The sequence below is a fragment of the Salinimicrobium sediminis genome (assembly GCF_900215295.1).
In the GTDB taxonomy this organism is placed as follows: Bacteria; Bacteroidota; Bacteroidia; order Flavobacteriales; family Flavobacteriaceae; genus Salinimicrobium; species Salinimicrobium sediminis.
The window spans coordinates 1-57,671 of the sequence record NZ_OCMF01000003.1 but is presented as its reverse complement, the minus strand read 5'-3'; the positions used below and the strand labels follow the sequence as shown (position 1 = coordinate 57,671).

Annotated in this window: 43 protein-coding genes and 2 tRNA genes (1 of these 45 running past the window's edge); 19 read left to right on the top strand and 26 right to left on the bottom strand. The window is 42.0% G+C overall.

All coding sequences use genetic code 11. The features are described from left to right. The 3 genes in view from CRO16_RS11280 to CRO16_RS11270 are tightly spaced (at most 20 nt apart) and all read left to right on the top strand, a layout consistent with a single transcriptional unit that may run on beyond the window. On the top strand, positions 1 to 3,165 hold the 3' portion of the coding sequence (locus CRO16_RS11280; protein WP_097056510.1) for a gliding motility-associated C-terminal domain-containing protein. Its footprint begins 1,518 nt before the window's first position; 3,165 of the gene's 4,683 nt are visible here — the last part of the coding sequence; its start codon lies off the left edge, out of view; it ends in the stop codon at positions 3,163 to 3,165. Positions 3,166 to 3,185: 20 nt separating this feature from the next. Then, a complete protein-coding gene (locus tag CRO16_RS11275; protein ID WP_097056509.1) occupies positions 3,186 to 4,124 on the top strand; it encodes a PorP/SprF family type IX secretion system membrane protein in 939 nt (312 codons plus the stop codon). A 13-nt stretch (positions 4,125 to 4,137) separates the two neighbouring features. Then, on the top strand, positions 4,138 to 5,823 hold the full coding sequence (locus CRO16_RS11270) for an OmpA family protein (protein ID WP_097056508.1): 1,686 nt from the start codon (positions 4,138 to 4,140) through the stop codon (positions 5,821 to 5,823). An 82-nt stretch (positions 5,824 to 5,905) separates the two neighbouring features. Here CRO16_RS11270 and CRO16_RS11265 read toward each other — a convergent pair whose 3' ends face one another. The 3 genes from CRO16_RS11265 to CRO16_RS11255 are packed head-to-tail and all read right to left on the bottom strand — an operon-like array spanning position 5,906 to position 8,638. Next, positions 5,906 to 6,427, bottom strand: coding sequence for a DUF4136 domain-containing protein (locus tag CRO16_RS11265; RefSeq protein WP_097056507.1), 522 nt, complete (start codon positions 6,425 to 6,427; stop codon positions 5,906 to 5,908). Positions 6,428 to 6,487: 60 nt separating this feature from the next. Then, a complete protein-coding gene (gene obgE, locus CRO16_RS11260; RefSeq protein ID WP_097056506.1) occupies positions 6,488 to 7,495 on the bottom strand; it encodes a GTPase ObgE in 1,008 nt (335 codons plus the stop codon). A 33-nt stretch (positions 7,496 to 7,528) separates the two neighbouring features. Continuing rightward, positions 7,529 to 8,638, bottom strand: a complete 1,110-nt coding sequence (locus tag CRO16_RS11255; RefSeq protein ID WP_097056796.1) for an adenylate kinase — start codon at positions 8,636 to 8,638, stop codon at positions 7,529 to 7,531. A 129-nt stretch (positions 8,639 to 8,767) separates the two neighbouring features. Here CRO16_RS11255 and CRO16_RS11250 point away from each other — a divergent pair, with 129 nt between their 5' ends. The 5 genes from CRO16_RS11250 (at position 8,768) to CRO16_RS11230 (ending at position 13,624) form a co-directional block, all read left to right on the top strand. Next, positions 8,768 to 9,922, top strand: a complete 1,155-nt coding sequence (locus CRO16_RS11250; protein ID WP_097056505.1) for a 5-(carboxyamino)imidazole ribonucleotide synthase — start codon at positions 8,768 to 8,770, stop codon at positions 9,920 to 9,922. Between the two features lie 53 nt (positions 9,923 to 9,975). Further along, the gene (gene purE / locus CRO16_RS11245) at positions 9,976 to 10,461 is read left to right on the top strand and encodes a 5-(carboxyamino)imidazole ribonucleotide mutase (protein ID WP_097056504.1); all 486 of its coding nucleotides are present in this window, start codon (positions 9,976 to 9,978) and stop codon (positions 10,459 to 10,461) included. A gap of 203 nt (positions 10,462 to 10,664) precedes the next feature. Beyond that, a complete protein-coding gene (locus tag CRO16_RS11240; protein WP_097056503.1) occupies positions 10,665 to 12,698 on the top strand; it encodes a M3 family metallopeptidase in 2,034 nt (677 codons plus the stop codon). Positions 12,699 to 12,807: 109 nt separating this feature from the next. Continuing rightward, complete coding sequence (locus CRO16_RS11235) at positions 12,808 to 13,359, top strand: sigma-70 family RNA polymerase sigma factor (RefSeq protein ID WP_097056502.1); 552 nt, start codon at positions 12,808 to 12,810, stop codon at positions 13,357 to 13,359. A 1-nt stretch (position 13,360) separates the two neighbouring features. Continuing rightward, entirely contained in the window at positions 13,361 to 13,624 is a 264-nt protein-coding gene (locus CRO16_RS11230; RefSeq protein WP_097056501.1) for a hypothetical protein, read from the top strand. On the opposite strand, the gene CRO16_RS11225 is transcribed toward CRO16_RS11230, so the two are convergent. Then, on the bottom strand, positions 13,607 to 14,428 hold the full coding sequence (locus CRO16_RS11225) for a UbiA prenyltransferase family protein (protein WP_245859016.1): 822 nt from the start codon (positions 14,426 to 14,428) through the stop codon (positions 13,607 to 13,609). The genes CRO16_RS11230 and CRO16_RS11225 overlap by 18 nt on opposite strands. Positions 14,429 to 14,535: 107 nt before the next feature. On the opposite strand from CRO16_RS11225, the gene gcvP reads away from it, so the two are divergent. The 6 genes from gcvP (at position 14,536) to CRO16_RS11195 (ending at position 21,534) form a co-directional block, all read left to right on the top strand. Beyond that, positions 14,536 to 17,385, top strand: a complete 2,850-nt coding sequence (gene gcvP, locus CRO16_RS11220; RefSeq protein WP_097056500.1) for an aminomethyl-transferring glycine dehydrogenase — start codon at positions 14,536 to 14,538, stop codon at positions 17,383 to 17,385. Between the two features lie 226 nt (positions 17,386 to 17,611). Further along, positions 17,612 to 18,670, top strand: a complete 1,059-nt coding sequence (locus tag CRO16_RS11215) for a 3-oxoacyl-ACP synthase III family protein (protein WP_097056499.1) — start codon at positions 17,612 to 17,614, stop codon at positions 18,668 to 18,670. A gap of 2 nt (positions 18,671 to 18,672) precedes the next feature. Next, on the top strand, positions 18,673 to 19,194 hold the full coding sequence (locus CRO16_RS11210) for a methyltransferase (RefSeq protein ID WP_097056498.1): 522 nt from the start codon (positions 18,673 to 18,675) through the stop codon (positions 19,192 to 19,194). Positions 19,195 to 19,270: 76 nt separating this feature from the next. Further along, entirely contained in the window at positions 19,271 to 19,900 is a 630-nt protein-coding gene (locus CRO16_RS11205; RefSeq protein WP_097056497.1) for a MarC family protein, read from the top strand. 156 nt (positions 19,901 to 20,056) lie between these two features. Beyond that, positions 20,057 to 20,662, top strand: a complete 606-nt coding sequence (locus CRO16_RS11200) for a hypothetical protein (protein WP_143544523.1) — start codon at positions 20,057 to 20,059, stop codon at positions 20,660 to 20,662. Positions 20,663 to 20,685: 23 nt separating this feature from the next. Beyond that, complete coding sequence (locus CRO16_RS11195; protein ID WP_097056495.1) at positions 20,686 to 21,534, top strand: glycosyltransferase; 849 nt, start codon at positions 20,686 to 20,688, stop codon at positions 21,532 to 21,534. 1 nt (position 21,535) lies between these two features. Here the strand turns inward: CRO16_RS11195 and pafA are convergent, their stop codons facing one another. Further along, positions 21,536 to 23,200, bottom strand: a complete 1,665-nt coding sequence (gene pafA, locus CRO16_RS11190) for an alkaline phosphatase PafA (protein WP_097056494.1) — start codon at positions 23,198 to 23,200, stop codon at positions 21,536 to 21,538. Positions 23,201 to 23,312: 112 nt separating this feature from the next. Between pafA and CRO16_RS11185 the strand changes: the two genes are divergently transcribed. Then, positions 23,313 to 24,050, top strand: a complete 738-nt coding sequence (locus tag CRO16_RS11185) for an MlaE family ABC transporter permease (RefSeq protein ID WP_097056493.1) — start codon at positions 23,313 to 23,315, stop codon at positions 24,048 to 24,050. Continuing rightward, a complete protein-coding gene (locus CRO16_RS11180) occupies positions 24,050 to 24,814 on the top strand; it encodes an ABC transporter ATP-binding protein (protein ID WP_097056492.1) in 765 nt (254 codons plus the stop codon). Before CRO16_RS11185 ends, CRO16_RS11180 begins: the two co-directional genes overlap by 1 nt. A gap of 3 nt (positions 24,815 to 24,817) precedes the next feature. Here the strand turns inward: CRO16_RS11180 and CRO16_RS11175 are convergent, their stop codons facing one another. The 9 genes from CRO16_RS11175 to porV all read right to left on the bottom strand — a co-directional run bounded on the left by CRO16_RS11175 (position 24,818) and on the right by porV (position 34,211). Then, positions 24,818 to 26,242 (bottom strand): DUF389 domain-containing protein, encoded by a 1,425-nt coding sequence (locus CRO16_RS11175; protein ID WP_097056491.1) that lies wholly within the window; start codon positions 26,240 to 26,242, stop codon positions 24,818 to 24,820. Between the two features lie 3 nt (positions 26,243 to 26,245). Further along, on the bottom strand, positions 26,246 to 27,328 hold the full coding sequence (locus CRO16_RS11170; protein WP_097056490.1) for a mannose-1-phosphate guanylyltransferase: 1,083 nt from the start codon (positions 27,326 to 27,328) through the stop codon (positions 26,246 to 26,248). 1 nt (position 27,329) lies between these two features. Next, positions 27,330 to 27,935, bottom strand: coding sequence for a SprT-like domain-containing protein (locus CRO16_RS11165; protein WP_097056489.1), 606 nt, complete (start codon positions 27,933 to 27,935; stop codon positions 27,330 to 27,332). Between the two features lie 3 nt (positions 27,936 to 27,938). Further along, on the bottom strand, positions 27,939 to 28,619 hold the full coding sequence (locus CRO16_RS11160; protein WP_097056488.1) for an SDR family NAD(P)-dependent oxidoreductase: 681 nt from the start codon (positions 28,617 to 28,619) through the stop codon (positions 27,939 to 27,941). Then, positions 28,620 to 29,609: a M20/M25/M40 family metallo-hydrolase gene (locus CRO16_RS11155; RefSeq protein ID WP_097056487.1), complete on the bottom strand. Its 990-nt coding sequence runs from the start codon at positions 29,607 to 29,609 to the stop codon at positions 28,620 to 28,622. A gap of 62 nt (positions 29,610 to 29,671) precedes the next feature. After that, positions 29,672 to 31,348 carry a pyruvate dehydrogenase complex dihydrolipoamide acetyltransferase gene (locus tag CRO16_RS11150; protein WP_097056486.1) on the bottom strand — a complete coding sequence of 559 codons (1,677 nt, stop codon included), beginning with the start codon at positions 31,346 to 31,348 and terminating at the stop codon, positions 29,672 to 29,674. A gap of 5 nt (positions 31,349 to 31,353) precedes the next feature. Further along, a complete protein-coding gene (pdhA, locus tag CRO16_RS11145; protein ID WP_097056485.1) occupies positions 31,354 to 32,352 on the bottom strand; it encodes a pyruvate dehydrogenase (acetyl-transferring) E1 component subunit alpha in 999 nt (332 codons plus the stop codon). A gap of 108 nt (positions 32,353 to 32,460) precedes the next feature. After that, the gene (cdd, locus tag CRO16_RS11140; RefSeq protein ID WP_097056484.1) at positions 32,461 to 32,943 is read right to left on the bottom strand and encodes a cytidine deaminase; all 483 of its coding nucleotides are present in this window, start codon (positions 32,941 to 32,943) and stop codon (positions 32,461 to 32,463) included. 110 nt (positions 32,944 to 33,053) lie between these two features. Further along, positions 33,054 to 34,211 carry a type IX secretion system outer membrane channel protein PorV gene (porV, locus tag CRO16_RS11135; RefSeq protein ID WP_097056483.1) on the bottom strand — a complete coding sequence of 386 codons (1,158 nt, stop codon included), beginning with the start codon at positions 34,209 to 34,211 and terminating at the stop codon, positions 33,054 to 33,056. Positions 34,212 to 34,646: 435 nt separating this feature from the next. Here porV and gldJ point away from each other — a divergent pair, with 435 nt between their 5' ends. Beyond that, the gene (gene gldJ / locus CRO16_RS11130) at positions 34,647 to 36,308 is read left to right on the top strand and encodes a gliding motility lipoprotein GldJ (RefSeq protein WP_097056482.1); all 1,662 of its coding nucleotides are present in this window, start codon (positions 34,647 to 34,649) and stop codon (positions 36,306 to 36,308) included. 61 nt (positions 36,309 to 36,369) lie between these two features. Then, complete coding sequence (locus CRO16_RS11125) at positions 36,370 to 37,650, top strand: UDP-N-acetylmuramoyl-tripeptide--D-alanyl-D-alanine ligase (RefSeq protein WP_097056481.1); 1,281 nt, start codon at positions 36,370 to 36,372, stop codon at positions 37,648 to 37,650. 308 nt (positions 37,651 to 37,958) lie between these two features. Here the strand turns inward: CRO16_RS11125 and CRO16_RS11115 are convergent. From CRO16_RS11115 to CRO16_RS11075, 9 genes are all read right to left on the bottom strand, one after another. After that, positions 37,959 to 38,033, bottom strand: a tRNA-Val gene (locus tag CRO16_RS11115). Between the two features lie 49 nt (positions 38,034 to 38,082). Further along, a tRNA-Val gene (locus CRO16_RS11110) sits at positions 38,083 to 38,157 on the bottom strand. A gap of 106 nt (positions 38,158 to 38,263) precedes the next feature. Then, positions 38,264 to 39,481 (bottom strand): bifunctional folylpolyglutamate synthase/dihydrofolate synthase, encoded by a 1,218-nt coding sequence (locus CRO16_RS11105; protein ID WP_097056479.1) that lies wholly within the window; start codon positions 39,479 to 39,481, stop codon positions 38,264 to 38,266. Between the two features lie 4 nt (positions 39,482 to 39,485). Then, positions 39,486 to 40,268 (bottom strand): energy transducer TonB, encoded by a 783-nt coding sequence (locus CRO16_RS11100; RefSeq protein ID WP_394341408.1) that lies wholly within the window; start codon positions 40,266 to 40,268, stop codon positions 39,486 to 39,488. A 111-nt stretch (positions 40,269 to 40,379) separates the two neighbouring features. After that, positions 40,380 to 40,772: an ExbD/TolR family protein gene (locus CRO16_RS11095; RefSeq protein ID WP_097056477.1), complete on the bottom strand. Its 393-nt coding sequence runs from the start codon at positions 40,770 to 40,772 to the stop codon at positions 40,380 to 40,382. A gap of 1 nt (position 40,773) precedes the next feature. Further along, positions 40,774 to 41,475 (bottom strand): MotA/TolQ/ExbB proton channel family protein, encoded by a 702-nt coding sequence (locus CRO16_RS11090; RefSeq protein ID WP_097056476.1) that lies wholly within the window; start codon positions 41,473 to 41,475, stop codon positions 40,774 to 40,776. Positions 41,476 to 41,572: 97 nt separating this feature from the next. Continuing rightward, positions 41,573 to 42,946 carry a sodium:proton antiporter NhaD gene (gene nhaD / locus CRO16_RS11085; RefSeq protein ID WP_097056475.1) on the bottom strand — a complete coding sequence of 458 codons (1,374 nt, stop codon included), beginning with the start codon at positions 42,944 to 42,946 and terminating at the stop codon, positions 41,573 to 41,575. A gap of 10 nt (positions 42,947 to 42,956) precedes the next feature. Continuing rightward, entirely contained in the window at positions 42,957 to 44,183 is a 1,227-nt protein-coding gene (locus tag CRO16_RS11080; RefSeq protein ID WP_097056474.1) for a Glu/Leu/Phe/Val dehydrogenase dimerization domain-containing protein, read from the bottom strand. A 67-nt stretch (positions 44,184 to 44,250) separates the two neighbouring features. After that, positions 44,251 to 45,300, bottom strand: coding sequence for an anhydro-N-acetylmuramic acid kinase (locus CRO16_RS11075; RefSeq protein ID WP_097056473.1), 1,050 nt, complete (start codon positions 45,298 to 45,300; stop codon positions 44,251 to 44,253). Between the two features lie 89 nt (positions 45,301 to 45,389). Here CRO16_RS11075 and CRO16_RS11070 point away from each other — a divergent pair, with 89 nt between their 5' ends. Beyond that, complete coding sequence (locus CRO16_RS11070; RefSeq protein WP_097056472.1) at positions 45,390 to 46,532, top strand: acyl-CoA dehydrogenase; 1,143 nt, start codon at positions 45,390 to 45,392, stop codon at positions 46,530 to 46,532. A gap of 125 nt (positions 46,533 to 46,657) precedes the next feature. On the opposite strand, the gene CRO16_RS11065 is transcribed toward CRO16_RS11070, so the two are convergent. The 3 genes from CRO16_RS11065 to CRO16_RS11055 all read right to left on the bottom strand — a co-directional run bounded on the left by CRO16_RS11065 (position 46,658) and on the right by CRO16_RS11055 (position 56,616). Then, complete coding sequence (locus CRO16_RS11065; protein WP_097056471.1) at positions 46,658 to 49,765, bottom strand: T9SS type A sorting domain-containing protein; 3,108 nt, start codon at positions 49,763 to 49,765, stop codon at positions 46,658 to 46,660. A gap of 484 nt (positions 49,766 to 50,249) precedes the next feature. Next, positions 50,250 to 52,769, bottom strand: coding sequence for a T9SS type A sorting domain-containing protein (locus CRO16_RS11060; RefSeq protein WP_097056470.1), 2,520 nt, complete (start codon positions 52,767 to 52,769; stop codon positions 50,250 to 50,252). Between the two features lie 400 nt (positions 52,770 to 53,169). Beyond that, on the bottom strand, positions 53,170 to 56,616 hold the full coding sequence (locus CRO16_RS11055; protein ID WP_179670530.1) for a T9SS type A sorting domain-containing protein: 3,447 nt from the start codon (positions 56,614 to 56,616) through the stop codon (positions 53,170 to 53,172). Positions 56,617 to 57,671 lie beyond the last annotated feature (1,055 nt).

Genomic DNA, 57,671 nt, shown 5'->3' with positions numbered 1-57,671 from the left:
CCTGAAGGACAAATTAGAACCCAATTAGCCAATGGCGCCACTGAACTTTTTGTAGAAACAACCTACACGGTTGGAACTGGAATTTGTGAAGAATCAGCTGATATCACTATTACTGTTATCGAGGACGTAGATGCAGGAGAAGATGGAAGTGTTACTCTAAATAGAAACGATACCCCTGTAGACCTTTTTGACTATTTGGGAGGTAATCCAGATACAAACGGAACATGGAACACTGGTGACGGAACTTTTGATCCAGCTACTGATGCTGCCGGCACTTATACTTATACTGTCGGTTCAGGAGATTGTACTGATTCTGCTGATGTTGTTGTAACTGTTACAACAACCCCTCCTACAGATCCAACACCGGCTGAAGGATACGCAATTGTATGTCAGGGAGACGTAGATACTTTCTTCCCAAGCTATGATGAAATCAGGAAATTCTATCTAAGATTACTTCCTGCAGGTGTATCAACCAATGGTACATTTAATCCAACGCCAAGACAAATTTCTGAAATGTACCAGGCAGATGAAGATCGTCTGGGAGAATTTACTACTGTTTATACAGTTGGTGGTGAATCTTACGAACTTACAGTAAACATAGTTACTGAAGCCGAAGCAGGAGCGAACGCTACAGTGGAATTGACTACAAAAGATGAGCCCGTTAATCTATTCGATTACCTTGGAGCAGATGCTCTACCAGGAGGAACATGGAGTTCTGGAAACGGAACTTTTGACCCTGCTACAGATGAAGCAGGTACTTTCACTTACACAGTAGGATATGAAGGTTGTATGGACTCCGCAACAGTAACTGTAATTGTTAACGACCCTACCGATCCAACTGACCCAACTGACCCAACAACTCCAGGTTCTGGATACGCGATCGTATGCCAGGGAGATGTTGATACATTCTTTCCAAGTTTTGATGAAATCAGGAAATTTTATTTAGGTTTACTTCCAACAGGAGTAGCTACAAATGGTACCTTCAATCCTACCCCAAGACAAATTTCTGAAATGTATCAGGCAGATGAAGATCGTCTGGGAGAATTTACTACTGTTTATACAGTTGGTGGTGAATCTTACGACCTTACAGTAAACATAGTTACTGAAGCCGAAGCAGGAGCGAACGCTACAGTGGAATTGACTACAGAAGATGAGCCCGTTAATCTATTCGATTACCTTGGAGAAGATGCTCTACCAGGAGGAACATGGAGTTCTGGAAACGGAACTTTTGACCCTGCAACAGATGAAGCTGGTAGCTTTACTTACACCGTAGGATACGAAGGTTGTATGGATTCTGCAACAGTGACTGTTGTAGTTACCGATTCTGAATGTGAAGGAGTCGTTGATGCAGGTACAGATAATAGCGTTACCATCTGTGAGACTGAAGTCGATGCTGAAACTTTCTCTGATGTAGAGACTTTAACAAACTTCTATCTGGTACTTTTGGACCCAGGCGTACCAACAACAGGAACTTTCAATCCAACACCTGCGGAACTTTTGGCAATGTATGCAGATGATGAGGATGGATTAGGAGATTTCACTACCACCTACACCCTTACAGAAGGAGAATGTACAGCTTCTGTTGACTTAACAGTGACTATCATTCCGGTTGAAGAAGCTAATGCTGGAACTATTGAAGATTTCCAGGTTTGTACCAGCGAGACTGCACTTGATCTTTATACATATTTAGCTGATGATTCTTCGCAAGGAGGAAAATTCTTTGATGCTGATGGAAATGAAATTACCGATGGTGCTCTTGATATTTCAGCAGTAGGTGATTACACGATAACATATACCGTCAGTGAAGAGGACGCCGGAGCTTGTGTTACAGGAACTGATTCTACAGATTTTACTGTAACAGTTGCTGAAAACACTACCAATGCAGGAGCTGATAATGCTGTTACTCTTTGTAATTCTGAAGTAAGAACTTTAAGCAACACAGGAGTCCGTAACCTTTACCTTAACCTGTTGGAAGATGGTGTTGCTACCAACGGTACCTTTAATCCTACTATTCAACAATTAATTGACCAGTACAACTTCCAGAGCAACTTTGGAGACTTTACTACAATCTATACAATTGGAACAGGAAATTGTACTGACTCTGTTGAGTTGACTGTTACTGTTGTTGAAAACCTATTAGCAGGTGAAAACGCAACAGTCACTCTTACAGAAGAAGATAGTGAAGTTTTTGATCTATTTGATGAGTTAGGAGGAACACCTGATGAAGGTGGAACATGGACCGACGCAGAAGGAAACACTTTTGACGGATCCTTCGATCCTACCACAGATGAAGCCGGAGTATATACTTATACCGTTGTAAGTGATAATGGTTGTGAAGATTCCGCTACAGTAACTGTAGTGTTTGAAGACGATCAGAATCCTTGCGAAGAACTTCCTGCAGCCCCAACCGTAGCAGACTTTGATGGATGTGTGGTTAATGGAGATACCGTAGCCGATCTTGATATCACTGTAGAAGATGGAAACACTTTCGCGGTATACACAGATGCAGCTCTTGAAACTCCAGCAACTGAAACAGATCTTCTTGTAGAGGGTGAGTATTTTGTTACTCAAACTACTGCAGAAGGATGTGAATCACCTGCAGCGACCATCACTGTCACTTTGGATGATAACGATGCACCAACGCTTTCTATGAATGGTAATATCTTCTGTAAATCAGATAATGCTACCCTTGCAGATCTTGAAGAGTTTGTTTCTGCAAACGGAGATGTTACCTGGTATGCAACTGAAACCGGTGGTGAAGCTCTTACTACAGCTACTACTTTAGTAGACGGAGTTACTTACTATGCTACCTCAACAGGTGCAGATTCAGACTGTGAAAGTTCAGAAAGACTTTCTGTAACTATCACATTAGAAACCTGCGAAATTCCGGAAGCTTTCTCTCCAAACGGAGATGGGGTGAATGACACCTTCTTTGTGAATAATCTTTCCTCCAATTATCCAAACCACATGATGGAGATCTATAACAGATGGGGAGAGCCGGTTTACAACGGAAAAGCTGGAACTAAAAATGAAGGTTGGGATGGAACTTCTTCCGAAGGATCTTTTGGAAGCGGAGTTCTACCTGCAGGTGTCTATTTCTACATCCTGTACTACAACGACGGTCAAACAGCTCCTATTCAAGGTAGATTGTACTTAAGCAGATAATTTTGAAATATTCGAAACACATGAGAAATTCTTTTATAAAAATTTTTACAGTTGTTTGCATTGCCCTTTTTTCACTAAAGGGTAATGCACAACAAGATCCAATGTACACCCAGTACATGTACAACATGAGCGTGATCAACCCCGCTTATGCGATAGATGACCTTGGGATGCTCAACGTTGGAGGACTTTACAGAAACCAATGGGCCGGAATGGATGGTGCGCCTGAAACAGCTAATTTCTTTGCCCACACCGGGCTAAGCGAAAGGCTGGAAGCAGGCATCTCCATCGTTCACGATGAAATTGGTGACATCGTAAAGGAAAATAACCTTTACGCAGACGTAGCCTACGTCCTTCCGGTTTCTGAAACTTCAAAATTATCATTTGGGGTAAAGGCTGGGGTAACTTTCTTTGATGCAGATCTTTCCAGACTGAGAACTAATGATCCGGATGACGATGCAATGCAAAACATCAGTGAAGCCTTCCCAAATTTTGGTGTTGGAGCTTACTGGTTTGGAGATAAGTACTACGTTGGTTTATCTGCCCCAAACATCTTCACTTCAAAGCATCTTGAAAATGAAACAGGATTAGCTCGTTTAGGAGAAGAGAACATACATTATTTCCTTACAGGGGGATATGTATTTGACCTCAACCCAAACTTGAAATTAAAGCCCGCTTTTATGGCTCGTGCTGTAGAAGGAGCTCCTCTTTCTGTTGACATTACAGCAAACGTACTTCTTTACAACCGTTTTGAAGCCGGGGTAGCTTACCGTTTTGATGAAACAGTTAGTGGTCTGGTCAACTTCAGAGTGACTCCAGAGCTTAGAATAGGTTATGCCTATGACTACACTACAGGAAATCTTGGTGACTTCAACGACGGTACTCATGAGATCATGGTATTGTTTGACCTTGACCTGCTAGGCCTATCAAAAGGCTATAACGTATCCCCAAGATTCTTCTAAAAAACTGAGACACATGAAAAAACTTTATAGCACACTTTTGATTTTACTTGTTGGATTTGGTGCATTCGCACAAAATTCCCAGGTGAAAAAGGCAAATAAGCTCTACCTTCAAAGAGCTTATATGGAGGCTTCTGAACAGTACCGTTTGGTTTCCGATAAGAATCAGGAGGTTCTTGAAAAATTAGGCGACTCCTATTACTTTACCAACCGAATGAAGGAAGCTGAAGATACCTACAGCCGACTATTCGATCAGTTTGAGACCATTGATCCAATGTATAAATTCCGTTATTCTCACGCTTTGAGAGCCGTGGGTAAGAACGATAAGGCTGCTCAATACCTTGGGGAATACCTGGGAGAAGAAGTAAACTGGGAAGACTGGACCACTAAAATGGATACCGCAGTTTCTCACACTTACACCACAAACCAGGTAATGCAGAATGCTGCTTCTTCCGACTTCGGAATTACCTTCATGGGTGATAAAGTGGTTTTCGCTTCTACCAGAAACTCAGACAGACCTATCTACAGATGGAACAATAAGCCATATCTTGATCTTTATGAGGCTAATATTTCTGATGATGGAAAATTAACTGAAATCGAACTTTTCGGAAATGAGATCAATACCGATACTCATGAAAGCTCTGCTGCATTTTCTGATGACGGAAACGTAATGTACTTCGATCGTACCAACGAGAGAAGAGTGAAGACTGACTGGTCTGAAGTTCCTGTAGCTACAATCCGAATCTACCGTGCCGAAAAAGAGAATGGAGAGTGGACAAACATTGAAGAGCTTCCTTTTACCAGCGATCAGTATTCTACAGAACATCCTACTCTAAGCCAGGATGGGAAAACGCTTTATTTTGCGAGCGATATGCCCGGTTCATTAGGTTCCTTTGACATCTACAAAGTGGCTGTTAACGAAGATGGCACTTTTGGAGAGCCCGTAAATCTTGGACCTAATGTAAACACTGCTAACCGTGAGCAGTTCCCATACATTGCCAATGACGGAACTCTTTACTTTGCAACCGATGGTCGTATCGGCTTCGGAAATCTTGACATTTTCAAAGCTGAAGCTGAAGGTACTGGTTTCTCAGAAGCTCAAAACTTAGGTAACACGCTGAATTCTGAATTTGACGATTTCGCTTATGTGTTGAAAGAAGGAGAAGAAAAGGGATACCTTGCATCTAACCGAAGAGGATCTGACAATCTTTACGCTTTTAGTCGTGAAGAATACAAGAAGCCTGTACTTCCGAAGGAAGAAATGGAGATCAATCCTGAAACCGGAAGAAGACAGATCGCAGGTGTAGGTAATATCTACTTCGACTTTGACAAAGCTACCATTAAGCCTGAGTCTGAACCAACTCTTAACCGTGTGGTGGAGATCATGAAGAACTACCCAATGTTAAAGATCGAAATTGGATCTCACGCGGATGCTCGCGGAAGCGATAAGTATAACATGGATCTTTCTCAAAGACGTGCTGAGTCTACTCTTGAATACCTTGTGACAAATGGTATCAGCAGAGATAGATTGGTACCAAAAGGATATGGAGAAGAAGTTCCGTTGAACGATTGTACTCAACCTACAGGTTGTACAAACGAACAATATGCTAAGAACCGAAGAAGTGAATTCACAGAGATCACAGGAGATACAAAATATTTCCAGGATCAACCTGAAGCACAACAGCAGGAAGAAGAAAATTAGGCATCTAACTAACTAACCACAAAAAGGCCCTGAGAGATCAGGGCCTTTTTAATTTGACGAAGTTTAAAATTAGTTTACGGAATTACCTTTTTGGAGGGTAACCTTCTAAAGCTTTTTCTACTATAGCATCAAAGCGATTTTGTCGCTCTTCAGGAGAAGCATTAAAGTTAAACTTGCTATCCACGACCGCCTGCCATACCAGAGCGTCAGTTTCTACATCGATAAGATCAAATGTTAGTCTCAGGAAGGTCTGAGGTCCTCCTATAGGAATACCTCCGCTCACCCCTACTCCGACATTCCTGCCGGTTCCACCCACACCTACTCCCAGGCTGCTTCCGCTTTGCTCCTGGTATTCTTCTGTGTAAATATTGAGGTATAGATCAGTATTTTGGGAACTGTACAAATTTTTCTCCCTAAGCGCATTTTCGACACTGCTAAGGAGTCTTTTCTCATCTAATGGACTTAATCCGGTTCGAATCTCGGGATAAATAGCAACGGAAGAATATTCTGAAAAGTTGGCCTGCTGATCGTAGTCATAAACCACCTGAGTCCCGCCACAGGAGACTAAAAGGAAAAATAAACCTATAAAAAAATATGATTTCATAACAGTGTTTTCCTTAAAAATAAAGAAAACACTCCTGACAATTAAGAGATTAACAAGGAATTATACAGTCTCCTTGTTCAACATCTCCCAAAGTTTATCTTTTAATTCGGTAAGTCCCTGTTGTGCTACAGAAGAAATGAAAATATAAGGTGCACCCAAACTTCCGTCAAGTTCCTTTTTAATTTCTGCTTTTAATTCGCTGTCAAGCATGTCGCTTTTGGAGATTGCAATCAATCTGTCCTTGTCCAGCATTTCAGGATTGTAGCGGCGCAATTCATCCAGCAGGATCTCGTACTGCTTCTTGATATCTTTAGCATCTGCAGGGATCAAAAATAGCAGTGTTGAGTTTCTTTCAATATGCCTCAGGAACCGATGTCCTATTCCCTTTCCTTCTGCAGCGCCTTCAATAATTCCGGGAATATCGGCTACCACAAAGGTCTTAAAATCGCGATATTCAACAATTCCTAAGTTAGGTTTTAGAGTGGTGAATTCGTAATCGGCTATTTTAGGCTTGGCGGCAGTGATCACTGAAAGCAATGTAGATTTCCCGGCATTTGGAAACCCAACCAGGCCGACGTCGGCCAGGATCTTAAGCTCCAGAGTGACGTCATGCTCCTCGCCGGGAATTCCGGGTTGGGCATACCTTGGCGTTTGATTAGTGGATGACTTAAAATGCCAGTTACCTAATCCCCCTTTTCCACCTTCGGCAACAACGATTTCCTGTCCGTCTTCTGTAATTTCATGAAGTACTTCCTGGGTTTCAGTATCGCGAATAACAGTTCCTAATGGGACATCGATGATCTCATCCTGCCCGTCGGCCCCGGTACTTCGTTGTTTACTGCCATGTTCTCCATGGCCTGCTTTCACATGTCTTTTGAACTTAAGATGAAACAGTGTCCAAAGGTTTTTGTTCCCCCTCAAGATCACATGCCCTCCACGGCCACCATCTCCTCCATCTGGACCGCCTTTGGCTACATATTTCTCCCGGTGTAAATGGGCGGATCCTTTACCCCCGTTTCCGGATGAAACATGGATCTTAACATAATCAACAAAATTACCTTCAGTCATTCTTTCTTTCTTAACCCGGAATCCGGGATGGTGTTAGACCAGTTGGTCAATAACTTCTTTTAAACGGTTGGTGATCTCCTGTATGGTTCCTACTCCGTTTATTCCAAAATATTTATTTTCTTTCAGATAAAACTGCTTTAAGATAGCAGTTTCTTCGTAATAAACTTTAATGCGTTTGCGAATAACCAGTTCATTGGCATCATCGGGCCTTCCCGATGTCTTTCCGCGTTCAAGTAGACGCTGTACAAGGATCTCATCATCAACTTCCAAAGCAATCATCGCACTTACCTGGGTTCCTTCCTCGTTCAGGAATTCTTCCAGGGCTTCGGCCTGTGCCACAGTACGTGGAAATCCGTCGAAAATGAAACCATTGCCCTCACTTGCCTGTCTCACCTCAGCCTTCAGCATATCAATGGTAACTGTATCGGGTACCAACTGGCCTTTATCCATATAGGCTTTTGCCAATTTTCCCAGTTCAGTCTCGTTTTTGATATTGTACCTAAAGACATCTCCCGTGGAAATATGTTTTAGGTTATAATGATCTTTAAGAATGGTAGCCTGGGTTCCTTTGCCCGCTCCCGGAGGTCCAAACAGCACGAGGTTTGTCATTTTAGTATTTTTAAGTTTATAAACCTGGGTGAGATTTCTTCCCAGGCCGTTATAATCGAGTCCGTATCCAACTATAAAATCATTTGGGATCTCCAGACCTATATAATCTATATGAAGAGACTTATGATAGGCAGCAGGTTTATAAAAAAGAGTTGCAATTTTATAAGACTCCACTTCCTCCCTTTTAAGGATCTTATCTATACTTTCAATAGTATTCCCTGTATCTACAATATCTTCAATAATGATCACCTGCCTTCCCTTAAGAGATTCGGTAAGGCCCATTAAAGATTCCACTTTTCCGGTGGTACCGGTACCCTCATACGAGCTTAGCCGCACAAAATGCACTTCACAATCTCCTTTAAACTTTTTTATAAGTTCGGCTGCAAACAAAAAAGCGCCATTCAGGATCCCCAGGAATACCGGAGTTTCTCCTTCAAAATCGGCATTGATCTGCGCAGCCACCTTCTCGATGCCTGCATTGATCTCAGATTCAGAAATAAAAGGGGTAAATTTTAGATCGTGTAATTGTACCAAAACAAAATTATTTTTGGGAAGCAAAGATACATATTCCATTCAACTCATCATGTCAATGCCTGCGCATTTCTAATTGAATCTTGCGGCATTCTTGATTTTTAAAATTATTTTTGCTGAAACACCGCTTTAATGACGAATTTCTTTTCTTCAGATTTCACCCTCGGGATCCTTGGCGGCGGCCAGTTGGGCAAGATGCTGCTTTACGAAACGCGGAAATTTGATATACAAACTATTGTACTTGATCCAAGTGCAGAAGCTCCCTGCCGCATTGCCTGTAACGAATTCACACGGGGCGATCTCATGGACTATGATACAGTGCTTAACTTCGGAAGAAAGGCAGATGTAATAACCTTTGAGATTGAAGGGGTCAATGTTGACGCGCTTGAAAAACTGGAAGCTGAAGGCAAGAAAGTCTATCCATCCTCACAAACCCTGAAGAGGATCCAGGATAAAGGAGTGCAAAAGGATTTTTTCAGCAGCCACGAAATTCCGACAGCCGCATACAAAAAATGCCCTTCAAAAAAGGCATTTTTGGAAGGGCTTCAAAAAGGAGAAATTTCGCTGCCTTTGGTCTGGAAAAGTACCACAGGCGGGTACGACGGAAAAGGTGTTGCGATAATAAAAAATATGGATGCTGCAGAAGATCTTCCGGAAACTGAGTGTATTGCCGAAGACCTTATCCCATTCAAGAACGAACTGGCAGTGATCGTGGCACGAAATCCTTCAGGAGAAGTAAAAACTTATCCAGTTGTGGAAATGGAATTTCACCCTGAAGCCAATCAGGTGGAATATGTAATTTGTCCGGCGCGTATAGATGCTTCCGTAGCTGAAAAGGCTCGAAAAGTGGCCGAAAAAGTTTCCGAAGCATATCAACATGTGGGTCTACTTGCGGTAGAGATGTTTCAAACCGAAGAGGATGAGATCCTGGTGAATGAAGTAGCGCCAAGGCCACACAATAGCGGGCATTACAGCATAGAAGCCGCGTTTACCAACCAATTTGAACAACATTTAAGGGCGATCCTTGATCTTCCCCTTGGAGAAACAGAAAGCAAAGCCGGCGGCGTGATGGTAAATCTTGTTGGCGAAGAAGGCTATACCGGAAATGTCGTTTATGAGAACATTTCAGAGATCCTGAAACTAAAGGGCGTCACTCCCCACATCTACGGAAAGAAGATCACGCGGCCTTTCAGAAAAATGGGACATGTGACGATCGTAAATGCAGATCTTTCTGAAGCCAGGAAGATTGCTGAAGAAGTTAAAAAGACTATAAGAGTAATAAGTTAATAATATAACAGACCTTCAGGTTTTTAAAATCTGAGAGGTCTAAACTTTATAACATGAGCAAAATAGGGATCATCATGGGCAGCACCAGCGATTTGCCGGTAATGCAGGAAGCCATCGACATTTTAGCATCTTTTGGGATCGAGACCGAAGTAGATATAGTCTCTGCCCACCGTACCCCCGACAAACTTTTCGATTACGGAAAAAATGCTCATCATCGCGACATCAAAGTGATCATTGCCGGCGCCGGGGGCGCCGCGCACCTACCGGGAATGATCGCTTCCCTTTCTCCACTTCCGGTCATCGGAGTGCCGGTAAAATCGAGTAATTCCATTGACGGGTGGGATTCTGTACTATCGATTCTTCAAATGCCTGGCGGCGTACCCGTGGCCACTGTGGCGCTTAATGGTGCTAAAAATGCAGGAATTCTGGCAGCTCAGATCCTGGGTAGTGCAAATTCAGAAATTCTGGAAAAAATTGTAGCTTACAAGGAAAGCCTGAAACAGAAAGTACTGGAAGGCGCAAAGGAAATAAAAAAGTAAAGCCACGCTTTCACGTGGCTTTGAAGTAGCATTTGTTGTTTTAATAGTATTTATTAACCATTCTAAATATATTAATCAAAAACCTAAAGCTACTATCGTTAATATTTTTGATAAGGTGAAGTAAAGAATTTTTTTAGAAAAAAACCAATTTTTTCTAAAAATTTAGTTAAATGACTCTCTATTAAGGTAATATAAAATTGTTTATGATAAAAGGAAACCCGCTTTTGGAGCCGTTCGATACTGCTCCTTTCATGAAAATAAAAACAGAACATTACAAACCGGCAATAGAGGAGGCCATTGAGCTTGCAAGGAAAGATATAGCAGAGATCACCGCTTCTACTGAAGCCCCCAGTTTTAAAAACACCATTGAAAAACTGGATTTTGCAGGAGAAAAACTGGATCGCATCACCAGCATTTTCTTTAATATAAATTCAGCCGAAACCAATGATGAGATCCAGAAGCTGGCGCAGGAGATCTCTCCGGTGTTGACAGATTTTAAAAATGACGTCATCCAGGATCCTGTACTTTTCAAAAAAGTGAAAGCTGTTTATGAACAAAGGGATTCTCTGGACCTCAACGTGGAACAAAGTACGCTCCTTGACAAGAAGTACAAGATGTTTACCCGCAACGGGGCCAACCTTAACGCGGAACAAAAACAGCAGTTAAGGAAGCTCGATAAAGAACTTGCCGCTTTAAGTCTCAATTTTGGTGAGAATGTGCTCGCAGAGACCAACCGCTATGAACTGCATATCACCAAAGAGGAAGACCTCGAAGGATTGCCTAAAGGAGTGAGAACTGCGGCAAGAATGTTGGCAAAAGAAAAGAATAAAGAAGGCTGGATCTTCAACTTACATTACCCCAGTTTTATTCCTTTCATGAAGTATGCGAAGAATAGGGAATTGCGTAAAGAACTGGCAATAGCATTTGGGGCCAAAGGATTTCACGGGGATGAACTGGACAACCAGGAGAATGTCCTAAAAATTGTGAAACTCAGGCATCAAAAGGCCAATCTTTTAGGCTATCCGACATATGCTCATTTTACTCTTGAGGAGCGTATGGCCGAAACCCCCGAAAAAGTGAATTCTTTTATGGAGGAACTTCTGGAAAAAGCCAAACCTGCTGCTCAAAAGGAATTTTCGGAATTAGAAAATTTCGCCAGAGAGCTTGATGCGATCGGCCGACTCGAAAAATGGGATGCCGCATATTATTCAGAAAAACTGAAACAAAAACTTTTTGATCTTGATGACGAGAAGCTAAAACCTTATTTTGAGCTTAACAGGGTGATCAACGGCGTCTTCTTAGTTGCTGAAAAATTGTACGGTCTTAACTTTGAGCAGGTTTTTGATGTAGAGGTCTATCATCCTGAAGTCACTACTTATAAGGTCACAGACGAAGCCGGAAAAGAAATAGCCTTGTTTTATGCCGATTTTCATCCCCGGGAAGGAAAACGCGGCGGCGCATGGATGACCTCTTATAAATCTCAATACCGCCTAAACAACAAAGAAGAGCGACCACATATTTCCATTGTCTGCAATTTCACAAAACCCACAGAGGAGGAGCCTTCCCTCCTAACCTTCAATGAGGTGACGACACTTTTCCACGAATTTGGTCATGCCCTACATGGGATGCTGGCTAATACTACTTATCCGGGTACTTCGGGAACCAATGTGTACTGGGATTTTGTGGAACTGCCAAGCCAGGTATTGGAGAACTGGTGCTATGAAAAAGAAGCCTTAAAACTCTTCGCTAAACATTTTGAGACCGGGGAAATAATTCCGGAGGAATTGATACAAAAAATAAAGGATTCGGCTACTTTTCATGAAGGAATGGCAACACTAAGACAGCTTAGCTTCGGAATGCTTGACATGAGCTGGCACGGGCAGGATCCTTCTGGCATTACAGATGTAAAGGCGCATGAAGAAAAGGCCTTTGAACCCACACAATTATATCCCGAAGTTAAAGAGAATTGCATGAGTACCTCTTTCTCCCATATTTTCCAGGGAGGCTATGCTGCGGGCTATTATTCCTATAAATGGGCAGAAGTGCTGGATGCCGATGCTTTTGAATTCTTTACTGAAAATGGCATTTTTGACAGGAAAACTGCAGACAAATTCAGGGAGACGGTTCTTTCCAGGGGCGGCACAGAGCATCCATTGACCTTGTACAAACGCTTCAGGGGGAGAGAGGCTGCCCCGGAAGCCCTTTTACGACGGGCAGGATTGCTTCCGAAGAAATAATTCAGGGAAGGATCAGCTCTTTCCGCAGCAATAGAAAAAGGTTTAGTGAAACTTGAGAAAGTATTAACTAAATCTTTTCCTATTTTTGAGAGACTCCAACCATCCAAAAATGGAAGAAAACCAACTTGATCCGGAAAAATGGGTTGACCGGTATTCAGATTACCTGTTCAATTATACTATCGTGCGGGTAAATGACCGGGAGGTGGCGAATGATATTATTTCAGAAACCTTTTTGGCGGGTTTAAATTCCATGAAGAATTTTAAAGGGGAAGCTTCGGAAAGGACATGGTTGATCTCTATTCTTAAGCGAAAGATCATTGATCATTACCGCAAATCCAATTCAAATAAAGGTCAGGCCGAAGTGAAAATGAACTTTCCCGACAGCGATAATGAGGGAGACTGGCTGGAAGAGCGGGTTGCAGATCTTTCTGACATGACTGCCGAAGATCAAATGGAGAATCGGGAACTGGGTCTTGCCATTCTGGATTGCCTGGACCAGCTCAATGAAAAGCAGGCAAAGATCTTCAAAATGAAAACAATTGATGGTTTAGACACAGAAACCATTTGTAATGAATTCAATATTAGTCCGTCTAACCTTTGGGTGATCATTCATAGAGCCAGAACTTCTCTGGCCAAATGCCTGGAGAAAAACTGGTTTTAGTATGAAGGGAATAAGTATTATGAAACTTAGCTGCAGAGAGGCAGCCAGCGTTTGCAATAAAGCAGAATATAAAGAAGCAAACCTGCGGGAGAAGTTAAGACTTAAACTTCATCTCTTTTTTTGTAAGACCTGCAAAGACTATTACCAAAACAACCGGAAGCTAACGGGCCTGATTAAAAAGGCAGATATTAAACCATGTTCAGCCGAACAGAAAGAGATCTTTAAACAACACATGAAGAACGGAAATTCAAAAACTACTGAATAGCCACAACAATCCCAACCACATTATTGGAATACCTTCCACCCAAAAAGCAGCAAAATAGCGGCTTTGTCTTTCTTTAGAGGACCATACCAGCAATCCTGTTACCAAGCACATAATTATAATTGCCGATATTGAAGCGACAGTCGCAGTACTTTTCCACAATTCAAGACCAATTACCACCAGCAATAAGATTATTCCAAGGACCTTTGTTTTGGTTACTCCAATGCGTTGCGGCAAAGTCCCCAGTTGTTCCAGGTCATATTTTAGGTCTCTTATTTCAAAAGGCAGGATCCACACCAGCACCAGGAGAAACCGCTGCAGGAATTCCGGCAGAAGGGTGTCAAAAATGCTATTTTTGAAAGGTAATACCGGCAATACTACTGTGACTCCCGCCCATACAAAAGCAATGATAAAAATCTTGACTCCTGAGATGCTCCTAAGATTGCGGCGTTTGCTGAAAACAGGTAACGCATAAAGCAGGGTGAATAATCCGAAGAAAGCGCTCCACAAAAGCACCTGAATTTCCACCAGGAAAATTGAAATCAATAACCCAACCAGGCATAAAAGTGTAAAAACCTGAATAAATCTGAGTCTTTTGGTAAGGCTGCGGTGGTGCAAACCCGTAATGCCGGCGTACTTTACAAAGTTGTAACCGCAAATGCTTCCAAAAAGGATAAAAAACAAAAGGTTTTTTTCTAAGGGAATTTCAAAGTTTATCCAGGTGATAAGGACCAGGGAAACTACTGCTAAAGCCACATGTATGCTGCTGTTGATATAGAAATTAAATAGCTTTTTTGCAGCTCCCATTTTTTGTCTTAGACCCCTTAAAAACTTAACACATCTTGCCCTTTAAATTCATTAAAAAATAGGTTGATTTTCCGTATTTTCGCTCCTTCAAACACAACTTTTATTTAATGAATACTTATTCTTTTGCTAAACGACATATAGGCCCGCGTGAACACGATCTTCAGGACATGTTGAAGACAGTTGGAGCAGACTCTATAGATCAGTTAATTTACGAAACCCTTCCCGATGATATTCGCCTCAAAAAGGATCTTGAACTGGAACCTGCCATGAGTGAGTCTGAATATCTCGCACACAGCATTTCCCTTGCTGCCAAAAATAAAATTTTTAAATCTTACATAGGTCTCGGGTACCATCAATCTATCACTCCGGCGGTTATTCAGCGTAATATACTTGAAAATCCGGGATGGTATACTGCCTATACCCCATACCAGGCTGAAATTGCACAGGGAAGACTGGAGGCACTGCTGAATTTTCAAACAGTAGTTGCAGATCTTACCGGAATGGAACTGGCCAATGCATCTCTGCTGGACGAAAGTACGGCTGCTGCCGAGGCTATGTCTTTACTTTTTGAGGTAAGAGAGCGGGACCAGAAGAAAAATGAAGTAAATAAATTCTTCGTTTCTGAACTTGTGCTTCCGCAAACCATTGACGTTCTAAAAACCCGCGCCATTCCGCTGGGTATTGAACTTGTTATAGGAGATCATGAAGAATTTGATTTTTCAGCAGAATTCTTTGGAGCTTTTCTTCAGTATCCGGGAAGAATGGGCCATGTTTACGACTATTCAAAGTTTGTCGCTAAAGCAAAAGAAAACAATATTAAAACTGCTGTTGCAGCCGATATTTTAAGTCTTGTAAAATTACGCGCTCCGGGAGAATTTGGAGTGGATGTAGTTGTGGGTACTACTCAGCGTTTTGGTATTCCGTTAGGATACGGAGGACCACACGCCGCTTACTTTGCAACCAAAGAAGAATATAAAAGAAGTATTCCCGGAAGGATCATTGGGGTGACCAAAGATACCGACGGAAACTTTGCTTTGAGAATGGCGCTTCAAACCAGGGAGCAGCATATCAAAAGAGATAAAGCAACATCTAACATTTGTACCGCACAGGTACTCCTGGCAGTAATGGCCGGAATGTACGCTGTTTATCACGGTCCCCGCGGACTTAAGTTTATTGCAAACAGAGTGCACCGCACGGCAGTAACTGTTGCTGAAAATGTTGAAAAATTAGGTTTTTCTCAGCTAAACTCCTCTTTTTTCGATACGGTTCTTATTAAAGCTGATGCAGCTAAGATCAAAGAAGTCGCTGAAAAGAATGAGGTTAATTTCTATTATCCTGCTGAAGATGTCGTAGCCATTGCACTTAATGAAGCTACAAACATTGATGATGTAAATACTATTCTTGCCATCTTCGCTGAAGCTGCAGGAAAAGACAAGATCACAGTTTCTGAACTTTCAGAAAACAACCATATTCCTGCTTCTGTAGAGCGTAAAACCGAATTCCTGACCAACGCAGTTTTCAATTCGTATCATTCAGAAACAGAGTTGATGCGTTACATCAAAAAGCTGGAACGTAAGGATCTTTCCCTTACTCACTCCATGATCTCTCTGGGATCCTGTACCATGAAGCTTAATGCGGCAGCCGAGATGCTTCCTATCACTTATCCACAATGGGGAAATCTTCACCCTTTTGCTCCTATTGAGCAGGCAGAGGGTTATCAATTTGTGCTTAAGAAATTGGAACAACAGCTTAACGAGATCACAGGATTTGCAGGAACTTCGCTGCAACCTAATAGTGGAGCGCAGGGAGAATATGCAGGTTTAATGGTTATTCGTGCATATCATGAATCAAGAGGTGAGTCCCACCGGAATATTTGCCTTATCCCATCCTCTGCCCACGGGACCAATCCTGCATCGGCAGTTATGGCCGGGATGAAAGTGGTGGTAACAAAATCTACCGAATCTGGAAATATTGATGTCGATGACCTCAGAGAAAAAGCATTGAAGCACAAGGACAACCTTGCAGCTTTAATGGTGACCTACCCTTCTACCCATGGAGTTTTTGAATCAGCAATTATTGAGGTCATCAATACCATTCACGAAAACGGCGGTCAGGTTTACATGGACGGCGCAAACATGAATGCGCAGGTAGGTCTCACCAGCCCCGGTGCTATTGGTGCCGACGTATGTCACCTCAACCTGCACAAGACTTTTGCCATTCCACACGGTGGAGGTGGTCCGGGAGTAGGACCAATTTGTGTGGCAGAGCAGCTTGTACCATTTTTACCGGGCAACCCGGTGATCAAAACCGGAGGTGATAATGCAATTACTGCAATTTCGGCAGCTCCCTGGGGATCGGCTTTGGTTTGCCTTATTTCCTACGGATATATCAAAATGCTTGGAGCTGAAGGATTAAAAAAATCAACAGAATACGCGATCCTGAATGCCAATTACATTAAGGCCCGAATTGAAGAGCACTATAAGACCTTATACAGCGGAGAACGCGGAAGAGCAGCTCACGAAATGATCGTGGACTGTCGTCCTTTTAAAACTAAAGGAATAGAAGTAACAGATATTGCAAAAAGGCTGATCGATTATGGTTTCCACGCCCCTACGGTTTCATTCCCGGTTGCAGGAACACTTATGATTGAACCTACCGAAAGTGAAAGCAAAGCTGAATTAGACAGGTTCTGTGATGCTCTTATATCTATTAGAAAAGAGATCGATGAAGCCTCGGCAGACGAACCTAATAATGTATTGAAGAATTCCCCACATACCCTGGCCATGTTAACTGCCAATGAGTGGGATTTCCCATATTCCCGTGAAAAAGCAGCCTACCCACTTGATTACCTTTCAGAAAATAAATTCTGGCCGGCAATTAGAAGAGTAGATGAAGCCTTTGGAGACAGAAATCTTATTTGTACCTGTGCTCCAATAGAGGAATACATGGAAGACTAAAAAGAAAACCGGGAGCATTGCTTCCGGTTTTTTTCTTGAAACTTTCTTAGCCTTAACAGCTATTTAACAAATTAATAATATTTTGGTATGATTTTTTATCATATTTGATTTTATGGCTCCTCCTATTAAGGATGCCGCAAAAGTCGATTTTTAATGAAAAAAATATAGGAAAAGCGCAGAGACATTTATTACTTTTGAAAGATGTCAACCCTATAACTGACAGAGAATGAGCATAAAAATAACCGGGGTAGGAAGTTATATCCCAGGCAGAGTTGAAAAGAATTCAGATTTTCAAAAACATGAATTCCTTTATGAAGACGGTCGAAATTTTGATCAGTCCAATACTGTAATTATTGAGAAATTTAAAGCTATTACCGGTATTGCCGAGAGACGTTATGTTCATAATGAACTGACCAATTCAGATATCGCTTACCTGGCGGCCAATAATGCAATAGAAGATTCAGGAATTGATCCGGAAGAATTGGATTACATTATTGTTGCCCATAATTATGGTGACGTACTGCACAACGATATGCAGAGCGATACCGTCCCCAGCCTTGCAACCCGTGTTAAACACAAGCTCCGGATTAAAAATCCGCGTTGCGTAGCCTATGATATTCTATTCGGATGTCCGGGATGGGTTGAAGCCATGATACAGGCCAAAGCTTTCATCAAAGCAGGAATGGCTAAAAAATGCCTGGTTATTGGCTCTGAAACTCTTTCAAGGGTAATTGACAAACATGACCGTGACTCCATGATCTATTCAGATGGTGCCGGAGCTACCGTTGTGGAGGCCAGTGAGGAAGAAGGAGGAATTTTGGCTTACGAAAGTGCCACCTATGCTTTTGAGGAAGCTAATTACATTTTCTTTGGAAAATCCAACAACCGCGAATCGGCAGATTCGCGCCGTTATATCAAAATGCATGGCCGTAAGATCTATGAATTTGCTCTCAGCCACGTACCGGATGCTATGAAATCCTGCCTTGAAAAAAGTGGAAAAGGCATTGAAGATGTAAAAAAGATCCTTATCCACCAGGCCAATGAAAAAATGGATGAGGCAATAATAAAGCGATTTTATAAGCTGTTCAAGACAACTCCTCCCGAAGGCATTATGCCAATGACCATTGAGAAATTAGGGAATAGTTCTGTTGCCACAGTTCCGACCCTGCTCGACCTCATCCTGAAAGGCAAACTTGAAGGCCAGGAAGTAAACAAGGGTGATGTCATCCTTCTGGCCAGTGTAGGAGCGGGAATGAACATCAACTGCATCGTGTACCAGTTTTAGGAATGTACGAAAACAGCTTTCCCAATAAAAGATTTAAAGAAACCCTCCAGTTCTTAACCAAAGTTACACCTGCGCCGGCAGACATTCTCGATCTTGGAGTAAAGAATCCTTTTTCAGAAATCATGGAGAAACAGGGTTACAGGGTTACCAATACCCAAGGCGAGGACCTGGACCTGGACACTTCTGCGGTCCAAAATACTTCTGCAGAAATTGTAACTGCTTTCGAGATTTTTGAACATCTCCTGGCACCTTTTAATGTTTTAAGAGACATTAAAGCCAATAAACTTGTGGCAAGCGTGCCTTTAAGGCTTTGGTTTTCTCCTGCCTATCGCAGCAAGACAGATCCCTGGGACAGGCATTTCCATGAGTTTGAAGACTGGCAATTTGACTGGCTGCTGGAGAAGGCGGGTTGGGAAATAAAACAGCGACATAAATGGACGAATCCCGTGAATAAACCCGGCCTTAGACCATTATTAAGGAAATTTACTCCCCGTTATTATGCCGTTTATGCAGAAAAGAAATAGCTACGTTTTTTTAATAATACCATAATATTTTCCTAACCGTAAAAAATCAAAACCGGTTCATTTTTACAACAAAAAAATGGACCTGTTTATTTATGTTTTTGCCGCTCTTTTTTCAGTCATGAATCCCCTGGGAACTGTACCCGTCTTTGTTGGTCTCACTCAGAATGACTCCCCCCAGGAACGCGCTACCACCTCCATGCTGGCAGCCTTAAACGTCTTTATAATTCTTCTTATCTCTTTCTTCACCGGGAAATACATCCTGCAATTTTTTGGAATAAGTATTTATTCTCTCAAGATCGCGGGCGGACTTATAATTGTGACTTCCGGATTTGCTCTCCTCACCGGTTCCTTTACCAAACATAAAGGCATGGAGAAAAAAGGCGTTAAGGAGGACGTATTTCAAAAGGAATCAGTTTCACTAACCCCACTTGCCATTCCAATGTTGGCGGGACCCGGATCTATTTCAATGCTTATCGGGATGTTTGAGGAATATCAATTGGGATGGGACAGGACGCTCGCAGTTCTTGCCATTTTCGCAGTATGCCTATCCACTTACCTTATCTTACGCTGTGCGCATTATATTGCTAAAGCTCTTGGAGCCTCGGGTATAAATGCAGTCTCCAGGATTATTGGATTTATTGTCATTGCTATTGGAATTGAATATATCGCTTCCTCTGTCACCGCAGTACTCGGACTCTCCTTATAAGCTGAGAGACTAAAAGTCACCAGATTTTTTTTTGTAACAGATTTTTCGCTGGGCCGTTTTAATAATAAACGCAACCGCATGAACAATCTTTACAGAAATATTTCGCAATTCAGGAATATTCCGATTTTAAATTTGTTGCTAGTTAATCTCCGGTATATGATCGGTCTTGGGTTTCTTCCTTCGGGGATGATCAAAGTTCTTGATAAGCCATTTACCCGCGTTGAGAATGTGGGCGTCTTTTATGATTTTTTGGATGCTCTTTATACTACCGGCATTTACTATAACATGATTGGTTTAATGCAGGTAATTGCTGCTATTCTTCTCATTACCCAGCGATTTGCCACGCTCGGAAGTTTTTTATTTCTACCCATTATTTTTAACATTACTGTCCTTACCATCTCCACAATTGGCAGCCTTACCCCGTTGATAGCACTGCTCATGCTACTGGGAATAATATTTCTGCTGTTGTGGGATTACCAAAAATGGTTCAATATCTTCAACCCGGACAATGCCATTAAAAATCTTCCTTCCCATAATAGCTATCTTACCTACAATGCTGTTCAATTGTGGACTGGGGTAATTCTAATTTCACTTCCCTCCCTTCTTATTTTTGCAGGTTATTTAAAGACGGGAGTAGCTTCTGTAGGAATTATACTTATTGTTGGGAATCTTGCTTCAGAGAAAGTGCAGCCGGTCCTGCGACCTTTTTTCAGCAAATTATTAAGAGGCACTGCTACGGAAACACATACCCAAAAATTGTAATTTAGCTGAAAGTTTCTGAAGCATTGAAGATCTATATTGTTATTCCCGCTCATAACGAGGCTGATTATATTAGTCAAACCCTTACCTCTCTTGTCAACCAGACTCTGAAGCCGGAAAGACTAATTGTCGTCGATGATCAAAGTGAAGATGAAACAGCCGTGATTGTAGAAAAATTTGCAGCACAATATTCCTGGATCACTCTTATAAAAGCCACTTCTTCAGAAGCTCACCTCCCCGGGAGCAAAGTGATCAATGCTTTTCATAAAGGTTTAGAGGCCCTTGATGATAATTATGAAGTGATTTGCAAATTTGATGCAGATCTTATATTTCCCGATCATTACCTCGAAACCATTGTATCTCATTTTAATGCCGATCCTGAAGTCGGAATGTGTGGTGGTTTTTGCCATGTGCTTTCGGAAGAAAAGTGGATTCTTGAGAATCTAACCGATAAGGATCATATAAGGGGTGCCTTAAAAGCATACCGCAAAGCCTGTTTTAAAGACATTGGCGGACTTAAACCTTCTATGGGTTGGGATACGGTGGATGAGCTGCTGGCACAGTACCACGGATGGAAGATCAAAACCGACAGTTCTATAATGGTAAAACACCTGCGGCCTACGGGTGCAACCTATAACAAAGCCGCTAAACTGAAACAGGGGGAGGCATTTTACAAACTCCGCTATGGCTTGCCCATAACGCTTATCGCTGCGGCCAAGCTGGCTTCAAAAAAGAGAAAGCCGGAGTTCTTTATGGATTATTTAAAAGGATATTTCCAGGCGAAGCGTCAAAAAATGCCATTTTTGGTAGGTGAAAAAGAAGGAGCCTTCATAAGAAGGCTCCGATATAGAAAGATGTTATCTAAACTGTTCTAGGTTAATTCTCCAATACCATTTCTAATGGTCTTCCTGTAGAGCCGTTTGGGAAAGGAATTCCCAGTAAAGCTGATATTGTTGGGGCTATATCTACAATTTCAGTTCTTTCCATACTGCTTCCGGATTTTATTCCTCTTCCGTAGAAAATAAGCGGGGCGTGGGTATCATAATTCTGGCCGCTGCCATGTGTCGAACCCGTGCCGGAATAGGAGATCACCGATGGATTCAAAAGATAGGTGACATCCCCACTTCTTTTTTGATGAAAACCGTGATCGATCAAAGATGCCATCCCTTCATTAAAAGCTGTTCCTTCCAGCTGCTCCCTGGTATAAACCTGGTTGATCAAATCATATTGCAGCAGGTAGTGAGCAATTTCCCCCTGAAGTTCCTCCCTTAAAATGCCATTTTTGGCCACTGCATCATAGTTAAAGAAGATCTGTCCGTTGGAAATGTTCTCAATAAGATCTTCAGCTCCAAATTTTTCGGAAACAAAAGAATTCAATTCTTTTCTAAAATTAGAGGTTTCAAAATATCCCGAAGGAACTTTTAGGGACTCCAGATATGCGGGCACATGTACTCCTCCATGATCAGAAGTAAGGAAAAGCGTGTAATTTCCTGCTCCAATTTTGGCGTCCAGTTCCTTAAGTAATCTTGCCAGGTCCCTATCCAATCTCAAATAATTATCCTGGATCTCTTTGGAATTTACACCAAAGTTGTGACCAATATAATCGGGAGAAGAAAAACTGAGGGTAAGAAAATCGGTAAATTCATCCTGCCCCAACTGTTCACCATCAACTGCCGCAAGTGCAAAATCAAGAGTAAGGCTGTTTCCGTAAGGCGTAGATTTCAATATATCGTAGCCTCCGTTCTCCTTACTTAATTTTTTAAGGTCATAAGGAAATCCTGTGTCCTTCTTTCCGGAATAACCTCCTTCAAAATTATTGATATCCGTTCCGCTTTCAACATAAAAATTCACATCTTCAAGAGTAGTCCAGGGTTTCAGATATTTTTCTGCATGACCTTCGGCATTAAATTCTTTCACCCACTGCGGAAGGTCTTCCAGGTAAAAGGAGCTGCTTATCCAGACTCCCTCATTCTGTCCATGAAACCAATAGGCCGCATTTGCTGTATGACCCGCTGGAAGAACTGCACCGCGATCCTTAATTGCCACCCCAATGGTTTTACCACGTAATTGGGTATGTATCCTGTTTTCGTCGGCTACAGTGGTGGTAAGCAGGCGGTGGGGCGACATTTCCCCGGCATCATCCTTAGTGCCTATTGACTGTACCGAAGGATCGCCCACGCAATACACCATTTCATTCTGAAATTTATTGTACCAGTCATTCCCAATGATCCCGTGGGTTTGTGGCGCAGAACCGGTAAACACGGAAGCATGACCGGGACCGGTGTAGGTGGGGATGTAATTGAAATGATTATTGCGAAGATTAAAACCTTCAGAAACCAATTTTTTAAATCCATCATTTCCAAACCTGTTCCAGAAACGGGTGATATAGTCATAGCGCATTTGGTCTACAACAACGCCTACTACCAGCTTAGGTGTAGCCATAAGATCTTTTTCGGGATCAAATTTAGAAGGGGAATTTTCCTGTGCAGAGACAGAGGAGAGTACTAAACAAAAACTTATTACTTGAAAAAAATATTTCATTTCCTGATATTTTAAAATGCAAAAATACAAAGATAAGGGGGTTTAAAGATTAAGTTAAGCTTAAATACATTCGTACAAAAAATTAGTATTTTAGCCGCAACAAACCTTCAGAATGAAATACCTGCAGTCTATTGGAGAATATTTTTTAATGTTGAAAGGCATCTTCGGCCGAATGACTAAAAGGTCTGTTCTTAGTAATCTCATTTTCAAGGAAATTGATGAGTTGATCATCGGCTCCCTGGGGATCGTAGCTTTTCTGTCATTCTTCATTGGAGCAGTTGTAGCGCTGCAAACAGCTCTTAACCTCAATAACCCTCTTATCCCAAAAAGCCTTATCGCCTTTGCGGCAAGACAATCGATCATCCTGGAATTTTCCCCCACTTTTATTTCCATCATCATGGCGGGAAAAGTAGGATCTTTTATTACCTCCAGTATAGGGTCCATGAGGGTGACCGAACAAATAGATGCTCTTGAAGTTATGGGAATAAATTCCCTTAATTATCTTGTTTTTCCGAAAATCATCGCGATGCTCACCTATCCCTTTGTCATAGCGATTTCAATGTTCCTCGGGATTCTGGGAGCTTATACGGCTGCTGTAATGGGGGGCTTTGTAGCGCCAGACATATTTGTGCAGGGGTTGCAGGAAGATTTCGATGCTTATCATTTATTCTATGCTTTTTTCAAGACCTTCCTTTTTGCCATGATCCTTGCCACCATCCCGTCTTACCATGGATATTATATGAAAGGTGGATCTCTTGAAGTTGGAAAAGCAAGTACCACCTCTTTCGTGTGGACCAGTGTAGTGATCATCATTACAAACTATATTGTAACCCAGTTATTACTAAGCTAATGATCGAAGTTAAAGGATTACATAAAAGTTTTGGAGAGGAGCACATCCTCAAGGGGATCGACTTCGTATTTGATACAGGAAAAACCAACCTTGTGATCGGACAATCCGGTTCGGGAAAGAGTGTGCTCATGAAATGTATGCTTGGGCTTTTCACTCCGGAAAAAGGTACCATTGAATATGACGGCAAAGCTTATTCTACTTTTACAGATGAACAAAAAAGAGAACTGAGGCAGGAAATAGGTATGCTGTTTCAGGGTGGCGCACTGTTCGATTCCATGACTGTGGAAGAGAATGTGATGTTCCCTCTTAGAATGTTCACTAAAAAGCGGAAGCGGGAACTAAAAGAAAGAGTTGATGAGGTTCTGGAAAGAGTTAATCTGAATGACTCCGGAAAAAAATATCCGGCAGAAATTTCCGGGGGAATGCAAAAAAGGGTGGCTATTGCCCGGGCAATCGTGAACCGGCCGAAATACTTATTTTGTGATGAGCCGAATTCAGGATTGGACCCTCATACCGCAACGGTAATTGACAATCTTATCCATGAACTCACTGTGGAATATGATATTACCACAGTGGTGATCACGCACGATATGAACTCTCTACTGGAAATTGGTGAAAAAATTGCCTTTTTAAAGGATGGGGTATTGGCCTGGACAGGAGATAAAAGCCAGATCTTTAAAACTGACGACCAGACAGTGACAGATTTTGTTTATTCCTCGGACCTATTTAAGAAAGTCAAAGAAGCCCAGAGACAGGGATTATAATAATTAATTTACTGAATTTACTCTCAGCGTATCCAACGCCAGCCTTACCTGAAGCCATTGCGCCAGTTTTTTCATTTCGGCATTCCGGGTATTTCTGCTCAGGTTTGAATTCCAACGCACATTGAAAGTGGGAATGGTATCGATCTTCGAGAAGTTGGTTACAAGATTATTGGCGTAGCTCATCTCCTCAATGTTTGAATAATTGATCTTTGCCTCCTTACTAATGGTAGCAAAGGGAATTCCGGAGCTTCGGTACTTTACCAGCTCCTCCTCCAATAACCTTATACGTGCATCCTTATCTTCGACAACCTGTTGATTACGGACGTAAAGGTCTTCCAGGATTCCGGCTCTCACCTGGGTAGATAATTCTGCAGCCATTTCAGAACTCTGGTCAGAACCCTGATGGATTTTCAACACTACATTCTTTAGTTCGGTCTTTTCCTTAAGTTGTTCCCTCCACTCTGCTATCTGATCCTGTGGCACCGGTCTTCCAATCAAATAAATATCCAACACCCTTGTCTTATAATCCTGACTGTATTTTACAACTTCAGCCCCCGGGTAATTGATCTCTTCCAGGACAAACTCGGCTGACTTACTTAAAAAAACCTGCTCTCTTAAAAGCTGAACAAAAAGCACAATGCTCGGGATCATTACAAGTAAGGCAATTAAAGATGCAAGCCTGGCGGTATTTTTACGGCGTTTACTGTTAGCATATTTGACTAAAGGAAAACGCAGCAGCTTGGCAACAACAAAAGTAGATAAGGCTATATAAACCGAATTAATTGAGAATAGGTAAAAGGCACCTCCTGCATATTGCCAGTTTTTTGTTGCAAGTCCATAACCCACCGTACATAAGGGAGGCATAAGGGCAGTGGCAATTGCAACTCCCATGATCACACTTGCGATCGCTCCTTTTTTGGTCTTTGCAATGATCAATGCTGTACCTCCAAAAATGGCAATAAGCACATCGAGAAGAGTAGGAAAGGTACGGGCAACCAACTCGGGTGTTTCCTGTTTAATAGGAGAAATGGTAAAATAAAGAAAAGCGGTCAACACACTCAGAACGATCATTACCCCCAGGTTTACAAGGGATTTCCTGAGGGTATCGATATCATTAATGGCAACAGAGAATCCCACTCCAACAATGGGCCCCATTAGAGGAGAGATAAGCATGGCACCAATTACTACCGCCGGGCTGCTTACATTAAGCCCGATAGAAGCCACAAAAATAGAAAACACCAGGACCCACGCATTATGACCCTTAAAGGAAATATCCCGCTTAACGGTCTCCATTGTCGTTTCCCTGTCTGTGTCATCATGAATATCCAGTAACTCCCGCAGGAACTCCTTAATATCTTCAAGAATGGATTTACCTGTCGCTGCAGAGCCATTTTTCAATACGCTACTTTCTCCTGAATTCTTTTCCATTCGCTATCCCAGATTGTGCCCAAATTTTTTCTGCACTTTTTCTCTTATAGATTTTATCTCCTGCTCCTTTTCTTTAGGAACAATAAGCAAAATGTCATTTTCGTCGACTATTATATAATCCTTGAGATCCTCGATGACCATAAGCTTATTTTTGTCTGAAGTTATAATGTTACGGGTAGAATTTTCGGCATGTAATCTCACATTGAGCACCACATTCTCCTGTTCATCCTTAAGACTTTCATTATATAAGGAACCCCAGGTGCCGAGATCATTCCAGTCGAAACTCGCCGGAATGACAAAAACAGTTCCCTTCTCCTTTTCAAGGATTCCATAGTCTATCGAGATATCTTCGGCTGCAGGATAATTATCTTTTACGAACTTTTTTTCTTCGGAAGTATTCAAAACCGCTTCTTCCTTAGAAAAAAGCTGAAACATTTCTGTAAGGTTTGTCTTAAACGATCTGATAATATAATCGACATTCCACACAAAGATCCCGGCATTCCAAAGGTAATTTCCACTATTCAAAAATTCCCTGGCTACGGCGTAAGTTGGTTTTTCGGTAAAAGTTTCCACCGGTTTCACAGGTAAGGATTCCGAAGGATCGTATTTTATATACCCGTATCCTGTATTTGGAAAGGTGGGCTTGATACCAAGAGTGATGATCTTATCTTCTCCTCTTGCCGCATCAAAGGCTGCAGCAATATCTCTGGAAAAAGCTTTCTCATCTTCTATCCAGTGATCGCTGGGAGCCATAACCATGACGGCATCTTTGTTCTTTTTCCTGATCTTGAGGGCTGCCAGCAATACCGCAGGGGCCGTATTTCTCATCACCGGCTCCAGGACAATCTGCTCTTCCTGTATTTCCGGCAATTGCTCTCTTACCAGGCTATCGTAACGTTCATTGGTAAGGATGTAGATATTTTCTGCCGGAACCAGGCTGGTAAGCCTTTTAAAAGTGGTTTGTATTAAAGTTTCACCCTTACCTAAAAGATCTCTGAATTGTTTTGGTCTTGCAGCGGTACTTACAGGCCAAAACCTTGATCCCACTCCACCTGCCATCAAAACTGCAAAGTTATTCTCCCTCATATCAATTGGCTGCTTTTAATAATTCAACTTCTGCATTTGGTTGAAAAAGATAAACTCTCCCTGTCTTAACCTCTACACACTCAAAGCGCTTTATACGCTGCTCCCCTTTTCTAAAAATCCTGCCATTATAAATTCTGAAGATACTTCCATGCGGGACTTCAAAAATGTAATTCTTGTCATTCTCTTCATCAAATTGTTTTAGAGCTACAGAAAGATGTGCATCTGTATCACTGCTCGCTTTCGGATTCTTAAAATGCCTCGCGATTAACGGAAGCAGCTGCACCGGAAAAATTTCAGGTCTAATAAATGGCAGCATGAGCCTTTGAAAAGTTTTCTTCCATTCAAGGCCATGGGGTTTAATATGTCTGCCAAAACTTTCAAAAGCCAGCAGGTGAGCTATCTCATGGATCAAAGTGATCAAGAACCTGTATTTATTCAGATTTGCATTTACCGTGATCTGGTGGGAACCGTCAGGTTTTCTGCGATAGTCGCCGTGGCGGGTCTTACGCTCATTCACGATCTTGAGATGGATGTGGTTTGCTTCGATCAAGCCAAAAACAGGCTCAACAGCGTGGGTAGGGATATATTTCTCAAGAATATGCTTCATATTTTAGGGGGTGCTGCTGGAAACCTGCAGCAATTTGCCGTTATAGAATTTATTCCCGGTAAGGGAAAAATCTGCAATATATTCTGCCATTTCCCGTGGTTGCAAAGGAGCTTTATAACCGGGAAAAGCTTCAGCCAGCATTTCAGTCTGCACTGCACCTAAGGCCAATACATTAAAGGATGGTCCGGTTTCTTTATATTCTTCTGCCAGGAGTTCGGTAAGGGTGATCACCGCACCTTTGCTGGAGGAATAAGCCGAAAGTCCGGGGAATTTCACACTGCCCTGTACTCCGCCCATACTGCTTATTGTCACTACATGGCCTGTTTTTTTAAGGAACGGTAGCGTTTTTCTTGTCAATGCCGCTACTCCAAAAACATTGATGTTATATACCTTCTCAAATTCTTCAGCAGTAATCTTTTCAAAACCTTTGTTCACGATCGCTCCTGCATTATGAATAAGAATGTCAACCTGCTGCCATTGCTTCTCTACAAAAGTAGAAACTTTATCCAGGTCTTCTTCTGCAGTAATATCAAATGGAAAGGCATGAACATTCTTTAATCCCAGTGCATTCACCGGCTCCACGTTTCTTGACAGTGCAAGCACCTCATGACCTGCTTCGGCAAAGATCTTTACCAGCTCGAAACCTATTCCACGGCTTGTCCCTGTGACTATAATTTTTTTCATCTATTGTTTCAGCTTTATCTCCTTTTCAGGAGTATTAGCCATTTTGATAAGCCCCGGAATAATGGCTTCAACCAATTCTTCCATGTGAGCAGTATCCATTAGCTCAAATTCATCATCTACATGGTGGTAATATGGGTAATTAGTGAAGTCAAAAGTAGAGATCGTCTGTGCCGGAATATTGAAATCCTGGTAAAACGGATAATTATCACTTCTTTGGAAGAGGCTGTATTGTTTGGCTTCGGGCAGGAATCCAAGAACATTTTCACCTGCGTATTCATTGAACTTTTCTGCCAAATTAGAAGCATCGTAGCCAGTGAGATAGGCTTTATAAGCTCGACCTTTCATGGGAACTCCTATCATTTCTATATTGAACATGGAATAAAGGTCGATACCTTCGGCTTTCAAACTTTTCGCGAGCTCCTTAGCTCCTACCAGGCCCATTTCTTCTGCGGAAAAAAGAGTAAATAAAATACTCCTTTTTGGAGGTCGTGCCGCAAAATATTTTGCCAGCTCCAGCACGGCAGTAGTTCCGGAAGCGTTATCATTGGCGCCATTTGCGATCTCGTCTCCTTCAACCGCTTCTTCCAGACCAACATGATCATAATGGGCTCCAATAATGATAAATTCATCCTTTAGTTGGGGATCTGTTCCCTCGACCATTCCTACAAGGTTAAATCCCTGAGTCTCCTGAATAGTAAAATTGTGCCTGTAGGTATCAAAAAAGGGTTGTAGATCATGTTCTTCAAAAACGCCCTCAATATATTGCGCGGCTTTTTCTATACCCTCTGTTCCCGTTTCCCTACCTTCAAGTTCATCTGAAGACAGGTAACGCAAAGCGGCGGCAACTTCCTCCTCTAAAATGGCATTTTTGATCCCCTCCTTATCAACAGGTGTTGCAATGATCTCTTCTGAAATGTCTTTTGAATTTCCGCAGCTAAGCAGAAGCAGAAAACTAAAGGCGGCAAGCCCCGAAAACAAATTTTTTCTCATGTGGCTAAAGATAAAAAAATCCCGCGAAAAGCGGGATTTTTAAGAATGTGGATATATTTATCTTAAGCCAGCATAGTCACCGGATTCTCAAGATACATTTTCAAAGTTTCAAGGAATTGAGCTCCAGTAGCTCCGTCAACTGTCCTGTGGTCACAAGCCAAAGTTAACTTCATGGTATTACCAACAACGATTTGACCGTTTCTCACCACCGGCTTCTCAACAATAGCACCTACTGAAAGGATCGCAGAGTTAGGCTGATTGATGATACTGGTGAATTCGGTAATTCCAAACATTCCAAGGTTAGAAACAGTAAATGTACTGCCCTCCATTTCCTGAGGCTGCAGCTTTTTATTACGTGCTTTACCTGCCAGCTCTTTCACCTGCCCACCAATCTGGGTCATGGACATTTGGTCGGCATATTTCAGAACAGGAACCACAAGCCCGTCTTCTACTGCAACTGCGACCCCCATGTGAATGTGTTTCGCAATTTTAGTAGTATCACCTGTCCATTGAGAATTCACCCTTGGGTGCTTTCTTAGGGCCATGGCTGTAGCTTTTATGACAATATCATTGAAAGAAACCTTCACATCTGGCAGCTCATTGATCTGCTTACGGTTGGCCATGGCGTTCGCCATGTCAACCTCTATGGTTAGGTAGTAATGAGGTGCAGTAAATTTAGATTCTCCAAGTCGCTTGGCGATGGTTTTACGCATCTGGGAATTCTTGATCTCTTCAAAGCTTTCTTCCCCTGCCGGTACATAAGTTTGTGCCGCCGGAGCCTTTTGTTCCTGTGATGGAGCAGCAGCCGGTTGAGCCTGGGCCGTTTTTTCTGAAGGTTTGAAGTTCTCTATGTCTTTTTTGACAATTCGGTTATTCTCTCCGGAACCTTTTACATCGGCAAGATTGATTCCCTTGTCTTCGGCCATTTTTTTGGCAAGCGGGGAAGCAAAGATCCTTCCTCCATCTGGGGTTGTTGCACTTCCTGAAGCTTGTGAAGTTTCAGGTTCTTCTGCTTTTTCTTTCTTCTTTTCTTCTGTCTTTTTAGGAGCAGGTTTAGCTTTACCACCACCTTTTACAACTGAAGAAACATCGGTTCCTTCAGGGCCAATTATAGCCAATACGGCATCAACAGGAGCAGTTTCTCCTTCCTGAATACCTATATGCAGCAATGTACCGCTGTAGAAGGATTCAAATTCCATAGTTGCCTTATCGGTCTCGATCTCGGCAAGAATGTCTCCTTCTTCAACTTTATCTCCTTCTTTCTTAATCCAGGAAGCAACAGTTCCTTCTTCCATGGTATCGCTAAGACGAGGCATTTTGATCACTTCTACACCTTCAGGAATTTCACCGCCTTCAGAAGATCCTTCTTCCGAAGATGATTCCTCAACAGGTTCAGATTTCTCAGATGATTCCGGTTTTTCAGAAGAAGCTTTTTCCGAAGAAGCTTTTTCAGCAGAAGCACCTCCGGATTGTCCATCCAAAAGCGAGGAAATATCTTCCCCTTCTTCTCCTATGATAGCCAAAAGCGTATCTACAGGTGCAGCCTCTCCTTCTTCGATTCCTATATGCAGCAAGGTACCGCTGTAGAAGGATTCGAATTCCATGGTAGCCTTGTCTGTTTCGATCTCCGCCAGGATATCTCCTTCTTCAACTTTATCACCTTTTTGTTTGATCCACTTCGCAACAACACCTTCTTCCATGGTGTCGCTTAAACGTGGCATTTTAATTACTTCGGCCATAATATCTATAATTTATGGGGTAAAAACGGATAATCCTTTTGCTCATACACAACATCATACATAGTCTGGATTTCCGGGAAATCTGATTCTTCAGCAAATTTCTCACATTCTGCAACCAGGTCTTTTACCCGTTTGTCGATTTCCTTGATCTCCTTATCTGTAGCGTATTTGTTCTTTTTGATAATATCCTTTACCGTGGTAATTGGATCGATCTTTTGGTATTCGGCCACCTCTTCCTTAGTACGGTACTGTTGCGCATCACTCATTGAGTGGCCGCGATAACGGTATGTTTTCAATTCAAGGAAAGTAGGACCTTCTCCCTTACGGGCGCGAACGATAGCTTCGTCAAGAGCTTCGGCAACTTTTTCGGGATCCATGGCATCTACCGGTCCACATGGCATATCATATCCAAGACCAAGCTTCCAGATGTCCAGACTCTTTGAAGTACGGGCCACAGAAGTTCCCATGGCATACCCATTGTTCTCCACACAGAAGACCACGGGTAAATTCCATTTTACAGCCATGGTAAAGGTCTCGTGAAGAGATCCCTGCCTTGCAGCCCCGTCACCTAAAAAGGTAAGGGTCACTGCATCTCTTTTAAAATATTTATCGGCAAAGGCAAGGCCTGCTCCCAAAGGAATTTGACCTCCTACGATCCCATGCCCACCATAGAAACGGTGTTCTTTAGAGAAAATATGCATAGAACCACCCATTCCCATGGAAGTCCCTGTTTTTTTCCCGTAAAGCTCTGCCATTACTTTTCTTGGATCCACGCCCATTCCAATTGGTTGCACGTGATTTCGGTATGCGGTAATCATTTTATCTTTAGAGAGATCCATAACATGCAAAGCCCCGGCAAGAATAGCTTCCTGCCCGTTATACAAGTGTAAAAAACCTCTAACTTTTTGCTGAATATAAACCTGCGCCAGTTTATCTTCAAACTTGCGCCAAAACAGCATGTCCTCATACCACTTAAGGTAAGTGGCTTTCGTGATTTTCTTCATTTAACAACAAATTTTTAAGGCTAAGCATCGCTTGCGCCAAGAGAACAACAAAAATACTATTTTCAAAAGGAACTAAAAACAGTTTCTCTTTTAAAAACCGCGAAATCGTTATAGGTAAGAATTGTCGAAGATTAGCGGCAAAAGATCTGAAATAGAATTAGCCTTTACAACCTTACCTTTTTCACCCATAAAATAGATCTCAATAGGCTCCTTCTGCCTCACCTCATATTCGGCAATGGCCTGCCTGCAGGAGCCGCAGGGTGGCGTTGGAATTTCCACTTTATGATTTTCTGACCGGGCAGTGATAACCAATTTATCGATCTTCACCCCGGGATACTTTGCCCCGGCATAAAAAATTGCTGTTCTTTCTGCACAAAGTCCGGCAGGATATGAGGCATTTTCCTGGTTACTTCCGGTGATAACTTCACCATTTTCCAACAGCAAGGCTGCACCTACCCTGAATTTTGAATATGGCGAATAGGATTTCTCCCTTGCTTCAATGGCCTTATTCATTAGATCCTGTACTTCCTGCGGCAATTCGGCTTCCGCATCATAGACCTCAAGATCTGCACTAATAGTTATTTTTTTCATTTACGTTATTTCTGAAGATAAAAGCTCCCGCAACTAAAAAGCCCGGGAGTTAGTATTCTGCACTTTAGGTGCAAATTTATGTAATTATATAGGAATATTCTCAGCCTCTGTTAATACTCATCATAAGTATTACCAAAATTAAAGGTTAGCCCAAAACGCAGGGTGCCCTCCAGTGGACTCACAACATCGGAAGTTGAGAAAAGATAGGAGATATCGATATTTACAACAGTATATTTAAATCCGGCTCCAAAGGAGATGAATTCTCTTGACCCTTTTTCGGGACTTTCGTGGAAATATCCTGTTCGAAGGGAAAAAATATCCTGGAAAACATATTCTGCCCCCAGAGCGTAAGTGATCTCTTTTACTTCTTCAGCAAAACCATCGGGAGCATCACCAAAAGATTTGAACATTCCTTCTATTGCCCCTATGGAATTATATTCCAGGTTATCTTCTGCATCTATATCACCATCAAGATCAAAATCCTGTGGAGTAGGAACCAGCAGCTTGTTGAATTCAAGATAAGTTCCAATACGGTTTGAATTGTCAAGAATGAAATCGAAACCTCCACCTAGTTTCAGGTTGGTAGGAATAAAATTCTCCTGCCCTCCTTCATCATATTTAATTTTTGGCCCAATGTTAGAAATAGCTGCACCGGCTCTCCAGCGACCGTCAAAGGTGGTGAAGTCAATCCTGTCGCTTTGGTAATATGCAGTAACGTCTACTCCAAAAGTACTCGCAGCAGTAGCATCGGGATCAACCGGTGCCAATTTAAGATCAGACCTTAAAAATCTTCCGGCAACTGCCATGGAGAATCTCTCGCTCAACCTAAGGGAATAGGAAAGATCTAAAGTAAATTCATTCGGACTTAGGATCAAGGGCAGTTCTTCGGGATTTTCCCTGGCCTCAATATTTCCCATACTAAAATATTTGAAACTGGCCCCAAAAGCACTTCTTTCACTTATCCTATTATAATAGGTAATATTCCCCAGAAAAATATCATTAACCAGTTCACTTAAATAGGGAGTATAGGTCACTCCAAAACCCTGCTGACTTTCGATAAAAACATATTTGGCAGGATTCCATTGCTGGGAAAAAGCATCTGCGGGTGTCGCGACGCCCTGATCTCCCATTCCTGCCGCGCGGGCATCTGCAGCTATCATTAAAAATGGAACAGCAGTTGTTATTACGCGATCCTGCTCTTCCTGAGCAAATGACTTCCCGCTAAATAACAGTACCGCTGTTAATGTTAAGAGTGATAGTTTTTTCATTAGATTGGCTGGTTAATTAAACAAATATACCCGAATTGCTTTAAAAATTGTTCAGAAGCCCGAATTTCTGTTTTTTATTCTTACATAACGTTTAAATTAACAGAAGCTTATACAGATTCCATATATTTCTTACATTTCGGTAATGATCAAAGGGGGGAGGTTTTGAAGTTCAGGCTTTTAATTACATGATATTGTAAGAAAAACCAAAACCTGAAAAGGAATTTTAAAGTAATAAAAAACCGTTACTTTTGCGAAATAAAAGATAGGAAAAAGATAAGAAAGTTCTTTAGGCCGTTATAATAAAAGTTTTATACCGGCGTTATCCTAAAGATTTTCAGCGTACTACAAGATCCCGTTTCTATTGAAATAATCTTGATAGTTTTACGTTAATTACTATATTGCAAAGCCAAAATCGCTACAAAAGATATTGTGAATATGAGAAATAAGGTTGCTGTAAAGGCTCTTTTTGCCGTCGCTTTAAGCGCCGGTTTATTTAGCTGTAACAACTCGAGGGATTACAAGGATAATTCCCGCGCCACCGGTTGGGATATAAATTCCAAAGAAGGCGGTTTCACCTACAATGCCGACTATGATGAGCAGGAAGCAGGCCCCGGACTGGTTTTTGTGGAAGGCGGTACTTTTACCATGGGACGCGTGCAGGATGATGTGATGCATGACTGGAATAACTCCCCCACCCAACAACACGTACAATCTTTTTACATGGACGAGACAGAGGTGACTAACCTTATGTACCTCGAGTATCTGGATTATTTAAAAAGAGTTTATCCTCCAAGCGAGGAACGCTACCGCAATATCTATCATGGAGCTCTTCCAGACACTTTGGTTTGGAGAAACAGGTTAGGTTATAATGAGACCATGACCAACAATTACCTGCGACACCCGGCTTATGCAAATTATCCGGTTGTGGGTGTGAGTTGGATCCAGGCTGTGGAATTCAGCAAATGGAGAACAGACAGGGTGAATGAATTAAGACTGGAGAAGGAAGGATTTACTGCCAAAGGTGCGCGCTTTGCTGCCGAACCGGGAGAAACCTTTAGTACAGAAGCTTATCTTAACGCTCCTACAAAAACCTATGGTGGTAATGATAGTCTTGTACGCGGCGGAAATAAAGCCGATCGTTTCATGACCGAAGACAGTACCAATTTATATGTACAACGCAAGCATGGAGTTCTTCTTCCCGAATATCGTCTTCCTACCGAAGCCGAATGGGAATATGCTGCCCTTGCTCTTGTGGGAATAAGAAGCTATAACGTATACAGAGGTAGAAAGAAATATCCATGGGATAGCCAGTACACCCGTAGCGGTGATGCCAAAAGCCGTGGAGATCAAATGGCGAACTTCAAGCAGGGAGATGGGGATTACGGCGGAATCGCAGGATGGAGTGACGACGGCGCCGATATTACTGCCGAAGTTAAATCTTACGAGCCAAACGATTTTGGACTTTACGATATGGCCGGTAACGTAGCCGAATGGGTTGCCGATGTTTACCGCCCTATTGTTGATGATGAATTCAACGACTTTAACTACTACCGCGGAAACGTTTATACCAAGCACGCTATTGGAGAAGATGGAACGGTAGAAGTACTTGGAGTTGACGAGATAGAATATGACACCTTAAGCAACGGTAGAATCGTAGCGAGAAACCTGCCAGGGGAAATAAGAACAGTTCCTATCACTCCTGATGACACTTATCTGAGATCTAACTTCAACGAAAGCGATAACAGGAACTTTAGAGATGGGGATAGAAAATCTACCCGTTATTATGACACCTTTGGAGAGGAGACCGAACAGGATCCTAACCAAAGAATGTACAATTCTCCTGTGCACACTGCTACAGTAGACAGCCTTGGAGGTCAGAGCCTTCAATACGACCGGTCTACCGGAAGAACTACTTTGATCGACGATAATGTTAGAGTTTACAAAGGAGGTTCCTGGAGAGACAGAGCTTACTGGTTGGATCCTGCACAAAGAAGATTTTTCCCGCAGGATATGGCGACAGACTATATTGGATTTAGAAATGCAATGTCAAGAGTAGGTTCCAAATCATTAAAGGATAACAAAACAGCCAAGAACTAATTTTCTACAATATTAAGTGAAAGCCCTAATCTAATTAGGGCTTTTTTTATAGCTTTATTTTATGAAAATAGAAAAGCTTCATCAACTATTCCTGGAAAGTTCCGGGGTAAGCACAGACACCAGGAAGATCGATAACAACAGCATATTTTTCGCTTTAAAGGGTGAAAATTTCAATGCTAATGATTTTGCTGCGGAAGCTCTTAAAAAAGGAGCATCCTACGCAGTAATAGATCAGGATCTACCTCAGGAGGATGATCGCTTAATTCGGGTAGAGGATTCGTTAAAAACACTTCAGGAGCTGGCCACTTTCCACAGAAAACATTTGGATATTCCTATACTCGCATTGACCGGCAGCAATGGTAAAACCACCACCAAAGAGTTGATCAAAGCTGTGCTTTCAAAAAAATATACAACTGCGGCCACAGTGGGCAATTTGAATAACCATATAGGAGTTCCACTAACACTTTTGTCCATGGATAGCCAAACCGAAATTGGGATCGTTGAAATGGGCGCTAATCACCAAAAGGAGATCGAATTCCTCTGCGATATCGCCCTGCCGGACTTTGGTTACATCACAAACTTCGGAAAAGCCCATCTTGAAGGCTTTGGGAGCGTGGAGGGTGTCATAAAAGGAAAGAAGGAATTATATGATCACCTGAAGCAACATCAAAAACTGCTTTTTCTGAACCTGGATGATCCACTTCAAAAAAAGGAAGCATCTTATTCAAAGGTTTTCAGCTTTGGAGAAGCGTCAGAAGCTGATGTGAAAGTAACTTATCTTCAAAAAAACTCCTTCGCCGGGCTTGAGGCGGAAGACCAGATCATCTACGGCAACCTTACAGGAAAATACAACGGGACCAACATGGCCGCCGCATATACCGTTGGAAAATATTTTGAGATCGATCCTAAGGAGATCAAGGCTGCCCTGGAAGCGTATGTCCCGCAGAACAACCGTTCACAGGTGATCATGAAAGACAACAAAAAGTTGATTCTAGACGCCTATAATGCTAACCCTTCAAGTATGGCTGCAGCTTTAGAGAACTTCGATCAAATGGAAGAAACTCCTAAAATTGCCATTTTAGGTGACATGTTTGAGCTGGGTGCCATGGCACAGGCTGAACATGAAACCATTCTCAGCATTCTTGAGCAGAGCAGGATCGATAAAGCTTTTGTAATAGGTAAGAACTTTTATGGAACCTCCGGAACTTCCAAAAGAATCAAAAAATTCGAAACTTTTGAAGGTTTTAAGGAGTGGATCCAACCTTCCGAATTTAATGCAGGTGCCATTTTAATTAAAGGATCCCGCGGAATGGCGCTGGAGCGGGTACTGGAACTTTTATAGTTCAAGGTTTAAGGTCTAAGGTTATTCTTTGGGCCCTTTCAGATTCCTTTTTCGGCATGTTACAGATTTTACTTCTGTTTTAAAATAAAAAAGCCCAACAGGTTTTGAAAACCTGTGAGGCTTGAATCTAATTCAATTTGTCTTACTGAAATTTCGAAGTTCCAATTTTCGGGTGATACTGCCCCGATAGCTATCGGGGGATCCAATGACCCTTTTTTGGTGTATAAAAAAACCTCACAGGTTTTAGAAACCTGTGAGGTTTATACATTTTTGGAATTTGTTCTTTGGAATTTGGAATTTCCGGATTGTGGGTGATACTGGGTTCGAACCAGTGACCCCTACCTTGTCGAGGTAGTGCTCTGAACCAGCTGAGCTAATCACCCTTTAGTTTAAATCAAAAAAGGCCTCCAGAAGAGGAAGCCTTAATTTGTGTGGGCAATGAGGGATTCGAACCCCCGACCCCCTCGGTGTAAACGAGGTGCTCTGAACCAACTGAGCTAATTGCCCTAATATTTTAAAGAACTCTGCATTCGTAAAGCGTGTGTATCTCTCTGAATGCGGATGCAAATATAGACTACAATTTCATTTATGCAAAGAATAATTTCAAAAAAAATTAAATTATTTCTGCCACTGTAAAAGTACTGCCTCCAACGTAGATAATATCATTAAAAGACGCCTTTGCAAGCGCTGCTTCGTAAGCTTCAGAAACTGAATTAAATGCCTCCCCAAAAAGGCCTTTTTCACCAGCTTTTTGCCGGAGGATCTTAGCGTCCAGCCCCCGTGGAACATTGGGTTTTGCAAAAAAATAAATTGCTGTTTTTGGAAATAAAGGCAGCACTGCCTCCAGATCCTTATCATTCACCACCCCAATCACCATGTAAAGATCATTAAATTCTTCCTCCTGCAACTGCTTCAGGGCGTAGACCAATCCTTCTTTATTATGGGCAGTATCACAGATTACCTTTGGGTGTTCCTGTAACACATCCCACCTACCGCGGAGTCCGGTGTTAGAAATGACATTTTTGAAGCCTCTTTCAGCAGCTTCAGGAGTAATATCCCAACCGGCTTCGTTGAGCACTTTCAGCGCCATAGAAACCGTTCGTATATTCTTTTTTTGATAATGTCCTTTTAGTTCGGAAGTATAGACTTCTCCGGTGAAATCTTCGGCAAGATATAGAGGCGAATCTTTATCTTCAGCAGTACGTTTAAAAACAGGAAAGGTCTCTTCCTGATATTCCCCGATGACCACCGGAACCTGCTTTTTAATAATCCCCGCTTTTTCCGCAGCAATCTCAGGAAGGGTATTCCCCAGGATGCTCATGTGATCAAATCCAATATTGGTGATCACAGAAATTTGAGGAGTAATAATATTTGTAGAATCCAATCTTCCGCCCAGGCCCACCTCTATTACCGCAATATCCACTTCTTCTTCAGCAAAGAATTGAAAGGCCATTCCCACTGTCATTTCAAAAAAGCTCAAACTTTCCTGCCTAAAAAAGCTTTTATTTTCTGCTATAAATTTTACGACTTCAGCTTCCGGGATCATTTCGCCATTGATCCTTATGCGTTCACGAAAATCCTTTAAGTGAGGAGAGGTGTAAAGCCCAACTTTATATCCGCTTTCCTGCAGTACAGAAGCCAACATGTGCGAAACCGAACCTTTGCCATTAGTGCCGGCAACATGGATAGTTTTGAAATGATGATGGGGATTATTCAGTTGTTGTACCAATTTATTGATATTGGAAAGATCAACTTTATAAGCCTTGCTTCCCACCATCTGGTACATGGGTAACTGCTGAAACATCCATTCAACAGTTTCAGAATAGGTCATCAAGTTATTCGGAAAGTTTGAAATTATAGATAATGGTTCCCACCTGCTTGGCAGGAGCCTTGGAATCGCTGTTAAAACGTGTGGCCAGAGCTGCTCTCTTCGCAGGATCGGTCAAACACGTAGCATTATTGGTAGTTCCTTTAACGCCGGGTATTGCACGGGTAACTGTACCGTTGCGATCTACTTCGATCTGTACCACCACAATTCCCGATTCATTGCAATCCTGAACGAATTTCTCTTTGTTTAAAGCTTTACGGCCTCCGAGACGGTAATTTCCATCTCCGTCGAGTCCCATTCCGGTACCGTAATAGGATTTTGCATTAGGATCACCGTCGGGACTTCCTTTGTCGCCTGCAGCCTCGTCATTGCCTTCTCCACCTCTCGCCTGCCCATCGCTTACAGGACCATTAAGGATGCTGCTCAAAGCATCTGTAGTGGACTTTGACGGTTGAGGATCGGGTTTTTTGGGCGGTTCTTCAATTTTTTTCACCGGTGCTTCCACCTTTTGAACCACCTTCTCTTCTTTTTTCTTCTCGATCACGGGTGCTTCCTCGGTTTCCTGAGTTACCACCTCTTCTTTAATATTTGTTTCTACAGGAGTAACAGGGGTGCTGGTTTGTTGAGGAGAAGACTTCACCGGCTCTAAAGGTTGTTCATTACCGGAGCCGACATCTGAAGTTCCGAAATTGATAGCTATTCCATTTTCGGGTGGAGGATCTAGATAAGTAAAGCCAAAAAACAGCAATAGCAAAATGAGCAACACGTGTAAAACTACCGTAATTGCCATGGATTTGCGTTCGTATTCTGTTTCCAGGTATTTCACTCTTTTGATTTATTGAAATTTTTATTCAGCAAACTTAGTTCCACAATAGCTGTCTCTGCTGAAAAAAGGGAAAAATTATTCGGGTTTTACTGCGAGCACAATCTTGTATCGATTCCTGTTCGCTATGTCCATAACATTAACTGCCCTTTCTATTGGCACCCCTTCTTCTGCCCGAAGAATGATTGTTGGATCTTCAACACCACTCAAAGCTTGTTGTAACCTTGCCTCCAGGGAGCTGCTGCTCACTCTTTCCTTATCAATATAGATCTGCAGGTCTTTTGTTATGCTCACGGCCACATTTTGTTTGGTGGTAGTTTTTCCCTTTGCCTTTGGAAGGATAAGGTCAAGCGCTTCCGGTGTAATTGCGGGAGAGGTTAGCATAAAAAAGATCAACAACAGAAATACAATATCGGTCATGGAACTCATACTGAATTCCGGACTGATTTTATTTCTTCCTCTTAAATTCATATTAAGCGGGTTCGTTTAGAAGGTCAAGGAAATCTACCGCGGTAGCCTCCATTTGGTGTACTACTTTATCGGTTTTCACAACCAGGTGGTTATACCCTATATATGCGATGATACCCACAATCAAACCTGCAACGGTTGTTGTCATAGCAGTATAAATACCTTCTGCCAGAGCTCCCATTTCTGCCTGTCCGCTACTTGTAGCCAGTTCATGGAAAGCGATTACCATCCCTATAACCGTTCCAAGGAACCCGATCATAGGAGCAGCACCTGCAATAGTTGCAAGTACACTTACGTTCTTCTCAAGTTTATATACTTCCAGACGGCCGGCATTTTCTATAGCCGTGTTGATATCTTCCAAAGGACTACCAATTCGGTCCAGACCTTTAGCCGTTAAGCGGGCCACAGGGGAATTTGCCTGAGCACAACGAATACGTGCAGATTCAATGTTACCATTAAGAACACTGTCCTTGATCTGGTGCATGAAATTATTATCGGTTTCTGAAGCTGCCTTGATAGCAAACAACCTCTCGAAATAGATGTAAATGGCTGCGAACAAAAGGATAAAGAGAATTAAAATGATTATTTGACCTCCTACTCCACCACTTAAAAATAGATCAAATAAAGAGAGGGTTTTTTCCTCTACTACCGGTTCTACCTCCTGAGCTGCCTCGGCAAGACCGTCCTCCTGAAAAAAGTTTAGCATTTGTGTAAATGGTTTTTTATGTAACGTGAGAATCTAATTTTAATTGTAAAGATAATCAGCCTTTGATTTTTTACAACCTAATTGGCGGGAATAATCTTTAAAAGAAACTGGAAAGGATCACAAAACTTATTGCGCCTCCCAGGAATCCGAACAAGGCCAAAGGTGCAATATTTTTAAGATACCACATAAAATTAATTTTCTCCATTCCCATGGCTGCCACTCCCGCTGCAGACCCTATCACAAGCAGGCTTCCGCCCGTTCCGGCACTATAAGCAATGAAATGCCAGATCCTGTCATCTACCGGAAAATCATACATTGCCATAGATGCAGCTACAAGTGGCACGTTATCTATCACTGCTGAAAGTCCGCCCAGGATCACCACTACCACATCCATACTGGGAATAGTTTCAGACAACTGTGTGGCTGCGTAGTATAAAGTACCCACTTCATTACCTCCAACAACACCAAATACCAGGCTTTCCAGGCCGGCTACGGCAAGCAGGATCCCAAGGAAGAACAGGATACTCGAAAATTCAATATTTGATAAGGCTTTATGTGTTGAGTAAAGATTCTTTTCGTTTTTGCTGAGATTCTTTACCGGCTTAACATATTCGGAAAGCAACCAAACTACACTAAGGCTAAAAAGCATTCCGATGTACGGCGGAAGCCCGGTTATTTCCTTGAAAATAGGAACAAAAAGTATGGCCCCCAATCCTGTATAAAGCATGGTACGACTGCTCAAAAGGCGTTCCTCGTCATCATCGATCACCTTTCGCTTCAGGACAGTTTCCCCTTTAAAAGCCTTCAATCTTCCGGCGATAGCAAAGGGGATAATAAAACATACCAATGCCGGAAGGATCAAATGTTCAGCCAGTCCCGGCGCGGTAACTTTATTGTTGATCCATAACATGGTGGTAGTAACATCTCCAATAGGAGACCAGGCACCACCTGCATTTGCTGCAATTATAATCAAAGCGGCGAACCATACCCGGTAATCCCTTTTTGGAACCAGCTTCCGCAGCAGCGTCACAAGGATAATTGTTGCAGTAAGGTTGTCGATAATTGCTGAAAGAATAAAGGCCAGCGATCCCAACACCCACAGGAGTTTCTTTTTATTAGTGGTAGTTATAGTTTTTTTAATAATTGCAAAACCCCGGTGAAGGTCAATGATCTCTACAATAGTCATTGCTCCAATAAGGAAGAAAAGAATTTCGCTTACGGTGCTAAAGTGGTGCATAAGATTTGCCTTAAAACCCCACAATTGATCATGAAGATCGCCTCTATTGATGTTAAAAACCTCCCCATGCGCATCTACAACAGAGAGCCAGCCGTTATTAAATCCAAATGCAATCACCCCCCAAATTATTGTAGACATTAAAAGGGCCGAAACAGCTTTATCCAGTTGCAAAGGATGCTCGAGCGTGATCGCCAGGTAACCAATAATAAAGACAACTATTATTAAAGAGATCATTTTAAAAAAATCATACCAGCTTTTTCAAAGCAACTTCAAACGCAGTTTTACTGATGTTTGTTTTGCTGCTGTTATTGCTGAAGGTGTTTTGAATTGCATTTCTAATGGTAATCGAAGTATCATTAAAGATTGCCTCATCTGTCATTTGGACCCTACGCTCCATAAAATAAGCAAACACCCTGGCCATGCCGCAATTGGCTATGAAATCGGGAAGCACACTAATTCGCTCATCTGTATATTCCATGATGGGACCAAAGAAAATTTCTTTATCGGAAAATGGTACATTGGCACCGCTGGAGATCACTTCCAGGCCGGAAGCTACCATTTTATCTACCTGTTCTCTTGTGATCAATCGTGATGCAGCACAGGGTGCAAAGATTTCGGCGTTTAAAGACCAGATGCGATCATTGACCTCTTCAAAAGAAATCATGTTGTCACTCTTTAAGGTATTGCCTTCCTTGTTTAGGAAGAGTTCCCGCATTTCTTCAAAGGTGAAACCGTCTTCATTGATGACCCCTCCTACGCGGTCAATAATCCCCACAACTTTAGCTCCCATCTGGGCCAGGTAATAGGCTGCTGAAGATCCTACGTTTCCAAATCCCTGAACAATTGCCTTTTTCCCCTGCACGTTACCTCCATAGATATCATAATAATGGCGCACGGCTTCGGCTACTCCATAACCGGTGATCATATCGGCAACTGTATATTTCCGGGAAACATCCGGAGAGAATTTAGGATTTTCAAGCACTTTTATCACTCCCTGGCGCAGCTGGCCAATACGGTTGATCTTATCTGCTTCGGTTGGTTTGAAATGTCCGTTAAAGACCCCTTCCTGCGGGTGCCACACTCCGGAATCTTCAGTAATAGGAATTACTTCATGAATTTCATCAACATTGAGATCACCACCGGTACCGTAATAATTCTTTAGAAGTGGAGATACAGCTTTAAACCAACGCTCCAATACTCCTTTTTTGCGGGGATCATTGGGATCAAAATTAATTCCCGACTTTGCCCCACCAATTGCAGGACCTGAAACTGTAAATTTTACCTCCATTGTCTTCGCCAAAGACAACACTTCATTCATGTCAAGACCTTTTCTCATCCTGGTACCGCCACCTGCTGCTCCCCCTCTAAGAGAATTGATCACTGCCCAACCTTCGGCGTCAGTTTCCGGATCTTTCCAATTAAATACAATTTCCGGTGCTTTATTTTGATATAAATTCAATAATTCCTTCATAATGATGATAAAATTTGATGCAAATATAATTAAGTAATTTTCTCTAAAAGTTGATTTCGATCATGAATCAGGAATATATAACTCCCGATGAATGATCCCTGGAAGCCCCTGTCACTGAGCTTAAAACATTGATCTCTTCCCGTAATTTAAGAACTCCCAAAAATGCAAAAATGAGAGCCTCTTTATAATTCACCGTTTCTGCAGGGGGAAGAATAATTTCTGCAGAAGTATTCTTCTGGATCTGGGAGATCAAAAATGAATTAAAAGTACCGCCGCCTGTCACTAAAACCTTTCCCCCTGCTAAAGATTTCCCTATTTCCCTGCCCGCGTGAATTGTATAGGTATTTAAAGCTGAAGCTATATCCTTCTTCCCTTCAAAAAGTGGAAAAATATGTGCATTTACCCACTCTATTCCCAAAGATTTAGGAGGTTGGAGGTCGTAAAATGGCAATTTTTCCAGCTTTTCCAGTAGATCACTATCAGTCATTCCTGTTGCTGCAATTTTTCCATCGTCGTCAAAGGCGAGGTCCATTTTGTTAGCCAACCAGTTGAGCACCGTATTAACGGCGCAAATATCATAGGCGAGGCGGGTATCGTTTTCACGTGTAGAAACATTGGCAAATCCACCCAGGTTGAGGCAATAATCAAATTCCGGGAACAAAAATTCATCCCCTATGGGTACCAGAGGAGCTCCCTGCCCGCCCAATTCCACGTCCTGCACCCTAAAATCACATACTACGGTCTTTTTCAATGTCGTCGCCAGCTTCGGAAGGTTCCCTATTTGTAAAGTAAATCCATTTTGTGGCTCATGTTTAATGGTGTGGCCATGACTGCAGATCGCATCCACTTCAGAAATGTTATTCCTGGAAAGAAATTCAGCAATGACTTCAGCTAAATATGCCGTATAATCTTCGTTAAGCTCCTTCAGGCGGAGGTCGTCGTAAAAAACAGCTTCCGAAAGGGTTTTTTGCCAGGCTGCTGAATAAGGAATGGTTTCCGCAGCAAAAATTCTATAGTTCCAGCCTTCAGAAAAAGTGAAATTAACGTGTGCCAAATCAATCCCATCGAGAGAGGTTCCCGACATAAGTCCGATAACGTTATAGTTATTTTTTTTCATGCCGGTAAAAATAGCCAACTCAATTGAAAAAATGCTTGTAAAACGGTATCTTTGGCAACCAAAATTCAACATTTCTAAAAAATTACCGAATGGATTTTAATTTAACCGAAGAACATATCATGATCCGCGATGCGGCACGCGATTTTGCAAAGAGTGAATTGCTGCCCGGAGTGATCGAAAGAGACGAAAAACAGGAGTTTCCGAAAGAACAGATCAAAAAGATGGGGGAACTCGGATTTTTGGGAATGATGGTCTCTCCCGAATACGGCGGCGGCGGAATGGATACGGTGTCTTACGTGTTGGCCATGGAGGAGATCTCGAAGATCGATGCTTCGGCTTCTGTGGTCATGTCTGTCAACAATTCTTTGGTATGCTGGGGATTGGAGAAATTCGGAAATGAAGAGCAAAAGCAAAAATACCTTACCAAACTTGCCACAGGGGAATCTATAGGGGCATTTTGCCTTTCGGAACCTGAAGCTGGTAGTGATGCCACTTCTCAAAAGACAACGGCCATTGAAAAAGATGACCACTATGTTTTGAACGGGACCAAAAACTGGATCACTAACGGAAGTTCTGCAGATTTTTACCTGGTGATCGCACAAACGCATCCTGAACTTAAGCATAAAGGTATTAACGCCTTTATTGTTGAAAAGGGAAGTAAAGGTTTTGAGATAGGACCTAAAGAACAGAAACTGGGAATCCGCGGAAGTGATACACATTCATTAAACTTTAATGATGTGAAGGTTCCGAAGGAGAATAGAATAGGAGAAGACGGCTTCGGATTTAAATTTGCAATGAAAACCCTTTCCGGCGGAAGAATCGGGATCGCTGCCCAGGCCTTGGGAATTGCTGCCGGAGCTTATGAACTTGCAAGAGAATATTCAAAAGTGCGTAAGGCATTTGGCACAGAGATCATGAACCACCAGGCAATTGCTTTTAAATTGGCCGACATGCATACTTCAATCGAAGCTGCCCGTCACCTGGTGATGAAAGCTGCCTGTGATAAGGATAATGGAGAGAATTATGATCTAAGCGGTGCCATGGCAAAACTTTTCGCTTCCAAAACTGCGATGGATGTGACCATTGAGGCGGTACAGGTACATGGTGGAAACGGATACGTTAAAGAGTACCACGTAGAGCGACTAATGAGAGATGCCAAGATCACACAGATCTACGAGGGAACTTCAGAAATTCAGAAAATAGTTATTTCCAGAAGTATTCTGAGAGATTAAGATCTTTTGCCACGAATTCACGAATTTCTTATTTGATCTTCTGAAGAGGAGAACGAAACGTAAAAAGTTAAAAACAAAAAGCAGCCGTCGCCGGCTGCTTTTTTTATTTGAATGATTAATAAACTTTATTTTTTGGCAGAAACAATCCTTTCAACAATTATTTCCTGACCGGTAAAGATCTTAAGAACATACATTTGATTTGCCTGAATCGCAAAATCAATGTTTAAAGAAACGACGGAACCAGAACCAACATTGGATTGGTTATAGGTTCTCAAATGGTTTCCTTTCATGTCGAATACCTCGATCTTGACATTGGAAGTGTAGTCCATATCAAACTTGAGATTAACAGATTCTCTGAATGGTACAGGATAAACAGTCACTTCTGACACAGCTTTCGGATTGCCATTGCCATTGTTACCTTTATTTCCTTTTCCACTATCAACTTCCTCATCACATCCTTCAGAAGGTGCGGTAGTTGCTTTGGAGCCTCCCATAGTACAGCCTGCATTATTCAACATATCAAGATAAGAACCAGCATTGCCTGCATCCCAGAAGTTGGCATTCACATATGCTATCACATCTGCAGTAGTCTCTAATTCGTAGTCCACTCCATCACTGCAAGCATTCAACAATGCAGCTACAGACTGACGGCCCAGGTTATAGATGCCGCCACCGCCAAGATTAAGCACTTCAAGCAATGTTAAAGTAGCTAATTCATCGGGTGCGTTTTCAAATACTAGTCCGTACTCTGTACAGGTTTGGTACTCATCACACCATCTGTCGGTATGGTTCTTCCAGTAACCTAAGGTACAGCCTTCATATTCGGGACACTCTGGCTCCATAAGGGTTATTGTGGCCATTCCGGATTCACAACCATCTGCACTCAATGCAAAGACAGCATATTCCCCGGGGGCAAGTCCACTGAAACCTCCCATTGGATAATCTACATATAGCGGATCGATAAAAGGAAGATCTTCCACCAGTGCTACAAAGAATTGCAGATCTGTTCTTGAAGTCACTATAATAGTACCGGTAGGAACTTCACATGTTGGTTGAATAGCATCCAGAGTTGGTGTTACAGGAGAATCAGGAAGTGGCGAAATAGTAAATGGCACATCTTCAGATTCACATAAAGTAACGGCATCACGTGCTACCAAAGTATGAGCACCTGGCGCTACATCAATAGGTCCGGAATAAGTGAACCAGTCTCCACCATCAAGCTGAAATTCCAGGCCATCTGTACTGGAAGTTACTGCTACAGATCCTTCTTCAGCGAAGCAGTCTATTGGAGGCATTACAATAGTTACCACTGGTATGGCATTAACCGTAACTGTGGCAGTATCGCTGTTCTCACAACCATTGCCATCGCTATAAGTATAAGTCACCACATAATCAGCAGCGGCTAAACCATCGGCATCAAATAATCCGCTTGCGCTAACATGATCTCCACTCCAGGTTCCTCCAGCAGGACTGGCTGATAACTGCACTGTACTTCCAATACAAACCGAATCATCATCGGCAGTAACAACAGGAAGAGCATCAACTGTAACGGTAGCGGTATCGCTGTTCTCACAACCATTGCCATCGCTATAAGTATAAGTCACCACATAATCAGCAGCGGCTAAACCAGCGGCATCAAACAAACCTCCTGAACTAACGTGATCTCCACTCCAGGTTCCTCCAGCAGGACTGGCTGATAACTGCACTGTACTTCCAATACAAACCGAATCATCATCGGCAGTAACAACAGGAAGAGCATCAACTGTAACGGTAGCGGTATCGCTGTTCTCACAACCATTGCCATCGCTATAAGTATAAGTCACCACATAATCAGCAGCGGCTAAACCAGCGGCATCAAACAAACCTCCTGAACTAACGTGATCTCCACTCCAGGTTCCTCCAGCAGGACTGGCTGATAACTGCACTGTACTTCCAATACAAACCGAATCATCATCGGCAGTAACAACAGGAAGAGCATCAACTGTAACTGTGGCAGTATCAGAGAATTCACATCCTTCTGAATCCATTACTGTATAAGTTACATCATAAGGCCCGACTGCCAATCCCTCTGCATCGAATAACCCGGAGACACTCACATGGTTTCCACTCCAGGTTCCTCCTGCAGGGCTCGCTGACAGCTGAACGGAACTTCCAATACAAACGGAGTCATCATCAGCAATAACATTTATACTTACAGGAGATTCCCCACTTACATTACCCGTGCACTGGGTAGGATTGAAAGGATCTGTACATGGAATTTCCGGTGGAGACACAGCAACTATATCAATATTATAGTCTGTACCTTCATTATAGGTTAGCGTAAAGGACCCGGAAATAGCTCCACCCTCTCCAAGATTACCTAAACATACATCTTCAGAAATAGATAAAGCGTTAGGATCACTGGCACTATACTGTGCATTAACACCATCTATAGGCACAGTAACAGAATATGTACCATCAACAACACAAGATATTTCGGGATCTCCTACGCTGAGGGAGCAAAGATCTGCTTCTCCACATCCATAACGGGCTTTGAAGTTATTTACATTCAGTTCCCCGTCAGCATCCTGATCCCAGATTGCAAGATAAAAGTTAGTGGACTCTAAAAAGTCCACTCCTGCAATAGGAATTGCATTCCAGGTATTGGAACTTTCAACTCCACAAGAGACAGCTTCCAATTGTAAATTTTCACAATTCCCACTAAGCCCGTTATTTCCAACACTTGAAGTATGGTCAAGGGAAACATACAGAGCCCAGGCTATATTATCACCGGCATTATCATTTATCTGAATTTCAAAATTTCCGGAATATGCCCGTACGTCGAAATTCAGCCAGATCACAGGTTCTCCAGGGGTTGGATTGTTTGGATAGGTGACTATGCCGGTACTTGGATCCACACAACCAGTTTGAGAAGAAATGTCAATCTCAAAGACTTCGGGGGTGTAAACGGTGTTCTTAAATGGCAGGATATTCGACTGAGTTTCAGCAGAACTACCACAACGAATAATACCGTTAGGTGCCGGTGCATTGGGTCTGTCATTTATAGAACCATCGGGATTCCAAGAGGCTCCACCCTGCCATCTTCCTCCATCACAGGGACCTGTGCCCTGGGCAAATGTGGAAGGAATGAGGAATAAAAGAAGTATTGCTGTAAACACACCAGAAAAACTCCTCTTTACATTCCATGTCTTCTTCCCCTGACCCGTCAGAGGATTTAAAGTACTTTCTTTCATAATTAATTAGTTTTTGGTTAATAAAAGCCAAGAACCAAGTCAATTAAGCAAATAGATCAAGGGCGATCCGGTCAGATAAATACATCTGATAGCAACAAAAAAGGGGGAATTTTCTTCCTGGGGAAATAGAAGAATAGTGACCTGCGGGGAACAGATCATGGGGGAGTTTTCCTGAATAATTCAGTTTATAAAAATTACGGTGGGTGGAGGAGCCGTCCGTTTCACGTAATGACCCGGGGGAAGGATCAAGCAGGGGAGACAATTTGATAAAATAATTTTTGTCCGATTATCCCTTCACTAAATGTAAAACAAAATTTTTATCACAAGAGGTTGATTTTCAGAATATTTTGTTAAACATTTAATCTCGTCTTAATTCAATTCCAAACCACTTAAACATTAAGTATCGGCTTATTTTGAAAATAAATCAATAAAAAAAGCAGCCGTTTCCGGCTGCTTTTACTTTTAAGATTATATTTTTTAAATTTTACTTTTTAGAAGAAACAATTTGTTTAACAAAAGTCTCTCTATCTGTAGTAACTCTCAACAGGTACATTTGATTAGCTCCTATAGAGAAGTCAACTCCTATACTGGTAGAAGATCCTTTTGATACATTGCTATCTTTCACTGTTCTCAACAGGTTGCCGCCGAAGTCAAAGATCTCGATAGTCACATCTGAAGTATAATTCAGATCATAACTTACATTGATCTCTTCATCAAATGGTACCGGTGACACACTCACATCATTCTCCACAGTTTCTATACTCAGGCTTTCTGCCTGGATGGATTGGGTGGATTGTAGAGTTGCTGTACTTGGCGCAGGATCTCTCGTTCCTTCACAAACATCAACATCGGCGTGAGCTATAAAATAGAATGTGTTATTACTGCAGAAAGTTATATCTCCTAAAGGAATTCTTATGATTCCTGAAGTTTCATCCGAAGAAATCTGCACATTCCTAAATGGGTACTGCCCAGGACTACCATAGTAAGAAGGAAATTGCTGACAACCAATGTATACTTGTGCATTAAGAAGTTTATTATGTTCTCCTGATATATTGTCCTCAATTAGGAAAGTCACAACAAAGAATCCCGGCTCATAACTAATAGAAACATCTCCAACATCAACTCCCCTACTTGGATTACATTTAGAAGCGCCTGCGTACATATCGAAAGTATAGGCTGTATCTTTGCTTAATAGACCAATAGACCATCCCCAGTTATTTCCTCCTCCTGGTTGGTTACAGAAAGGACCTGAGTTTTGACGGGTGCCATATGCGTAAGCAGTTTCATCAGAGCAGCATGCTTCAATAATTATACTCACACTTTCATTGTCTGGGAGACATTCCGAAGGAGAAGTCGGGGTGACAGTATAAGTGTAAGTATAGGTACCTGGAGAAGCTGAACTCAAATCAACCGGACTGGTAACAGGGTTATTACTGGAATCTGTCCACTGTCCATTAGGACCTTCGTCGGAAAGCAACGAATATAAATCATAGCCTGATAGTGCTGAATCACCTTCACAATATGTTACTGAACTTCCTGTACCGGCTGTAACAGTTCCATCTATCCGAATCGATACGCTTTCACTATCGGGTGGACATTCTGAAGGTGAAGTCGGTGTCACAGTATAAGTATAAGTATAGGTGCCAGGTGACTTAGAACTAAGATCTATCGGACTGGTAACCTCTGTATTATTAGAATCAGTCCATTTACCTCCTGCATCTTCACCATCTAACAAAGCAAATAAATCTACTGTGGACAAAGCACTATTGCTCTCACAATATTCATCATTCTTACCAGTACCAGCAGTAACTTTATTATCCACATAAGTAGTTGACTCACACTCAACATTCCCAAAAGGGGTAATAATATTTAATTTAACCACAAAATCATTACTACCTGCATCAACATATACTGTTAAATCACCTAAACCTGGCTGTGGATCAAATTCAGCATCTGAACTACCGCCAGAGGTGCTTTCGATGCTCCAGTGATATTCAGGCAGGTACTGTGGATCTACTTCATCAACGGTATATGCAATATTTGTCTCTCCTTCGCACACTCTGGTATCTTCAAGAGAGCATTCCGGTGCGGCAATAACAGCTTCTGCCTTTAATGACCTGTCTTCATTCCCAATATTACCAAAAGCCCAAGCCTTGAGCCTCATATGATAGGGAGATCCGGAAATATCACCGGCAGAATAAATCATTCCGTCCCCGTAATCCCAATCATTTCTATTAGCAATATGGCCACCCCAAGCCAATATAGCAGTACCACCTGCAGGACCAGTTATGAAATCTACTCTCACTTGTTGCGCACTCTTTTCTGCATCTAAATCCCCTGGTACCGCTGCAACATATGACACACCTGTAATGGTCCCGTTCCAAAGTGTCATATCTCTTCCCGTACCCATTATAGCCTGGGCACTGGTTTCCGGTTGAGAAATCCCTGGTTGCCCATTAATAGAGGGTAAAGTCTTGTTTTTAGTGGGAACTGGAATTATTGCGGTACTTGCAGTGATTCCGCTCAATGCACTATAACCAATCAACGGATTTATATCTTCTTCTGGATGGCCATAAGCCAACTCATGGGGCCAAATTCTATCATAATGGGTCAAATAATCCAGAGCATGGCTTCCACTATGTTTAATATCGTATTCTATTATAACATAGGCGGGTTGACCAGCAGGTAAATTTTTCATTATTGCTCGATAAGGCACGGAGGCCCCTTCAAAGTAATGGGAATTCTCAGGCCCAAGATTCCCATTCTGCCAATTCACAACTTCGGTTGGCGGATCAACCCCATTCAAGGGATCATCTGCAGAACCGTTACGCACCTGCTCCAGACTTATGGAGGGTTGTTGAGCAAAGAGATTAGTGTTTAAACTAAAGATAAATAGCAAAATTGCTATTCCCACAAAATTACTCCAGCCACTCGTCTGTACCTTTACTGTTTTTTCCAGATCACCTTCCTTTGGCGGGAATGATCCAATCGTAAAACTTTTCATAATTAATAAAGTTTTGGTTAATAAATACTAACCAGAACAAAAAGGAGAGTAACTTCAAGAGGATAGACCAGGGCGATCTTCCTGCATTAAGCAGTTCACAAAAAATTCAAAAGGGGGAAATATCTTTTTCTGAAGGAGGAAATAGAAAAAGGAAGAACAACAACAGGTGGAGGGAACCATGAAAACTAGGAGTTTGAACTTCACCGGGAGAGTACTGTTAAACAGTGGTGAATCTCAACCTGAATTTACATAAATTTCTAACAATCAGAGTTGTATGTATGTTAAATTTTAATATATATTTTTATATCAAAGACTTGGTCCGGGATAAACAAGCCTGATTTAGTTAAAAAAAACAAAAGCAGCCTTTTCAGGCTGCTTTGTCTATAGTTTTAAATTAAAATTATTGTTTTCCAGAAACTACATTTTTGGTGTATGTACCTTGATTAGTAGTTACTTTAATAATATACATCTGTTCTCCGCGAACGAAGTCTGCATTGATCTCAGTGACCTTACCAAATGATGCGTTAGATTCTTTTTGAGTTTTCACCAGATTTCCTCTCAAATCAAAGATCTGGATAGTAGCATCAGACTTATAATCAAATTCGTACCTGATGTTCAGTTTATCTTTGAATGGTACAGGAGATACACTTATACCTGCTGCGGCATCAAAAGAATCAGGGACTGAGCTACAGTTATCAGAAGGTGCTGTGGTAGCCCTTGAACCTCCCATTGGGCAATCCCCCGCATTGTTAAGCATGTCTAAATAACTGCCTGCTTCACCTGCATTGGCAAAATGAGCTGTTACATAATTAATCACATCCTGTGGAGTGGCCAGTTCGTAGTTGACCTCTTCACTGCATGCGTTTAGAAGCGCAGCAACAGATTGTCTTCCCAGATTGTAGACTCCGCCACCTCCGAGGTTGAGTGCCTCAAGCAGGGTCAAATTGGCAAGTTGTGATGGTGCACCAGGGAAGATATCGCCATAGATATCACAGGTTCTGTAAGCATCACACCATCTATCGGTATGATTTTTCCAGTAACCCAAAGTACAACCTTCGAAATCATCACAAATTGGTTCATCTAAAGTAACCATGACGTTGCCGGTAATACAACCATTATCACTTATTGCACTAATGTAATAATTACCTGCGGGGAGTCCTGTAAAACCACCCATTGGATAGGAGACTCCGGAATAGTAGTCTGTACTGGTATCTGTATTGGTGACGGTATAATTTAGGTCACCCAACACTCCAGCATTTGTGATCATAATGGCTCCCATAAAAGTCTCACAATCAGGTGGGGTCACTTCAGGAATAAGCGTTACTATATCTTCATTAGGTCTTTGAATCTGGACTTCAAATTCTTCAGAAATACAGCCGTCCTCATCATATCGAATTCTAATGTCATAGAAGCCAACAGCAAGGGCTATTTCTCCATCATACAAGATAAAAGGACCTCCATCTATACTGTAATACATATTGTCACCCACATTAAGTAAAACCAAACCACCATCACCTCCAAGACAGTCGGCCAATGAAGTTTGGTATTCAGGTACATCAGGAAGTGGGTCTATGGTTATGGTCACTGTGGCGTCATCGGGCTCACAGGTAGAATTTTCCCCAACCGGACCAACGGTATATTTAAAGATGTATACCCCGGCTTCAACCATAGTGAAATCTAAACCACTACCATCTCCAAGGGTCAATCCACTACTGGTAATGCTGGTTTCCATCCAGGAACCGCCCTCATCGGGATTGCCTTGCAATAAATCAAAAAGATCTACAGAAGAATAATTGGCATCTCCATAACAGAACTGAGCACTGCCATCTTCACCTGCATCCGGATCTTCAAAGAAATAAATGACCACATCATCTTCTGCGGCATCACAGGGACCTTCAGGGTCATCTGTAGTAAGAGTGAGGGTTACACTACCGTTGCTGATGTCATTTTCCCCTGGAGTGTAAACAGCATTAAGGGCAGAAGCATCATTAAAATCACCATCCCCAGAAGAGGTCCAGCTTGCACTGGAGGCACCACCATCGATACTACCGGCTAATTGAACAGTCTCTGAACCATCAACAATACAAATAAATTGATCGTCTCCGGCAGCGACTGTAGGATCTTCAAAGAAGTCTATCACTACGTCATCATCAGCTGCATCACAGGGACCTTCAGGATCATCTGTAGTAAGAGTGAGGGTCACAGTACCGTTGATTAGATCATTTTCACCTGGTGTATAAACTGCATCAAGGGCAGAGGCATCATTAAAATTACCATCCCCAGAAGAGGTCCAACTTGCGCTGGAGGCACCGCCGTCAATACTACCGGCCAACTGAACGGTCTCTGAACCATCCACGATACAGATCTCCTGGTCTTCACCGGCATCGGCTACCGGATCTTCAAAGAATTCGATAACTACGTCATCATCAGCTGCATCACAGGGACCGTCAGGATCATCTGTAGTAAGAGTAAGAGTTACAGTACCATTGATTAGATCATTTTCTCCGGGTGTATAAACTGCATCAAGGGCAGAAGCATCATTAAAATCACCATCCCCAGAAGAGGACCAACTTGCACTGGAGGCTCCGCCATCAATACTACCGGCCAACTGAACAGTCTCCGAACCATCAACAATACAAATTTCCTGGTCATCCCCGGCATCGGCTATGGCTAATGGATTAATGGTCACACTAGCTATAGCGGGTTCGGAAGGACAATTACCTACACCTCCAATACCTTCACCTATTGCTATTACTGAATATGAACCTGCATCTTCGATGTCGAGAATGTCCAGGGTGGAAGAGGTCTCTCCAAGAAGCTCACCATTTTTTCTCCACTCGTACTCAACGATTCCCAATCCTCCTTCTACAGAAGCAGTAAGACTTGCCGGAAGCTCATCCTCACAAATCACAAGACCTTCCAGACTAACGGAAGGAGTAACATTAAATCCTCCGAGATTGAAATCTTCAAGGGCTGCATTTACGGGATTTGAAGATCTGGTTTCCATAAGGAAAGATGAAAAACAGGCATTCGCCAATCCTAAAGAAGCGATATCAATAAAGCCTTCAAAAAAGGTAATTGGAGGCAATAAATTAGGAGGATAATTTTTGGACTGGTGTGGCCATGGAGTGGGTTGCTCCAAAGTGTTGACTACTCCGTAAAGATCTCCAAAAATACCTATTTCAGTGTCGAGTTCATTAAAAGCCTTATTGCTGTTTGGCAATTCTCCATTGCCCTCCCCAACATATCTATAGGCCCTTAAAAATCCAACAGCACCTCCCTGCTCAACATCGGCAACAATTAGAATGTCACCTATAGTATGTTCTCCAATAAAACCTCCATCAGGGTCAATTTGGACTTCATCCTGAAAGAACCAGAATCCAATGGTGGTTGTTCCTTCGGCAGCAAATTTATTTCCAAAGAAATAGATTTTACCACCAATTAGAATGGCACCAGATTCAAGAATATTAGTCTTATCACTTGAGCTGGCATTAGAAGTTTGCCAATCCCATCCACTTATAGGAAGGTGGTCTTTGGTATTTCCTCCGAAATAAATAGTATCTGGTGCAAAAGCATCAAATAAAATATCTGTAGTTACACTTCCTGCTGGCAAGATATTCACACCATCAGGTTGTTGGGCATTCCAAATATCCTCCCAATCCAACTTACCGTCGTCATTACGAACATTTTCGTCTAAAAATCCATAGGGATGTTGAGCAAAAATGCTAGTACTAATGAAAAATAGGACAAGAGTAAGAACAGAGAAAATATTTCTTCTATTCTGTCCGGTCCTATTTACTACTGCTTCACCGGTGGCAAGACCTCCCGGAAACGTAAATTCTTTCATAGTTCCAATTTTTATGGTTAATACAATGCCATAGCGCAGCATTTAAGCAAGCAGAGTTGGAGCAGGAACTTTGCTACTGGAACAAAAAATTATAAGCTGAAAATAATAGTTAAACACTTTTCCCTAAGAGTGGAAAAGAGAGCATCGAAATGGAAAAAACCATTTCAGGGGATAATCCGAAGTTGGGGGAACTACTCACCTGACAGGTGGTTAGGGGCGCTACAGGAATTCAAAAATTCCTGATTATAAATATAATCATAAAAAACTAATCTACAGGTCATTACAAGATTATTTTATAATATATTCAGCATATAAACTTCTAATAAAAATAGGGCGAGTTTGGACCAAAAATTTATCTCTATTTCACAGAAGCTATTAATATGTTGATGCTATTCTGTTAAATATGATTTCCAAAATTTACCGCATTCATTTTGAAGGTTCAGTTTTATATTTTTTTATGCAATACTTCTGCTTTTCCTTGACTTTTTTAATAGTTCATTCTTTAAACCTAGCGTACAATTTAGACTAATGTAAAAGTCTGAAATATGATATGAAAGAAGAATTGGCAATTGCATTTAAAATGAAGGGTTAACGCTTAAATAAACTTAAAGAGTGTTATGGGTATAGACCAGAAATCCGAAACAATGGAACCGGTTAACCATACAGCCTTTCTGAAACCAAACCCATAAAGTGATAATTAGAAATTTCGTTTTCACATAGCTGTAGTAGAAAACTAATTTCCCATACTCCCTGCCCTGGGAACATTCCCACCAGATAAACAGGACAGCAAAGAGCAGGAATCACATTTAACTTTAGCGTATAAAAAAAGCCTCAACATTGCTGTTGAGGCTTCTAAAGAAAGCCTGCCTGCCGGCAGGCAGGGCGGCGATCCTTCGACTTCGCTCAGGACAGGCTATCAATGACCACCTTTAAAGACAAGCCTGCAGGGCGCGGGCTTTCAAGAAGTGGGAATTGATCCCGAGAGCGACAGCGACTCGGGACTCTCCAATGCCAATAATTGAAACAAAAAAAGACCCTTACATTGCTGTAAGGGT

Bases quoted from the DNA above. Each gene is read 5' to 3' on its own strand.
- CRO16_RS11275 (WP_097056509.1), top strand. From the start codon at position 3,186: ATGAGAAATTCTTTTATAAAAATTTTTACAGTTGTTTGCATTGCCCTT.
- CRO16_RS11270 (WP_097056508.1), top strand. From the start codon at position 4,138: ATGAAAAAACTTTATAGCACACTTTTGATTTTACTTGTTGGATTTGGT.
- CRO16_RS11265 (WP_097056507.1), bottom strand. From the start codon at position 6,427: ATGAAATCATATTTTTTTATAGGTTTATTTTTCCTTTTAGTCTCCTGT.
- obgE (WP_097056506.1), bottom strand. From the start codon at position 7,495: ATGACTGAAGGTAATTTTGTTGATTATGTTAAGATCCATGTTTCATCC.
- CRO16_RS11250 (WP_097056505.1), top strand. From the start codon at position 8,768: ATGACGAATTTCTTTTCTTCAGATTTCACCCTCGGGATCCTTGGCGGC.
- purE (WP_097056504.1), top strand. From the start codon at position 9,976: ATGAGCAAAATAGGGATCATCATGGGCAGCACCAGCGATTTGCCGGTA.
- CRO16_RS11240 (WP_097056503.1), top strand. From the start codon at position 10,665: ATGATAAAAGGAAACCCGCTTTTGGAGCCGTTCGATACTGCTCCTTTC.
- CRO16_RS11235 (WP_097056502.1), top strand. From the start codon at position 12,808: ATGGAAGAAAACCAACTTGATCCGGAAAAATGGGTTGACCGGTATTCA.
- CRO16_RS11230 (WP_097056501.1), top strand. From the start codon at position 13,361: ATGAAGGGAATAAGTATTATGAAACTTAGCTGCAGAGAGGCAGCCAGC.
- CRO16_RS11225 (WP_245859016.1), bottom strand. From the start codon at position 14,428: ATGGGAGCTGCAAAAAAGCTATTTAATTTCTATATCAACAGCAGCATA.
- gcvP (WP_097056500.1), top strand. From the start codon at position 14,536: ATGAATACTTATTCTTTTGCTAAACGACATATAGGCCCGCGTGAACAC.
- CRO16_RS11215 (WP_097056499.1), top strand. From the start codon at position 17,612: ATGAGCATAAAAATAACCGGGGTAGGAAGTTATATCCCAGGCAGAGTT.
- CRO16_RS11210 (WP_097056498.1), top strand. From the start codon at position 18,673: ATGTACGAAAACAGCTTTCCCAATAAAAGATTTAAAGAAACCCTCCAG.
- CRO16_RS11205 (WP_097056497.1), top strand. From the start codon at position 19,271: ATGGACCTGTTTATTTATGTTTTTGCCGCTCTTTTTTCAGTCATGAAT.
- CRO16_RS11200 (WP_143544523.1), top strand. From the start codon at position 20,057: ATGATCGGTCTTGGGTTTCTTCCTTCGGGGATGATCAAAGTTCTTGAT.
- pafA (WP_097056494.1), bottom strand. From the start codon at position 23,200: ATGAAATATTTTTTTCAAGTAATAAGTTTTTGTTTAGTACTCTCCTCT.
- CRO16_RS11185 (WP_097056493.1), top strand. From the start codon at position 23,313: ATGAAATACCTGCAGTCTATTGGAGAATATTTTTTAATGTTGAAAGGC.
- CRO16_RS11180 (WP_097056492.1), top strand. From the start codon at position 24,050: ATGATCGAAGTTAAAGGATTACATAAAAGTTTTGGAGAGGAGCACATC.
- CRO16_RS11175 (WP_097056491.1), bottom strand. From the start codon at position 26,242: ATGGAAAAGAATTCAGGAGAAAGTAGCGTATTGAAAAATGGCTCTGCA.
- CRO16_RS11170 (WP_097056490.1), bottom strand. From the start codon at position 27,328: ATGAGGGAGAATAACTTTGCAGTTTTGATGGCAGGTGGAGTGGGATCA.
- CRO16_RS11165 (WP_097056489.1), bottom strand. From the start codon at position 27,935: ATGAAGCATATTCTTGAGAAATATATCCCTACCCACGCTGTTGAGCCT.
- CRO16_RS11160 (WP_097056488.1), bottom strand. From the start codon at position 28,619: ATGAAAAAAATTATAGTCACAGGGACAAGCCGTGGAATAGGTTTCGAG.
- CRO16_RS11155 (WP_097056487.1), bottom strand. From the start codon at position 29,609: ATGAGAAAAAATTTGTTTTCGGGGCTTGCCGCCTTTAGTTTTCTGCTT.
- CRO16_RS11150 (WP_097056486.1), bottom strand. From the start codon at position 31,348: ATGGCCGAAGTAATTAAAATGCCACGTTTAAGCGACACCATGGAAGAA.
- pdhA (WP_097056485.1), bottom strand. From the start codon at position 32,352: ATGAAGAAAATCACGAAAGCCACTTACCTTAAGTGGTATGAGGACATG.
- cdd (WP_097056484.1), bottom strand. From the start codon at position 32,943: ATGAAAAAAATAACTATTAGTGCAGATCTTGAGGTCTATGATGCGGAA.
- porV (WP_097056483.1), bottom strand. From the start codon at position 34,211: ATGAAAAAACTATCACTCTTAACATTAACAGCGGTACTGTTATTTAGC.
- gldJ (WP_097056482.1), top strand. From the start codon at position 34,647: ATGAGAAATAAGGTTGCTGTAAAGGCTCTTTTTGCCGTCGCTTTAAGC.
- CRO16_RS11125 (WP_097056481.1), top strand. From the start codon at position 36,370: ATGAAAATAGAAAAGCTTCATCAACTATTCCTGGAAAGTTCCGGGGTA.
- CRO16_RS11105 (WP_097056479.1), bottom strand. From the start codon at position 39,481: ATGACCTATTCTGAAACTGTTGAATGGATGTTTCAGCAGTTACCCATG.
- CRO16_RS11100 (WP_394341408.1), bottom strand. From the start codon at position 40,268: ATGGCAATTACGGTAGTTTTACACGTGTTGCTCATTTTGCTATTGCTG.
- CRO16_RS11095 (WP_097056477.1), bottom strand. From the start codon at position 40,772: ATGAATTTAAGAGGAAGAAATAAAATCAGTCCGGAATTCAGTATGAGT.
- CRO16_RS11090 (WP_097056476.1), bottom strand. From the start codon at position 41,475: ATGCTAAACTTTTTTCAGGAGGACGGTCTTGCCGAGGCAGCTCAGGAG.
- nhaD (WP_097056475.1), bottom strand. From the start codon at position 42,946: ATGATCTCTTTAATAATAGTTGTCTTTATTATTGGTTACCTGGCGATC.
- CRO16_RS11080 (WP_097056474.1), bottom strand. From the start codon at position 44,183: ATGAAGGAATTATTGAATTTATATCAAAATAAAGCACCGGAAATTGTA.
- CRO16_RS11075 (WP_097056473.1), bottom strand. From the start codon at position 45,300: ATGAAAAAAAATAACTATAACGTTATCGGACTTATGTCGGGAACCTCT.
- CRO16_RS11070 (WP_097056472.1), top strand. From the start codon at position 45,390: ATGGATTTTAATTTAACCGAAGAACATATCATGATCCGCGATGCGGCA.
- CRO16_RS11065 (WP_097056471.1), bottom strand. From the start codon at position 49,765: ATGAAAGAAAGTACTTTAAATCCTCTGACGGGTCAGGGGAAGAAGACA.
- CRO16_RS11060 (WP_097056470.1), bottom strand. From the start codon at position 52,769: ATGAAAAGTTTTACGATTGGATCATTCCCGCCAAAGGAAGGTGATCTG.
- CRO16_RS11055 (WP_179670530.1), bottom strand. From the start codon at position 56,616: ATGAAAGAATTTACGTTTCCGGGAGGTCTTGCCACCGGTGAAGCAGTA.